At 31.9% G+C, this 41,592-nt stretch carries 35 protein-coding genes, 6 tRNA genes, 1 pseudogene and 1 riboswitch; of the genes and pseudogenes, 34 read left to right on the top strand and 8 right to left on the bottom strand.

The window, feature by feature from the left end; all coding sequences use genetic code 11:
* The coding region (locus Q0O83_RS08210) for a hypothetical protein (RefSeq protein WP_294096087.1) at positions 1–4,028 on the top strand (4,028 nt) is incomplete at its 5' end.
* Entirely contained in the window at positions 4,029–7,745 is a 3,717-nt protein-coding gene (locus tag Q0O83_RS08205) for a hypothetical protein (protein WP_294096085.1), read from the top strand.
* A gap of 202 nt (positions 7,746–7,947) precedes the next feature.
* Here the strand turns inward: Q0O83_RS08205 and Q0O83_RS08200 are convergent, their stop codons facing one another.
* Positions 7,948–8,508, bottom strand: coding sequence for a HutD family protein (locus tag Q0O83_RS08200; RefSeq protein WP_052191764.1), 561 nt, complete (start codon positions 8,506–8,508; stop codon positions 7,948–7,950).
* Positions 8,509–8,628: 120 nt separating this feature from the next.
* The gene (locus Q0O83_RS08195; protein WP_156111946.1) at positions 8,629–8,778 is read right to left on the bottom strand and encodes a hypothetical protein; all 150 of its coding nucleotides are present in this window, start codon (positions 8,776–8,778) and stop codon (positions 8,629–8,631) included.
* 148 nt (positions 8,779–8,926) lie between these two features.
* Between Q0O83_RS08195 and Q0O83_RS08190 the strand changes: the two genes are divergently transcribed.
* The 4 genes from Q0O83_RS08190 (at position 8,927) to Q0O83_RS08175 (ending at position 14,452) form a co-directional block, all read left to right on the top strand.
* Positions 8,927–10,054 (top strand): YibE/F family protein, encoded by a 1,128-nt coding sequence (locus Q0O83_RS08190; RefSeq protein WP_047383334.1) that lies wholly within the window; start codon positions 8,927–8,929, stop codon positions 10,052–10,054.
* Positions 10,054–11,919 carry a 5'-nucleotidase C-terminal domain-containing protein gene (locus tag Q0O83_RS08185; protein ID WP_294096081.1) on the top strand — a complete coding sequence of 622 codons (1,866 nt, stop codon included), beginning with the start codon at positions 10,054–10,056 and terminating at the stop codon, positions 11,917–11,919. The genes Q0O83_RS08190 and Q0O83_RS08185 overlap by 1 nt, the downstream gene beginning before the upstream one ends.
* A gap of 136 nt (positions 11,920–12,055) precedes the next feature.
* Positions 12,056–13,024, top strand: a complete 969-nt coding sequence (locus Q0O83_RS08180) for a type I phosphomannose isomerase catalytic subunit (protein ID WP_294096078.1) — start codon at positions 12,056–12,058, stop codon at positions 13,022–13,024.
* A gap of 18 nt (positions 13,025–13,042) precedes the next feature.
* A complete protein-coding gene (locus tag Q0O83_RS08175; RefSeq protein WP_294096076.1) occupies positions 13,043–14,452 on the top strand; it encodes a hypothetical protein in 1,410 nt (469 codons plus the stop codon).
* Positions 14,453–14,690: 238 nt separating this feature from the next.
* Here Q0O83_RS08175 and Q0O83_RS08170 read toward each other — a convergent pair whose 3' ends face one another.
* Both Q0O83_RS08170 and gap read right to left on the bottom strand, forming a co-directional pair.
* Positions 14,691–15,890 carry a phosphoglycerate kinase gene (locus Q0O83_RS08170; protein ID WP_047383340.1) on the bottom strand — a complete coding sequence of 400 codons (1,200 nt, stop codon included), beginning with the start codon at positions 15,888–15,890 and terminating at the stop codon, positions 14,691–14,693.
* 109 nt (positions 15,891–15,999) lie between these two features.
* Positions 16,000–17,007 (bottom strand): type I glyceraldehyde-3-phosphate dehydrogenase, encoded by a 1,008-nt coding sequence (gap, locus tag Q0O83_RS08165; protein ID WP_294096073.1) that lies wholly within the window; start codon positions 17,005–17,007, stop codon positions 16,000–16,002.
* 220 nt (positions 17,008–17,227) lie between these two features.
* Here gap and Q0O83_RS08160 point away from each other — a divergent pair, with 220 nt between their 5' ends.
* Positions 17,228–19,306 (top strand): HD domain-containing phosphohydrolase, encoded by a 2,079-nt coding sequence (locus Q0O83_RS08160; protein ID WP_294096071.1) that lies wholly within the window; start codon positions 17,228–17,230, stop codon positions 19,304–19,306.
* A 63-nt stretch (positions 19,307–19,369) separates the two neighbouring features.
* On the opposite strand, the gene Q0O83_RS08155 is transcribed toward Q0O83_RS08160, so the two are convergent.
* Positions 19,370–20,245 carry an RluA family pseudouridine synthase gene (locus Q0O83_RS08155; RefSeq protein WP_047383347.1) on the bottom strand — a complete coding sequence of 292 codons (876 nt, stop codon included), beginning with the start codon at positions 20,243–20,245 and terminating at the stop codon, positions 19,370–19,372.
* A gap of 342 nt (positions 20,246–20,587) precedes the next feature.
* On the opposite strand from Q0O83_RS08155, the gene asrA reads away from it, so the two are divergent.
* From asrA to Q0O83_RS08115, 8 genes are all read left to right on the top strand, one after another.
* Positions 20,588–21,625 carry an anaerobic sulfite reductase subunit AsrA gene (gene asrA, locus Q0O83_RS08150; protein WP_047383349.1) on the top strand — a complete coding sequence of 346 codons (1,038 nt, stop codon included), beginning with the start codon at positions 20,588–20,590 and terminating at the stop codon, positions 21,623–21,625.
* On the top strand, positions 21,625–22,434 hold the full coding sequence (gene asrB, locus Q0O83_RS08145; protein ID WP_294096065.1) for an anaerobic sulfite reductase subunit AsrB: 810 nt from the start codon (positions 21,625–21,627) through the stop codon (positions 22,432–22,434). The genes asrA and asrB overlap by 1 nt, the downstream gene beginning before the upstream one ends.
* A gap of 13 nt (positions 22,435–22,447) precedes the next feature.
* Positions 22,448–23,518, top strand: a complete 1,071-nt coding sequence (asrC, locus tag Q0O83_RS08140; RefSeq protein ID WP_294096062.1) for a sulfite reductase subunit C — start codon at positions 22,448–22,450, stop codon at positions 23,516–23,518.
* Between the two features lie 126 nt (positions 23,519–23,644).
* Positions 23,645–25,402, top strand: a complete 1,758-nt coding sequence (locus Q0O83_RS08135; protein WP_294096059.1) for a putative sulfate exporter family transporter — start codon at positions 23,645–23,647, stop codon at positions 25,400–25,402.
* A 19-nt stretch (positions 25,403–25,421) separates the two neighbouring features.
* Complete coding sequence (locus tag Q0O83_RS08130; RefSeq protein ID WP_294096058.1) at positions 25,422–25,670, top strand: hypothetical protein; 249 nt, start codon at positions 25,422–25,424, stop codon at positions 25,668–25,670.
* Complete coding sequence (locus Q0O83_RS08125) at positions 25,648–26,121, top strand: hypothetical protein (RefSeq protein WP_294096057.1); 474 nt, start codon at positions 25,648–25,650, stop codon at positions 26,119–26,121. The genes Q0O83_RS08130 and Q0O83_RS08125 overlap by 23 nt, the downstream gene beginning before the upstream one ends.
* Before the next feature lie 111 nt (positions 26,122–26,232).
* Positions 26,233–27,786 (top strand): bifunctional UDP-sugar hydrolase/5'-nucleotidase, encoded by a 1,554-nt coding sequence (locus tag Q0O83_RS08120; protein ID WP_294096054.1) that lies wholly within the window; start codon positions 26,233–26,235, stop codon positions 27,784–27,786.
* Between the two features lie 12 nt (positions 27,787–27,798).
* Positions 27,799–28,158 (top strand): FMN-binding protein, encoded by a 360-nt coding sequence (locus tag Q0O83_RS08115; RefSeq protein WP_294096052.1) that lies wholly within the window; start codon positions 27,799–27,801, stop codon positions 28,156–28,158.
* Positions 28,159–28,221: 63 nt separating this feature from the next.
* On the opposite strand, the gene Q0O83_RS08110 is transcribed toward Q0O83_RS08115, so the two are convergent.
* On the bottom strand, positions 28,222–28,869 hold the full coding sequence (locus Q0O83_RS08110; RefSeq protein ID WP_294096050.1) for an OmpA family protein: 648 nt from the start codon (positions 28,867–28,869) through the stop codon (positions 28,222–28,224).
* Between the two features lie 216 nt (positions 28,870–29,085).
* Between Q0O83_RS08110 and Q0O83_RS08105 the strand changes: the two genes are divergently transcribed.
* The 19 genes from Q0O83_RS08105 (at position 29,086) to Q0O83_RS08015 (ending at position 40,314) form a co-directional block, all read left to right on the top strand.
* Positions 29,086–29,162: transfer RNA gene (locus Q0O83_RS08105), tRNA-Pro, on the top strand.
* Positions 29,163–29,165: 3 nt separating this feature from the next.
* Positions 29,166–29,241 (top strand) — tRNA-Gly (locus tag Q0O83_RS08100).
* Between the two features lie 19 nt (positions 29,242–29,260).
* Positions 29,261–29,337 (top strand) — tRNA-Arg (locus Q0O83_RS08095).
* Positions 29,338–29,341: 4 nt separating this feature from the next.
* Positions 29,342–29,417 (top strand) — tRNA-His (locus tag Q0O83_RS08090).
* Between the two features lie 20 nt (positions 29,418–29,437).
* Positions 29,438–29,513 (top strand) — tRNA-Lys (locus Q0O83_RS08085).
* Between the two features lie 7 nt (positions 29,514–29,520).
* Positions 29,521–29,603: transfer RNA gene (locus tag Q0O83_RS08080), tRNA-Leu, on the top strand.
* Between the two features lie 70 nt (positions 29,604–29,673).
* Positions 29,674–30,408 (top strand): tRNA pseudouridine(38-40) synthase TruA, encoded by a 735-nt coding sequence (gene truA / locus Q0O83_RS08075; RefSeq protein ID WP_294096048.1) that lies wholly within the window; start codon positions 29,674–29,676, stop codon positions 30,406–30,408.
* A gap of 9 nt (positions 30,409–30,417) precedes the next feature.
* Entirely contained in the window at positions 30,418–30,867 is a 450-nt protein-coding gene (locus Q0O83_RS08070) for a GNAT family N-acetyltransferase (protein WP_294096046.1), read from the top strand.
* A gap of 88 nt (positions 30,868–30,955) precedes the next feature.
* Positions 30,956–31,366, top strand: a complete 411-nt coding sequence (locus Q0O83_RS08065; RefSeq protein ID WP_294096044.1) for a Fur family transcriptional regulator — start codon at positions 30,956–30,958, stop codon at positions 31,364–31,366.
* Positions 31,367–31,408: 42 nt separating this feature from the next.
* The gene (locus Q0O83_RS08060; protein ID WP_294096042.1) at positions 31,409–31,777 is read left to right on the top strand and encodes a desulfoferrodoxin family protein; all 369 of its coding nucleotides are present in this window, start codon (positions 31,409–31,411) and stop codon (positions 31,775–31,777) included.
* 18 nt (positions 31,778–31,795) lie between these two features.
* Complete coding sequence (locus Q0O83_RS08055) at positions 31,796–31,957, top strand: rubredoxin (RefSeq protein ID WP_081982926.1); 162 nt, start codon at positions 31,796–31,798, stop codon at positions 31,955–31,957.
* Positions 31,958–32,042: 85 nt separating this feature from the next.
* Positions 32,043–32,816 (top strand): MBL fold metallo-hydrolase, encoded by a 774-nt coding sequence (locus Q0O83_RS08050; protein WP_294096039.1) that lies wholly within the window; start codon positions 32,043–32,045, stop codon positions 32,814–32,816.
* A gap of 9 nt (positions 32,817–32,825) precedes the next feature.
* On the top strand, positions 32,826–33,404 hold the full coding sequence (locus tag Q0O83_RS08045; RefSeq protein ID WP_294096038.1) for a uracil-DNA glycosylase family protein: 579 nt from the start codon (positions 32,826–32,828) through the stop codon (positions 33,402–33,404).
* A 1-nt stretch (position 33,405) separates the two neighbouring features.
* Entirely contained in the window at positions 33,406–34,458 is a 1,053-nt protein-coding gene (locus tag Q0O83_RS08040) for a glycosyltransferase family 9 protein (RefSeq protein WP_294096036.1), read from the top strand.
* A gap of 52 nt (positions 34,459–34,510) precedes the next feature.
* Positions 34,511–35,257: a YebC/PmpR family DNA-binding transcriptional regulator gene (locus tag Q0O83_RS08035; protein ID WP_294096034.1), complete on the top strand. Its 747-nt coding sequence runs from the start codon at positions 34,511–34,513 to the stop codon at positions 35,255–35,257.
* Positions 35,258–35,350: 93 nt separating this feature from the next.
* Positions 35,351–35,426, top strand: a riboswitch (cyclic di-GMP riboswitch).
* 78 nt (positions 35,427–35,504) lie between these two features.
* Entirely contained in the window at positions 35,505–35,927 is a 423-nt protein-coding gene (locus Q0O83_RS08030) for a hypothetical protein (protein ID WP_294096032.1), read from the top strand.
* A gap of 30 nt (positions 35,928–35,957) precedes the next feature.
* Positions 35,958–36,377, top strand: coding sequence for a DUF4402 domain-containing protein (locus tag Q0O83_RS08025; protein ID WP_294096030.1), 420 nt, complete (start codon positions 35,958–35,960; stop codon positions 36,375–36,377).
* Between the two features lie 120 nt (positions 36,378–36,497).
* On the top strand, positions 36,498–38,552 hold the full coding sequence (gene recG / locus Q0O83_RS08020) for an ATP-dependent DNA helicase RecG (RefSeq protein ID WP_294096028.1): 2,055 nt from the start codon (positions 36,498–36,500) through the stop codon (positions 38,550–38,552).
* Positions 38,553–38,604: 52 nt separating this feature from the next.
* Positions 38,605–40,314 carry a proline--tRNA ligase gene (locus Q0O83_RS08015; RefSeq protein WP_294096025.1) on the top strand — a complete coding sequence of 570 codons (1,710 nt, stop codon included), beginning with the start codon at positions 38,605–38,607 and terminating at the stop codon, positions 40,312–40,314.
* A gap of 62 nt (positions 40,315–40,376) precedes the next feature.
* On the opposite strand, the pseudogene Q0O83_RS08010 reads toward Q0O83_RS08015, so the two are convergent.
* Positions 40,377–40,835 (bottom strand): annotated as a pseudogene (locus Q0O83_RS08010) (sigma-70 family RNA polymerase sigma factor); the annotation flags it as partial.
* 189 nt (positions 40,836–41,024) lie between these two features.
* Positions 41,025–41,592 (bottom strand): transposase (locus Q0O83_RS08005; protein ID WP_294096023.1); only part of this gene is annotated, 568 nt, incomplete at its 5' end.

Raw genomic sequence — 41,592 nt, 5'->3', positions numbered from 1 at the left:
CAAATGGAGAGATTGGATTTAGAGTTGTACTAGAGAATATCTCTACTGAAAATGTGGCTAATAATATTACATTGAGAGATTTTATAGCTAATATTGTAGCAGACAAAGTTGGAGGAGGAACTACACCAGCCTTTAAACCAGGATGGAAGATAACATCAAGAGTAGAAGGAGATGTAGAAAACTCTAATATAGAAAGTCTATTGATTTTAGAAGATGGTATGAATATACCAGATGTAGTAGTAGATATAGGGAAAGCTACAAAAATAATAATAGAAATTAAAGGAATAGCAGAAAGTAACATATATGGTGATATAAAAAATATAGCATCATTTAGTTATCCAGATGGAAAAGAGAGTTATGAAAGAGAAGCAACTATTAAAAGTGCTCAATCTATACCAGAATTAACAAAAGTTGTAGATAAAGCAGAATATAACTCAGGAGATACATTAGAATACACAATAAGAATGAAAAACCCAGGGTTATCAATAATACCAAACTTTGTATTAACTGATGAAATTGGAAAAATTGTAGGAGAGATAGCAGGAGAGAGCTCATCGACAGGCTTAGCATTTGTATCTTGGCAAAGAGTTTCTTTAGAAATACCAGTAACATCGGTGTTAAAAGAGGAGTTAGTTAAAGACTCAAGTGAAGGAGATACATATAAAGCGATACTAGATTTAGGAGTTGGAGATGAAGTAGTATTGAAGTTATCGGCGCAAACAAAACCTAATGTATTTGGAACGCTAGTGAATACAGCGATAGGTAAGTATACTGAGCAAGGAGAAGGTGGAATAGTAGAAAAAGAGATAGTAAAACAAGCTGTTTCAACTGGAAAAATTGGGCTTCTTGGATTGACAAAAACAGTTAAAACGAAAACATTATTACCAAATACATCAACATATCTATATTCTCCAGGAGAAGAGGTTGAATACACTATAGTTGTAAGTAATAATGGAGATGGATGGATTAGAAATGCAAAATTAACGGATATGTTTACAGAAGTTCAAACTAAATTGTATCCAAATGGAGACTTAGGAGCAGCATTTGAAGACGGAACTTTATCAATTGAGTATATATCTTCAAACTCTGAAAACTCAATTACAATATTAGAAGACAGTCCAAATTTAAAAGCTGAGATAGATATAAAAAATGGAAGCACAATTACATTTATTGCAAAAATAAGAGTGTCGACAGAAGCAGTATCTATAATAGAAAATAAAGCTATTTTAAGCATTAAAGTTGGGGAAAAAGAAGAGGTTATTGAAACAAAAGTAAAAGTATTTGCAAAAATACCAGAAGTTACATTGACTAAAACAGTTGATTTAAAAGAGTTTAATCCTTCAGAAAAGTTAGTTTATACAGTAGTTTTAGAAAATTTAGGTGATAATAATCTAATAGGAATTGAAGGTACGGACATAATTAACGATATTAGATCTCTAAATAACTTAGGAGAAATGGTTTATCCGTTTGAGTCAGAATCGACTATAACTAGATTAATTGAACCAGAAAATTCAGTAAGAGTTACACCGATTGAAACGGCTCAAGGAAATATAGTAGATAAGTTAGATATGAAACCAAAATCAAAAATAACTTATATAATAGAAGTTCAAGTTAAAGATTCGATAGTTGGTAGTATAGTAAATATAGCTAAAGCTAAAATTTTAAGTCAAGATGGTTTTGGAGAAGATAAAAACTTAGAATCTGAAGTGACGTCAACTCCAAGAAAACCAGTGATAGCTATAGAAAAAACTGTACTTACCCAGTTAGAATCTGATGATAAAATTGTAAATGGCGAAGAGGTAACATACACAATTAAATTAAAAACAGACAAAATAGTATTTAATGTACAGTTGATTGATAAGGTTTCTGAGATTAAAAATGAGTTAGGAGAGGTATTATTTGATCCAGAAACAATTAAAATAGTTTCTGTAAAAGAAGGTGAAAGTGATATAGCTTACACTGGAGATATAAATGGTTCAACTTCTGAAATCAAAATATCAAGAATAAATACAGAAGCGGTAGTAAAAATAAAAGCAACTGTAAAAAATAATGTTTCGTTAAAAAGTGGTGAAAAAATAACGAATACAGCATCAGCAAATTATGATCAACAAAATGATGGTGGATATGATTTAGATATACCTGTAAGTGATATCGCCGATGTAGTTGGAAAAGCTATGCAACTAGAACTAACGAAAGTAGCAACTCAAGACCAAGTTTTATTAGGTGAAGAGGTAGAGTACATTATAAAAGTTAAGAATAGTGGATCGACAAGAGCATTAAACTTCACTGTAATAGATAACATATCTGAAATGACAGAGTTATCGAATAGTGGATCAAAGATACCAGCTTATACAAGTTGGTCTATAACAGGAGTTGCAGGACCTAATTCACTAATAGGAACTATTCCGGGTCCAAATATTAACTTAAATATTACGGATGCAGAAATAGCTCCAGGTGAAACGTTAACTTATACAATTAAAGCTAAAACATCATTAGATTTAAATGTACAAAAAGTTAGAAATATAGCTAAAGTAGCTATTGTTGGATTACCTGAAATAGAAGCAGAAGCAGAGGTAAAAGTTAAAAAACCTTTAGTATCAATAGATAAAGAGGCAGGAGTAAAAGAAACATCAATCGGTAAATTTGTACCTTATAGTTTAGTAATTACAAATAACGAAAGTCAGCCGATTAAAAATCTTTACATAAAAGATACACCGCCAGCTGGATTCAAATATATTGAGGATTCTTTAGGAATAATCAAAAATGGAGAGAAAGTTGGAACTATTGATGTTACTTACGAAGGAAATACAATTGTTATTGGACCATTCGATTTAGAAAGTAAAGAACAAATTGAAGTGGTTTATTTAACAAAAGTATCGATTGGAGTGGTAAGAGGAACTTATAAAAACGTAGCAGTTGTAACGAATACATCAGGAAAACCAGTTTCAAACGAAGATGCAGCAGAAGTTGATGTAGTTGAAGATCCATTGTTTGAAACAACAACTGTAATTGGAAAAGTATTCCATGATAGAGATGGAGACGGAATTCAAGATGACAATAGAGCAACAGGTATATCAATAAAACAAGATATTCCAGAAAATTTATATGTTCCAAATAGCACATACTATATAGTTGATGGGATTACAAAAGCTATTAAAGACCAGAGTGTTCCTTTAGAAAGAGGAATAAAGTTAAAAGAGATTCTACATGGTAGAATGAGTGAAAGAGAAGATTTAGAGAAGAGCAAAGTTGAAATTTACACAGGATTAAATGATGTTTCAAACTTAGGAGATATTAGAGTTACCACAGCAGAAGGAACAGATATAACTCTAACAAAAGATAATAGAGTTATAACTAATCATACGGGCTTAAAAGCTAAAGGTATGGTATCGCAAAATATCGTCTTAAGAAGACAAATACTTAAAAAAGCTACTAATAAAAATAGAGATAATAAAATTAAATATTATCAAAAGATAACTATAATAAACACAGGATTAATAGAGGAGGGGATTCCAGGAGTAAGAGTTGCTAATGTTGAAGGATTGGTAATAATAACAGATCAATATGGAAGATTCCATATACCGGAAGTTTCTGATAAAAAAGGTAAAAATTATATTTTAAAAGTTGATGCAACAACATTACCTATCGGAAGCATATTTACAACAGAAAATCCAAAAGTTCAAAGATTGGGAACAACGATGATCAAATATAACTTTGGAGTAGTTTTACCTAGAACAACTTACGAAACAAAACAGGATGGAACAAAATTACTGAGAGTTAGAGTTTTCCCAGGAATCTTATTCTATGAAAATTCGTCAGAAATAAAGCCTGTTGTCTATAAAGATGTTTTTAGTGAAATTATGAAAAAGTTAAAATCTAAAGATCATTTATTAGTTGAATTAAATAGAAGCGATAATAAAGAGTTAGATGAAAAGAGAAAACAAGAGTTGTTGAAAGCTTTAAAAGAGTATTTGAGTGATGAAAAAGTAAAAGTTCAATTTATTCAAAGCAAAAAGGAGGCGATATAGATGAGTAATCACTTACAAAGTAATTGGAGTATATGTTTGATTTTACTAGGACTTATAATAACAACAGCAAGTGCTCAAGTAATTGAACCTCCAAACTCTTTTGAAGAGTATGAAATAATTGAAACAGTATCAACTCAAAATTTACAAAATGAAAAATGGAGTGATTCAGAAGAAAATGTAAGAGGTGTTGAGTTCCAGAAACTGGAACTTGATTCACCTTTTGTTAAAGAGAGTCGTTTACCAGAAACAGAGGATTTAACATATAAAGGTAGAGCTTTTTTAGAAAATAGAAGAGGTGTTATCTATAGTATAGTAGATCCAGTAGCAGTAGATCCAAGATTGAATATACTTACGAAACCATATGTTTTGGTTGACGGAATGGGGAATATAAAAGAAGAGGTTGTTTTCTATACATATACAAACTATGATAAAAGTATTAAAAGTTATGAACTGCTAATATATAAAGAAGGGGATGTATTAAGAAGAAATCCTATAGGAAAAGTAATTGGAGAGAGAATAGATTTTAATACTCCAATAGTATGGGATGGTTTAGTTTCAAAAAATCAAAACTTAAAGAATGTAAATAAACTATATTATGTTCTTAGAGTTTATGGTGAAAATGGAACTTATGATGAAACAGATATAAAGACACTAAATTTAAATGATATGGTAATAAGTAAATTAAATGAAGATGATAGCTCAATAAAAGAGAAAGTCTATGGAACAAATGATTTGGCTTTACAAAATATACCCATCGTAGGATCTAAAATTAGATTCTACGGTAGGGATATTGATCCAAAATCAATAGTAAAAATTGATAATCAAAATATTGAGTTAGACTCGACAGGAGATTTTATTTATGAAACTGTTTCAGATGAAACTTCAAAAGTATATAATTTTGAAATTGAAAAGGATGGAAAGCATAAACACTATCCGATAGAAGTAGAAACAGTTAAAGATTATGAGTATTTAGTAGCTTTAGCAGACTTTACTTTAGGGAACAATAGAATATCTGGAAGTGATTCAATTCTTCAAAATGATCCAGATTTTAGAGAGAGTTACTATAATACTGGAAGACTAGCTTTTTATTATAAAGGAATAAAAGATAAGTATAAAATAACAGCTCAAGCTGATACTTGGGAAGATGAAATAAAAAATATGTTTAGTGATTTCCATATGAGAGATAAAAATGCTATTTTTAGAAAGCTCGATAGACAGTATTTACCGTTTGACTATGGAGATGAATCAGAGCGTTATTATGATGTTGAAACTGAGGGTAAGGCGTATTTAAGAGTTGATTGGGATAAATCTCAAGTTTTATGGGGGAACTATGAAACAGGTTTAGATTCAGGATTCTTTAATAATTATAATCGTAGTCTTTATGGAGCTAGAGGTGAATACAATAGTTTGGAGATAAATCCATTTGGAGAATCGAAACACCACATAGAAGTCTTTGCAGCTAATCCTGACACAAGTTATAAAAGAGATTCTTTCTTGGGAACTGGAGGAAGTATTTACGCTTTGAGTGAAAGAGATATAGTAATAGGAAGTGCAAAGTTAACAATAGAAATAAAAGATAAGAAAACAGGTAGAATTCTAGATAGAGTAACTCTAACAGAAGGGGCAGACTATACAATAAATGAGCTGTCGGGAAGAGTTATTCTTTCAGAACCTCTGAGTCAAAACTACTTCTCAGAAAAAAATACAGATATAGTAAAAAATACTCCATCAGGAGAAAAAAATATTTATTTAATAGCGGATTATGAATTCTATTCTTCAGCAGATAATATTTCAAATTTAACAGCAGGTGGAAGAGGTAAAACTTGGCTAACTGATAATATAGGTGTTGGTGGAACTTATGTTAAAGAAAATAGAAAAGGTTCATTAGCAGACTATGAATTGAAAAGTGCAGATTTAACACTGAAAAAATCTAATGGAACGTATATTAAAGGAGAATATTCGGAAAGTGAAGGAAATCAGCTAACTAAAGATTCAAATTGGTTTTCATATAATGGTGGTTATGATTTTATTCAGCAACCAATAATAAATGAAAATGGAAAAGGTCAAGCCTATTATATTGAGGCAAGTTTAGCACCAAGTGATTATAGTGAAAAGTTTAATTTAGATGACAATTTACTTTTTTGGTATTCTAGAAAAGATAAGGAATTCTCAACAGCGTCAGAGGCTAGTGGTTTAGAAAAAGAGGAGATTGGTTTTAGAGCAGAGCATAAAATTAATGAGAAAACTCTACTCTTTACAGAAGCTACAAAATATAAAGAAACTGATTTTGATGATCTCGGAAAAAAAGAAGGTTTCCAAGAGCAAAAGGAGATTTCTTTAGGAATAAATAGAGAAGTGACAGAAAAATTAGATATTGGATTTGAAGTTAAGTATGTAGAAGAAAAAGAGGATGAGTCAGAATTAGTAACATTAAACAGTGAAGATTTAGATAACGGTGAGGCTGTTCTTTTAGGTACAAGAGTTGGGTATAAATTTAATGAAGAGCTAGACGGATATTTAAAATTACAATCTTCTGTTTGGCGAGACAAAGGGTATGCACCAAATAATTCTATAACCGTTGGAGGAAAATATACACCTACAGAGAAATTAGAACTTGGAGGTGCTTTAACTACCGGAAATAGAGGAGAAGCAGCAGAGGTAACTATAGGTTATAAGTATAGTCCTGATTATGAGATATATGCAGGTTATACACATGAAAATGAAGATGATACAACTAAAGATTTAACAATAGGACAAAGATTCCTATACAGTGATAGAGTAACTCTTTTCCAAGAGAATAGTATAATGAAAAATTATTCAGAAAAAGGATTGTTGCAAGGTTATGGTGTTGATTATGAATATGAAAAAAATATTTTCTTAGGATTCTTATATGAAAGAGGAGATGTGGATATTGAAGATGGAAAAGTAACTAGAAATAATTTAGGAACTAGCTTGAGATATGAAACTGAAGAGCTATATTCAAAGCATAGACTTGAGTATGGTAGAGATTCAGGAGCTAGGTCATCTTCTAGTTGGGCATTTATTAATAACGCAAAATGGAAACCAACTCCAGAGTATACAATATTTGGAGAAGCTAACTATGTTTCAATAGATGGTGATAGCTATACTTTGAAGAAAGATAATAATGAGTACTTATCTAGAACTTTTGATGGTGATGATAAGTTCTACGAGTTAGGGTTAGGGTTTGGTTATAGACCAGTATTTAATGATAGGTTAAATTTAATATCAAGATGGAACTATATCTATGATACAAACGGATCTGGAACTGTAGGAGATTCAACAGACTTTAATTTTAAAGCTCACTTATATACAGTAGAAGCTATTTATGATTGGACTCAGAGATTAACTGTGGCAGGAAAATATGCAATAAGACAGGATAAAGTAAGATTAGTTTCTGGAGGAGATTGGCATAGTAATACAATAAATATGTATTCGATGAGAATGACATATGAAATAATATACAGATGGGATGTTTTTGCAGAATATCATATATTAGAAAGTAGAAAAACAGATGAAGTTAAGCATGGTGCTCAGGTTGGAGTTTATAGAGATATAAATGAAAATATGCAAGTTGGAGTGGGGTATAACTTCAGTAAGTTTGATGATAATTTAAAAGACTTGCGTTATAAAAACGGTGGAAAAGATTTAGATTATGAGACACAAGGATGGTTCATAAATATAATTGGGAAATTCTAGTAAAAAAACTGTAAAAAAATCTCCAAAAATTTGAAAAACTTTAAGGAGGGTGATATAATTATATATTAAATATAATTATAAACAGGAAGGTCTGGTACAGTAGATGCAAGAAAAAGTAACTATGACTATGTTGGTTTTAGCAACAGCAATTCTAATGAGAATGTATACTTAAATAAAACGCAGCCTTAAATTGGCTGCGTTTTTACTTTATATATAAAGATATTAAAATTCCTGAACCTTTTCCTTCTATATTAAAGTTATTTCCACAGATGATAATCGTGTCACCAACTTCTAAAAGATATTCGTTGTTATTTATATTTACGTGTTTATTGTTTTCTAAATTATAAAAAATATTGATAGCTTTATTGGACAAAATCTCTCCTGAAAGATTGCTATCAGTAATATGGAAAGTTAATAATTCAACATCATCTTTAAAGATAAGGTTAAAATCTTCACTGTTTTCTTCGGTTGTACTTTTAGTTATACTGTCGCCTGAGAAAAAAATATGAGACATAGGATTTAAAGAGTATTCATTATTATCAATCTCTAACTTTATAGAACCTTTTAAAAGAATTAAAAGCCTTTTATACGAGTTGAAAGTGGTGAATTTATACACGCCTGGATTTATTGTAGCAGTTGAAACTCTAAAGTTAAAAGGGTTGTTTAAAGTCGAACCATCAGGGAATATATATAACTCTTTAGAAATTCCACCAGCCCATGAAGATTCTTTTACATTTTCTTTTCTAATAATTTTATAATCCATAGTATTTCTCCTCCGTATTCTTGAAGTTAATATCACTACTTTTATATAGCTCATAAAATCTGAATAATCAAGAGTAAATTTAGAAAAATAAAAAAAAACTCTCTGAATATATCCAGAGAGTTAAGCTATTTCCACTTTTTTATTTCCATCTTTGAAAGTGTGAATAACACTATCATTTATATCAGTAGCTTCTAATCCTAAAATTATCAAATCTAGTAGTTCGTCAATTGTTTTACCTTTTAGCAATTCTTTTATGTTTTTTTCTGGCATTATATTTTTACACCTCACTAAAAAAGTTTTTCATCACAATATAATAATACAAAAAAAATACTGAATAGTCAAACAAAAAAGAGATTTTTTTAAAAAAAAATGTTATAATTTTTAAGCAAAATAACTTTTAATAGAACAAGAGGTTGGAATGAAGAAGATATTATTACCAGTATTAGTTATAATCTCTATTTTTATGATGGCAACATACTCACCAAAATTAAGTCAAGGTTTAAAAGGGAAGGCTAGATTCCCACAAGAGTTTGTCCAAGGAGAGGTTATAAAAGTTTTAAAAGAGGATTTAATGAAAGATCCTGTTGTGGCAGGAAAGTTTAGAGGAAGTCAAACTTTAGAAGTTAGAATTCTTGAAGGAAAGTATAAAAATGAGGAGTTTGTAGTTTATAACTCTTTGAGTGCTTTGCATAATGTTTATGCAGATCAAGGTTTGAAGGCGATATTTACAGTGAAAGAAGAGGGCGCTAAGCCTACAGTCTGGCTCTATAATTTAAGAAGAGATAGATCAATATATCTTTTAGGAGCTATTTTTATAGGAGCTGTTGTATTGTTAGGAAAGATGAAGGGAGTAAAATCTCTTTTAGCGTTGGCATTTACAGGCTCAGTTATAATCTATGTACTGTTACCACTGCTATTTAAAGGAGTAGACCCGATTTCTACATCGATACTGCTTTCTTCAATTATAATTGTTGTAAGTTTTTTACTGATAGGGGGCTATGATAGAAAAACATATTCTGCTATAATAGGAACAATATGTGGAATAACAATAGCCGGTCTTATATCTTTTGGTTTTGGAAAAATTATGAAACTGAGTGGGCTAAATTTATCAGAAGGACAGCAACTATTATATATAACTAGAGATTTTAGATTGCAGATAGAGGGATTACTATTTGTTTCAATATTGATTGCCTCTTTAGGAGCTGTTATGGATGTGGCTATGTCTATTTCCTCTTCAGTGAATGAGATTTATCAGCATAAAAGCAGCTTAACAAGGAAAGAGTTGTTCCAATCGGCTATGGAGATTGGAAAAGATATTGTTGGAACTATGATTAACACTTTAATTTTAGCTTTTGCAGGTGGTTCGTTACCACTTATGATGATGATATGGGGATATGGAATGGTCTATCAGCAGTTTATCAATATACCAGCTATAGCTATAGAGATTGTCAATGCATTAGCAGGAAGTATAGGAATAATAGCAACTGTACCTGTAACCGCAGTTGTATCAATATTATTAATAAAAAGAAAAGGGGAGGAATATTAGTGAAAAGTACTAAGTTCTTTGTTTTAGGGGCACTTTTATCGTTAGCTTTAGTTGGTTGCGGTAAAAAAGAAGAAGCACCTAAAACAGCTACAAACACAGAGGTTAAGGAGTATTCAGAAAACAAACTTAACCTAGAAAAGAAAGTTATTACAAAAGGAGAGGTTGGAGCAGAAGAGGTAACTCTATCATTTGCAGCAACTTCAGACGTTCACGGAAGAATCTATCCATATGAGTATGGAATAGACTCTGAGGACAAAAGTGCAGGATTTGCTAAAACTTATACAATAGTAAAAGCTTTAAGAGAGCAAAATCCAAACTTAATACTAATGGATATCGGAGATACTGTTCAAGACAACAGTGCTGAGTTATTCAATAACTTAGAAACACATCCTATGGTAGAAGCTATGAACACTATGAACTACGATGCTTGGATTTTAGGAAACCATGAGTTTAACTTCGAGAAGGATTTCTTACTAAGAAATGTTAAAAACTTCAAAGGATCTGTAATCTCTGTAAATATAGAGAATGAAGATGATGGTTCAAAGTTTGTATTACCTTACCAAATCTATGAGATTGAAGGAGTAAGAGTTGCTTTAATGGGAGGAATACCACCTCACGTTCCTATGTGGGAAGCATCAGCACCAGAGCACTTCAAAGGACTTACTTTTGAAGATCCTATGACAGCTGTAAAGGAAACATTAGATGAGTTAGAAGGAAAGTATGATGTACTTGTAGGAGCATTCCATTTAGGAAGAAAAGATGAGTATGGAAAAACTGGAGTATTTGATTTAGCAGAAGCTTACCCTCAATTTGATTTAATCTTTGCAGGACATGAGCATGCTAGATATGTAACAGATGTAAATGGAACGACAGTTCTTGAGCCTGGAGCTTACGGATGGGGAGTTTCAAACGGAGAGATTAAAGTTGCTAAAAAAGATGGAAAGTGGCAAGTTCAAAATATAGTTGCTAAAAATATTGAAACTAAAGATGTTGATGCAGATGCAGCTATGTTAGATCAATTTAAAAATGTTCATGATGAGTCAAGAGCAGATGCAAATAAAGTAGTAGGAAAAGTAAATGCTAAATTTATTGAAAGAACTGACTACATAACTGGTGAAGATAAAGTTACAACTATGCCAACATCTCAAATAGAGGATAACGCTATTATTGAGTTAATCAATGAGGTTCAAAACCACTATGCAAAATCAGATGTATCAGCAGCAGCAGTATTTAACTTTGATTCAAACTTAAATGCAGGAGATTTCAAGAAGAAAGATGTTGCATTCATCTACAAATATACAAATACGCTTATGGGTGTAAACATGACTGGAGCTAACTTATTAAAGTATATGGAGTGGTCAATGGATTACTACAATACAACAGAGCTAGGAGATGTAACTATATCGTTCAATCCAAAAGTTAGAGGATATAACTACGATATGTTTGATGGAGTAAACTATAAAGTGGATATTTCAAAACCAGCTGGAGAGAGAATAGTAGATGCTACAATAAAGGGAGAGGCAATCGATCCTGCTAAAGTATACAAGGTAGCTGTAAACAACTACAGATTCGGAACTCTTTTAAACTTAGGGCTTGTAACAACTGAAGATAAGTACTATGATTCTTACGAAGAGTTACAAGATGGTGGAAGAATTAGAGATCTAATTGTTAGATACGTACAAGAGAACTTAAAAGGTGAATTAACTCCAAAAGTTGATAATAACTGGTCGATTGTAGGGTTTGATGAGAATGTTCCTGGAAGAGCCGAGGTTATTGAAAGAATCAGAAATGGAGAGATAAAAATCCCTATGTCTGAGGATGGAAGAACTCTTAATGTTCAATCAGTAAACATTAACACTCTATAATAGAAACAAAAGTATAAAAGAGGAGAAGTTTCTCCTCTTTTTTTATTTACTTTTATAAGAAATAGAGTTACAATAAAAGGGATTGTGGTATTTACATATAGACAAAATAATATTTATATAAATTATGGGAGGAAAAATGTACTTATTGAAATTTAAGAAAAACTTAGTAGAAAAAGTATGGGGAGGAAGAGGATTTGAAACTACTTTAGGATTTGATTTACCTAATGAAGAGTTGTATGGTGAGTCTTGGGAAGTTAGTTGTCATCCATCAGGGATGTCTTACGTTGAAAATGGAGAGTTAGAGGGGCAATCTTTAGAAACATTATTCCAAAAATTTGGAAAAGAGCTTGTAGGTGAAGAGATAGTAGAGAAATATGAAGAGAAGTTTCCTCTTTTGATAAAGTATTTAGATATAAATGATAAATTATCAGTTCAAGTTCATCCGAGTGATGAGTACGCTTTAAGAGTGGAGAAAGAGTTTGGTAAAAGTGAAGTTTGGTATGTTATGGAAGCGAGTGAGGATGCTAAGCTGATTCTAGGGTTAAAAAAAGAGATAACACCAGAGATATATAAAGAAAAAGTTGATAAAAAAGATTTCACTGAACTATTCAATGAAGTTAGTGTAAAAAAAGGTGACTTTATAGATGTAAAGCCTGGAGTTGTTCATGGAACTTTAGAGGGGTCGATATTGATATGTGAAATTCAGCAGAACTCAGATACAACATATAGAATATATGATTTTGATAGAGAAGTAAATGGAGTTAAAAGAGAGTTACATTTAGATAAAGCTATGGATGTTATAAAGTTTGGAGAAGAGATTGAAATAAGCTCAGAAGCATCTAGAGAAAAGATAAAGAGTGGAGATGCAACTATAGAGGAGATGATAAGAGGAGAGTACTTCTCAATAGATAGATTGTTAATAGATGGAAACTTTACAGATGCACAGTACAAGAACTTTAAAATATATTCAATATTAGATGGAGAGGGAGTATTGACTTCAGAAAATGAAAAGTATGAAGTTAGAAAAGGAGATACGTACTTCATTCCAGCTAATAAAGAGGTTTTAATAGAGGGGAAATTAGAGGTAATGAAAAGTTATATATAAGAATAAAGGGGGGATTTTATGTCAACAGCAGCAATAACATTGTTAAAAATTTTATTGCACGGAGATATGCATGTAGATGAGATTGGGAAATACATAAATTTGGATACAAACGCTATAGAAAGAAATATGCAGACGTTAAATGAATACTTAAAAGCAAACAATATGAATGTAGTGAAAAAAGTTAATAATATTTACAGTTTAGAAAATAAAAATGATGGATTTGCTGATTTTTTCTCAAAACTAGATGTTTTGACTTCGGATGAAAGAATAGATATCTATTGTATAAGATTTTTATTGAAGGGTTATATTAATTTAGAAAAAGAGAGACAGCAAATGGGGGTTTCAAGAACAACAGCGATTAAAGATTTTAAAAGAGTGAGAGAACTTCTAGAAAAAAATAGTATTTTTATAGAATCGAGAAACTCAAAAGGAATTTTTTTAAAAGAACCTAATAATACAAAAATAACTGAAATATTGTGTGAAAAATTAATGAAATTATTTGCAGAGAGGGATTTTCTTTCTAAAAAGAGAAGAGAACTACTAGAAGAGATTAATATTTTAGATGAGAAAAAATTTGTAAAAATATATAAAGAGATTATAGAAGCTTTTAAAATGAGAAAATCAATCTTTACATTCTATGCTATATATTCAATGGCTCTTATTGAAAAACATAAAAATATTTTATGCTATGAAAGCCAAAATATAGATGTGAAAGAAAAGAGTGAAGATATAGATAAAAGACTTGGTGAATTAAAAAATCTAAAAGATATATCTGAAAACTTAAAAAAGGTGATTGGAAGTATAGTATTGAAAGGTAAATATTATATATCTTCAGATTATCCTATAAAAAAACATTTCAATAGGTTTTCATCTAAAATTCAAGAGGTATTTGAATTGAATAGTGGTGAGACAGAAAGATTGGAAAATTATATTTTAAGTTATTTTGCAATAGGATACCTAGATAAAAAGTATGGAGTTCTTTGGGTTAGAAAAAATCCCTACTCTTTAAAATGTCGAAGGTTAGGAGAGGTTGTAGAAAATATACTGAATGAACTCAATTTAGAGATGATGTACTCTGATGTATTGAGATTAGCAGGTGCTATCTCTAGATTCTTTATGGAAGAGGAGTATGTAAAGGGATTTAAAATCCTCAGTGTATCTAGAAACTTAGATGAGGAATATAACGAGAGGGTCATTAAAAGTGTAAAAGAGCTTTTTCCAAATATTGAGTTTTCGTATCAATCTTTTCTAGAGTTTAGATTTAATACTGAAGAGGAGATTTCAGAGTACAATTTAATAATATCCGATACGGAAAGCTATTCTATAAAGAATCTTAGAAAAGTAAATGCTCTTAGTGGAAGAGAGATTCAAAGGTGTTTGATAGAGTTTCCTTTAGATAAAAGATTTAAAAAATCTGGGATTTTATAATATGCTTTTTTTGATGTTAAAAAATAAAAAAAAGTATATATACACTTAACATTAAAAATGGTATTCTAGTAATACAAATCCTTTTCTCTAATATATTCCCCCTAATATATATTTGAGAAAGTAAATTCCAGAAGAACTCCACCCCCCCGGAGTTCTTTTTTTATTTCTAAAAAAAGAGCTATTAAAATTTAAAAGCATAAAAAAAGGACACCGTTAAAAGTGTCCTTTATAATTTATATTAGTTATTAGATATAGATTCTACACCTGGTAACTTTTTACCTTCTAAATACTCAAGAGAAGCTCCTCCACCAGTAGAGATGTGAGAGAACTTGTCAGCGAATCCTAGAGAGATAGCAGCAGCAGCAGAATCTCCTCCACCAATAATAGTTGTAGAGTTTTCTAAGTTAGCGATAGCTTCACAAACTCCGATAGTTCCTTTAGCGTAGTTAGACATTTCGAATACACCCATTGGTCCATTCCATACAACTGTCTTAGCTCCAACTAATTGCTCAGTGAATAAAGCAACAGTAGCAGGTCCTACATCTAATCCCATCTCATCAGCAGGAATAGCATCTACAGATACAACTGAATGAGGAGCTTCGTTAGAGAACTCTTTACAGATTACTGTATCGATAGGTAAAATGATTTTTCCTTCTGCTTTTTCTAATAATGATTTTGCTAATTCTACTTTATCCTCTTCAACAAGAGATTTTCCTGTATCTTTTCCTAAAGCTTTGAAGAATGTGAACATCATAGCTCCACCGATTAATATTTTATCAGCTTTAACTAATAAGTTTTCGATAACTCCGATTTTGTCAGAAACTTTAGCTCCACCTAAGATAGCAACTAATGGTCTTTCAGGTGCATCAACAGCTCCACCGATGAACTTAATTTCTTTTTCCATTAAGAATCCAGCAGCAGTGTTTCCTTCTCCGATGTTAGCAGCGATTCCAACGTTAGATGCATGTGCTCTATGAGCAGTTCCGAAAGCATCGTTAACGAATAAATCTCCTAAAGAAGCCCAGTATTTTCCTAATTCAGGATCGTTTTTAGACTCTTTTTTACCTTCTAAATCTTCGAATCTAGTGTTTTGGAACATTAGGATTTCTCCATCTTTTAAGTTAGCAACAGCAGTTTCTAACTCTTCTCCTCTAGTAGCGTTGATGAAAGTTACTGGTTGTCCTAAAAGCTCAGCTAATCTCTTAGCAACAGGCTCGATGTTTCTCTTTTCTAAATCAGCAGCTTCTTTTACTTTTCCTAAGTGAGAGAAAGCTATTACTTTTCCACCGTTTTCTAAAACATACTTTATAGTTGGTAAAGCAGCTACGATTCTGTTTTCGTCAGTGATTTTTCCATCCTTCATAGGAACGTTGAAATCAACTCTCATTAAAACTTTCTTTCCAGCTACGCTTAAATCAGTTACAATTTTCTTTGCCATTTTATGTGAACCTCCCAAAATTTTTAAAATCTAATTATATTTTCTTAAAAAAAAGCGGAACTAGATAGTTCCGCTATTCTGTTTATTCTGTTTTTCCTAGATGTTCTAATTACTTAGAGATTTCTACGAATAATTTTAAAGTTCTGATTAATTGAGCAGTGTAAGACATTTCGTTATCGTACCAAGAAACTGTCTTAACTAATTGCTTATCTCCAACTGTCATTACTTTAGTTTGAGTTGCATCGAATAAAGATCCAAACTCGATTCCGATAACGTCAGAAGATACTAATTCCTCTTCAGTGTATCCGAATGATTCGTTAGCAGCAGCTTTCATTGCAGCGTTGATTTCAGCTACAGTTACTGGCTTCTCTAATACAGTTACTAACTCAGTTAATGATCCAGTGATTACTGGTACTCTTTGAGCAGCTCCATCTAATTTTCCAGCTAATTCAGGGATTACTAATCCGATTGCTTTTGCAGCTCCAGTTGTGTTAGGAACGATGTTTGCAGCAGCAGCTCTTCCTCTTCTTAAATCTCCTTTACCGTGTGGTCCATCTAATGTGTTTTGGTCGTTAGTGTAAGCATGGATTGTAGTCATTAAACCTTCTACGATTCCGTAGTTGTCGTTTAATACTTTAGCCATTGGTGCTAAACAGTTAGTTGTACAAGAAGCTCCTGAAATTACAGTTTCTGTACCGTCTAAAATGTTGTGGTTAGTGTTGTAAACTACAGTTTTGATATCTCCAGTTGCAGGTGCAGAGATAACTACTTTTTTAGCTCCAGCTTCTAAGTGAAGTCCAGCTTTCTCTTGAGATGTGAAGAATCCAGTACACTCAAGAACAACGTCTACGTTTAATTCTGCCCATGGTAAGTTTTTAGGATCTCTATCAGCTAAAACTTTAATTTCTTGTCCGTTTACTGAGAATCCTCCTTCGATAACCTCGATAGTTCCGTTGAATCTACCTTGTGCTGAATCATACTTGAATAAGTGTGCAAGAGTTTTTGCATCTGTTAAATCGTTTATTGCTACTACCTCAAACTCAGGGTTGTTCATCATTAATCTTAATGCTAATCTTCCAATTCTACCGAATCCATTAATCGCTACTTTAACTGCCATTTGGAAACCTCCTAATATTTTATATTTTTTTAATTTAAGTTCATAATTAAGTATTTTTCTTTTTCTTTTTGTAATGCTTTCTTTCGTTCTGTCTTAATGATATATTATCTTTTAAAATTTGTCAATTTATTCATGGGAACTAAAATTAATCTTTTTATGATTACTTTTTCATTAAAATTATAGTATAATAAAAAAAATAAAACCAAAGGAGAAGAGAAACATGTTGAAAGTATTACTGTTTTCTTTCGTATTATGCTGTAGTCTAATGGGGAAAGATCATACGATATTGTTGGAAAATGAAAATAGTTTCTTCTTTTATAAAGAGCAAAGTGAGTATAAAGGCTTATACCCCAAGATATTTCAAGATATATATAATAGAAGAGATATAAATTTGAGAGTAAAAGAGTTAGATACGAACCTAATATTAGATATGGAAAAAGGCAAAGATATTTTGATTATGGATTTAATTGAAACAGAAGAGAGAAGAAAAAAGTATTATTTTATTCCAACGTTTTTCTATTTAAAAGCTAATATGTACTTTTTAAATGCTCAGCATATAGATGTAACAAATTTCTATAAAAAAAGAGTGGGAGTTATAAAAGGAACGTACATAGACAAAGAGTTTTCTGAAAAATATGAGTTTTTAAATAGTGAAATTATTGATATTGAAACGAGAGAAAAAGGTGTACAAATGCTCAAAAATGGAGAGATAGAAGGATTTGTAGCAGATAATCAATATGGATTTATCGATACCTTAAATAAAATAGATATGAATAGAATACCTACGATGGTTACAACATTAGCTGTTCCTAAAAGTGAGAAAAAGCTATATGAGGATTTAAAAAAATATTTTGAAAATATCTCGTCGGATGATTTGAAAAATATGATTAGTGAATCTAGAAGAGAGTATTATAAAGATAAATTTAAAGGTAGATATCAATCTTTGAAGGGTAAAGAAGTAGATGTTCTGTTTCCAGCAGAGAAAAGTAATTATCCTCTATACTATAATGAAGATGGTAAAGAAAAAGGATTAACGGTTGAATATTTATCAGACGTTGCTGATATTTTAGGATTGAAAATGAATAAAGTTACTTACACAAATAGTAAGGATTGGAAAGAGAATCATATAACAGCAGCAGCAACAGTTGAAACAAGTATTGAAAGAGGAGACCATTATACAAACCCTTACTATACTTTAACTCCAGTTATATTCAATAGAAAAGAAGATGGTTTTATAACTAATTTAATAGAAGCTAGGAAAGAAAGGTTTGCTGTAGTTGATAATAGCTATTATATGGATTACCTTAGAAGAAGTTTAAAAGAGGAAAATTTTATTTATGTAAATGATATGGACGAAGCGATTGAAAAAATTAGAAAAAAAGAAGCTGATTATAGTATTGCAGATTATAAAACATTAATAAATAAACTTTACAATAGCGGATATGATCAAGAGTTGAAAATTGCGGGTATTTTGGATAAAAAATATGATTTGTCGATGATTATTCGTAAAGATGAAGAGGAACTTTTCGAAGCGTTAAAAGAGATTTCGGCAAGTTTTTTGAATGAAAATATGACTAAAAATATATATTGGTTAAAAAATAGTTATGAAGTTACTGACTATAAAAGACTTGTTGGTGTTTCATTAGGGCTGTTTTTGATAAGTTTGATACTTATGTACAGGGCTAAAAAAGATTTAACTGAAAAAAAGAAGTATCAAGATTTAATGATGTCGTTAGTATCGTCGTTAGAAGCTGTGAATCAGTTCAATGATTTTGAAACAGGAAATCATATAAAAAGATTGAATATGTATTCTGAACTACTAGCTAATAAAATGGGGTGTAGTAAAAAGTTTTGTGATGAGATAGGAAGCGTTGCCTCGTTACATGATGTAGGAAAAATAGGGATTGATAGGAGTGTTTTAAAAAAGCCGGGAAAGCTTACGGAAGAGGAGTTTGAAGTAATAAAAACTCATCCAGAAATAGGATATGAAATAATAAAAAAATCTGGTGTCAGTATGATGGCTGAAAATATAGCAAGATATCATCATGAAAAATGGAATGGAGAAGGTTATCCGAAAGGCTTAAAAGGTGAGGAGATTCCTTTAGAAGCTAGGATAGTTTCGATTGTAGATGTGTATGATGCCTTGAGACAAAAAAGAGTATATAAAGAAGGGTTTGATCATCGTAAATCCATTAGTATAATAAAAGAGGAAAGTGGAAAAAGTTTTGATCCAGAAATTGTAAAGGTTTTCTTAGAAAATGAGTTGAAATTTGAAAGATTATTTAATAGCAATACTTAAAAGAGAGTGGTTTAAAGCCACTCTCTTTTCTTTTTTCTACTATTATATATATAATAATAAAAATTAATCTTTTACTTTATGTAAAATCTCTTTGAAATCATCTGGAAGAGGTGCCTCAACTTTAATTTTTTCGTTAGTTTCTACATCTGTAAATATAAGTTTGAATGCATGTAGCAGTTGTCTTTTTGCTCTAGAATCTCCACCACCATAAAGGTCATCTCCTAGAATAGGATATCCAACTAAGGACATATGAGCACGTATTTGGTGAGTTCTGCCAGTGAAAAGTTCTAATTCGATAAGAGTTAAATTCTCTTCTGGGAAACGCTCTAAAACTTTCATACTTGTTTTAGCAGTTTGTCCTCCAATTTCAGGAGACATCTCTTTTCTTCTAAGTTCGTCGCCCTCTTTACCGATAGGAATCTCTATCATCATCTCATCCTCTTTTACAACACCTTTAACAATAGCTTGATAGAACTTAGAAACTTTCTCTTTATCACTTTGTAAAAAAGCTTGAGTATAAGCATTCTTAGCAACAACAATAAGACCAGATGTGTTCATATCTAAACGATTGAAAAATCTAGGTGGTTGAATTCTTCCTGTTTCCTCTTGAAGATGGTATATAACTCCATTAGCTAAAGTGATATCTGTTTTTTTAGTTGTAGGATGTACAACTAAATATGGATCTTTATCTATTATAATCAGATTTTTATCCTCGTATATTATTTTTAAATCCATTTGAATAGGCTTGATTCCAACCTCTTTCTCTTTTTCTTTAACTAGAAGTCTAGCATTTTTCTTAACTTGTTTAGTCGTTTTAACTCTTTTTCCATTTAAATAAACCTCTACATTTCTAATACCTCTTCCAGAATATCCTTTTTCTTTTAGGTATTGAGAGATTTTCATATTGTGAAATTCAGCTTCGACAGTAAATTTTTTCATACGTCCACCTTTTAAATAATATTATTTTCTAATATTTTATACTGAAATGCAGAAAAAAACAATCTTTTGATTTTAAAGTGACAAAAAAGTGATCGTTTTAACACTAGTGTATAAGTATACTAGTGTTGTATGAAATTAGATGCAGAAAGGATATTTGGAAAGTGAAACTTTATCAAAAAAATAAAGAAATTAAACTATGACCAATTAAGTTTCGACTGAAAATTCAATTTTAACCAAATATAAAAAAGTAGTAAATATTGATTTACAAATTTACATAAAGGTTGTAATATAAACACATGAATGGTTGACTAAAAATTCAAATAATGGGGAGGCAAAGTAAGAATGGGATACAAAATAACAGCAGAAAATTTTGATAGCTTGTTAAAAAATCTTAGCAAAGAGTATAAAGTATACGCTCCAAAGAGATTTCCTAAGCAAGGAAGATATTCGGATACGGATATTGTAAGATATGATAGAGTTTATTCGGCAAATGAGATTGTGCATGAAGAGAAATCTGATTATGCAGCTAAAGAAGCTCTAAGCCCAATAACAGAGACAGTTTTATATTTTACTGATGCAGATTACAGAGAATCAAAAGTTGTTGATGAGAGACCAATGCTTGTATTTGCAAGAGCTTGCGATATACATTCAATTAAAAGATATGATGATATATTCTTAAAAAATGGTGGGTTTGAGGATTCATACTATAAAAGAATGAGAGAAAAGACAAAGTTTGTTTTAATTGAATGCCCTAAAAATGGATGGGATACTTGCTTCTGCGCTTCAATGGGAACTGGATCAGCAGATGAGTATGCTTTTGGAGTTAAATTCTTAGATGGAGAGGTTTTAGTAGAAACTAAAGACTCTGAATTTAACACTTACTTTGCAGGAAATGAAGAGTTAGAATTTAAAGTGACTCCTGTTACTGAGAATGTAAGAACAGTTAGAATACCAGAGATAAATGATAAAGAAACTCAAATAGCAGTTAAGAGTTTAGAGATGTGGAAAGAGTTTGATAAGAGATGTTTAATGTGTGGAAGTTGTACTGTATCTTGCTCGACTTGTACTTGCTTTACAACATATGATATGAACTACACATCTGACTCAAATGCAGGGGAAAGAAGAAGAATAAATGCTTCTTGCCATGTAGATGGATATACTGATATGGCTGGAAACCACTCGTTTAGAAAAGCTGGTGGAGAAAGAATGAGATTTAAAGTTATGCATAAGATTCACGACCACAAAAAGAGATTCAAAGAGCACCATATGTGTGTTGGATGTGGAAGATGTGATGATAAGTGTCCAGTATTTATATCGTTTGCAACTACTGTAAATAAATTAGCAGCAGAAGTTGATAAACTAAATGGAGGTGCTAAATAATGCAAAATTTAATAATGCCAACGCCATACAGATTATTAGATGTAAAAAAAGTTACTGATATTGAATTTCTATTTAGAGTTGAATATCCAGAAGCTGGAAATATAAAATTTGGACAATTTATGCAACTATCTCTTCCTAAAGTTGGAGAGTGTCCAATATCAGTTACTGACTTCTCAGCTGAAGAGGGTTGGGCAGAGTTCTTAATCAGAAAAGTTGGAGTAGTAACAGATGAGATATTTAATCTTCATGCAGGAGACTTACTTCCAATGAGAGGACCTTATGGAAAAGGGTTTGATGCAATTGATATAAAAAATAAAAAAGTGATTATAGTAACAGGAGGATCAGGACTAGCTCCAGTTAGATCACTGATCAATCATATATACAAAAATCCAGCAGAAGTTGAATCGATGGAACTACTATTTGGATTTAAAGATGATAATTCAATACTATTTAGAGATGAGATTCTAGAGTGGAGAAAAAAGCATCCGATGATATTAACAGTAGATAAAGGATGTGGATTAGATGGAGAGTGCGTAGGACTTGTAACAGAGTATGTGCCACATTTAAAAATGTTATCAAATGAATTCGATAACTTAGAAGTTGTAATTGTTGGACCACCTAATATGATGAAATATACAGCTATAGAGTTTGAAAAGTTAGGAGTACCTGCTGACAAAATTTGGGTATCTTTTGAAAGAAAGATGTCTTGTGCAATAGGTAAGTGTGGTCATTGTAGAATAGATGAAGTTTATGTTTGTCTAGAAGGACCTGTATTTAATTATTCTGAAGCTAAATATCTAATCGACTAAGGGGGGTATAGAAGTGAACCACGATATTAATATAACTAAAATGAAACTAAACTGCTTCCGTCAATCAAAAGTACCTGGGGAGTTCATGATACAACTTCGTGTTCCAGGGGGATTAATAGAAGCCAAGTATTTAAGAGTAATACAAGAAATAGCAGAGAGATGGGGAGATGGAACTTTCCATATGGGTATGAGACAAACTCTTAATGCACCAGGAATAAAATTTGAAAATGTAGATGCTGTAAATGCATACTTAGAAGAGTATATAAGAGAAGTAGATGTTGAAATGTGTGGAGCGGATATGGAAGTTAATAAAGCTGGATATCCAACAATAGGAGCTAGAAATATAATGGCTTGTATTGGTAACTCACACTGTGTTAAAGCAAACATAAATACTTGGGAGTTAGCAAGAAAGCTTGAAAAAGAGATCTTCCCAAGTCACTACCACATAAAGATGGCTATAGCAGGGTGTCCAAATGACTGTGCTAAAGGTCACTTCAATGATTTTGGTATAATTGGAGTTACAAAGCCAATTTATTTAAAGGATAGATGTATTGGATGTGGAAGATGTGTGAAAGTTTGTGATCATGCAGCTACTAGAGTTTTAAAGTTAGAAAATCATAGAATAGTTAAGGATTCTTGTTGCTGTGTTGGATGTGGAGAGTGTGTTGAAGCTTGTCCATCATCAGCATGGGTAAGACCAGAGCAAAAGCTTTATAGAATGACTATTGGTGGAAGAACAGGAAAACAATACCCAAGAATGGGTAAGATGTTCTTAAACTGGGTAACAGAAGATGTAATTATCGGAGTTATCAAAAACTGGCAAAAGTTCTCAGCTAATGTTTTACATCATAAACCAATGTATATTCATGGAGGTCATTTAATTGATAGAGCTGGATATCAAAAGTTTAAAGAGTTAATATTAGATGGAGTTGAATTAAATCCAGAAGCACAAGTAGCACAAAGAATTCTTTGGGCAGAGACAGAGTATAGAGCGAATATAAATGTAAAACCTATATCTCAACATCCGAGTCCAGGTGAAGCATATACATTAGAGAAGCCATTTAATTATGGTGGAGGACACTAAAAAGTAGTTTTTATTCAAAAAAATATTCTAAAAATTAATGGGAACCCTTTAAGGGTTCCCATTAGTCATGTTTACGACTTTGAATTATGGTTCAAAAGCTTGTTAAAAAAACCTAGGGGGTAGAAAATGGAAGCTATTAAAGAGAACGAAAAAAGTTTAAAGGAAACAATATTAGATTTATTTAAGTTTGAGGATTACTGGGCAATATTACTAGCAACAATCTTATTGGTATTTTGTATGTTTATCTATATGGGAGCTAACTCTAACGCTGTGTTAGGAAAGGCTGAAGTATATAATGATATAATGAAGAGTGAAGGCGAGAGAGCTTCGTTTAAAACAGTTGAATGGCATGAAGCACAATTTGATAAAAATGCTCTTACAATAAAAACATCACTTTCACAAAAAGTTAGAGACGTTTTAGGGAAACCTAAAAAGTGGACAACAAACCCTTTAGAGTCTGTGTATCTGAGTGAAAGTGCAGCTTTAGAGAAGGGAATTCCATTTGTTAAAGAGTATGAAGAGCTTAAAAAAGCTACATCTATAATGAGAGAAAATGCTTTAGCTGCTACAGTCTTGGCTGAAGAAAAAAACTTTGCAGATGAAGAGTTAAATAAGGTAGCTACAACATCTGTAGATGAGTGGTTAGTGAGCAGAGATAAAGAGATTAAGCTAAAAGCAAAAGCTATTCAAAAGCCATATAACTTGATACCAAATCTTGTTATTTTATTAGCTGCAATTGGAGTTTACTTTAGTTTTGGTATGAAGAAAATGGGAAGAGATAGAGAAGGGTTCTTACAAGGATTCCCGTTTGTATTTCTATTAGCAACGAGTGCTTATCTTTTAGGAGAGCAAGAAGCACTGAAAGCTTGGGGACTAGGATATGTATTCTGGGGCTTAGTTTTAGGGCTGATAGTTAGTAACACTGTAGGAACTCCTAAAAAGTTACTTGCTGCAGCACAAACAGAGTATTTTATAAAAACAGGATTAATTTTATTGGGATCGACTGTTTTAGTGAATAAAGTTTTATTGATAGGGATTCCAGGAATCTTCGTAACTTGGTTTGTAACTCCTATTGTTCTAGTTTTGACATTCCTTTTTGGAGATAAGGTTTTAAAAATGGAATCGAAGAGTTTAAACATGGTTATGTCAGCAGATATGTCTGTAAGTGGAGTGTCAGCGGCAATAGCGGCTGCAGCGGCTTGTAAGGCGAAGAAAGAGGAGCTTACACTATCTGTAAGTATCTCGATTATGTTTACTGCATTTATGATGATAGCTATGCCTATGTTTATAAAAATGTTGAATATGGATCCTGTTTTAGGTGGTGCTTGGATTGGAGGAACTGTTGATTCAACAGGAGCAGTAGTTGCAGCTGGAGAGTATTTAGGACCTGTAGCAAGAGATGTTGCAGCAACAATAAAGATGATTCAAAATATAATAATTGGTGTTATGGCACTAGGTGTTGCAGCTTACTGGTCTTTAAAAGTTGACACATCTATGGCAGCAGAGAAAGATTTCTCTTTAAAGGGGTCTTTACTTGAAATATGGAATAGATTCCCTAAATTTATTTTAGGATTTATAGGAGCTTCACTGGTATTTTCTGGAATTTACGCTATGTTAGGAGTAGATGGTTCTAAAATAGTTATCGATAAAGGTATGGTTAATGGTTTAATTTCTCCATTACAAGGGTGGCTATTCTGTTTAGCCTTCACAAGTATTGGATTATCGACTAACTTTAGCGAGTTAAGCAAGTTGTTTAAAGGTGGAAAACCAATAACTCTTTATATAGTAGGAAAGATAATCAATCTAGGGGTAACTTTTGGTGCAGCATATCTGATGTTCCACGTAATATTCCCAGACATAACAAAATCACTTATGAGCTTATAAAGATAACCTAGGAGGAGATATGATAAAAAAGTGGATAGCTTTATTTAGTAGCTTTTTATGTATATATTTCTTATGTTTTTCTATTTTACCATTTTTAGATGACGTTTTAGGTTTTAAAGAAGCTCATCAAAAGTTAGCTGAAGAGGATATTGAATCTGGAGCTTGGTATTATATATTTGTAAAGAAGGTAGAGCCAAGTTCAGAAAATGTTAGACATACTCTTATATATTCGAATAGGAGAGAGAATGAGAAAAGAGACGATAGATAAGTTTTTGGAAAAAGAAACAAAGTTAGCTTTAGAGGTTACTTCAAAATTAATAGAAAAACCAAAAGTATCTGTGATGGTAGTTGTATTTCCTTTTCTGTTGATTAATTTTATTCAAGAGTTAAGAGTTTATCGTTATAAAAGAGAGTTTTTTTTAAAAGAATATCTATTTTTAAAAAGATTGGTATGTGATTTTTTAAAGGCAGATGATCTTTTAGATGATGAACTAGAAAAGAGATTAGAAAAAGTTCTAGTGAAAGATGAAAAGTATAAAGAGTTATATTCTTGTCAGATAAAAGAGGGAATGGCAATAAAGAGGTACCTTTCAGGAGAGAGTGAAGAGGTATCTATGCGTTCTAAAGAGATTGAAACTTTAAAGAAAACAATAGAGGTTTTGAATTTGAAGGGGGAGGCTTTAGAAACAAGTCAAAGACTTTTAAATATACTAGTGTAAAATAAAGGTGAAAACTGCATTTATATGCAGTTTTTTCTTTTACAATCTTGTCTAAATATGATAAAATATGTTCGAATTTAATTGAAAACTAGGGTTTATCAGGGAGGAAAAATGAATAAAAATTTAAAAGTTTTTGGGTTAATGGGATTAGTTTTAGCTCTTTCTGCATGTAAGGTGTTACCACCAAAAGATGGAGAGTATGAACTAACTTTAGTTCACGTAAATGATGTTCATGGAAGAGCGATAGAGTCTAAAAATGATGGTGTGGGATTAGCTAGAGTAAGAACTATAGCTAAAGCTTTAGAGCAAGATAAAAAAAATGGTAAAGTTTTATTAATAGATGCAGGAGATACAATGCATGGAACAACTTTTGCAACTTTGACAAAGGGTGAGTCGATGGTTGAAACACTAAACGCTGCTGGATTAGATTATGCAACTTTAGGAAACCACGATTTTAACTATGGACAAGAAAGATTAGAAGAGTTACTTTCAATGCAAAAATATAAAACATTAGCAGCTAACGTTGTAGATAAGACTACAGGAAAGCCAGTAGCTGGAACTTATGATATAAGAAGAATAGATGGAGTTAAAGTTGGATTCTTTGGATTAGCAACTCCAGAAACGTATTTCAAAACAAATCCAAATAATGTAAAAAATATAACGATTGCTGATCCGATTGCGACATCAAAATCAGTGGTTGCTCAAATGAAGAAAGAGGGAGTTAAGTTTATTGTGTTAATCTCTCACTTAGGAGATGACGAAAGTACAGCGAAGCACTTACAAAGTATAGGAGTTGCAGAAGCTGTTCCAGAAATAGATTTAATTATAGATGGACATAGCCATACAGAGTTAAAAGAGAAGAAAGTTGTAAATGGAGTTACAATTGTTCAAACTGGAGAGTACACAAAAAATGTTGGGGTTGTAAAAGTTGACTTTGATAAATTAAAGGATAGAAACTCTGCAATAGATTATACACTGTATACTAAAAATGTAATAATGAATGGAGATAATCCAGTTCCTGAAGATGCGAAAGTAAAAGCGACTATAGATGAAATCTCTAAAAAGCAAGAGATGATAACAAGTGTTAAAGTTGGAGACAACCCAATTTTATTACAAGGGGATAGAGCGTATGTAAGAACAGGAGAAACAAACTTAGCTCACCTTATAACAGATGCAATGGTTTGGAAAACAGGTGCTGATGTTGCTATAACAAATGGTGGAGGAATAAGAGCCTCTATCAATCCAGGAGAAGTAACAGTTGGAGATATAATCAGTGTACTACCGTTTGGAAACTATGTTATAACAAAAGAGGTAAAAGGATCTGATTTACAAAAGGCTGTTGAAAATGGATTGAAATCTTACCCAGAATCTTTAGGAGCGATGGCTCAAGTTTCAGGAATGACAGTTAAGTTTAATGTAAAAAATCCAGCACATAGAAGAGTTTTAGAAATAAAAGTGGGAGATAAGAAGTTAGATCCTAATAAGACGTATGTAGTAGCTACAAATGACTTTATGGCTGCAGGTGGAGATGGATATTCATCTTTAGCTGGAGGAAAAGAGATTGGACACTACCCTGGACTTGATGAAGTATTGATTGAATATATTCAAAAAGTTGGGTTAGAAGGAAGAGATAAGGTAGTTCCAAGATTAATACCAAAAAAATAAAAGGGGTTATAGATGACAAAAGAGGATTTTAGAAAGGTAGCTGTACTTGGATTTATAGGTTTAGGGTTACTTTTAGGGATATATGAATCAAATAGACCAGGACCTATGTTAGTAGAGGGTAGCGGAACAGGATATAATGGAGAATTATCGGTAGAGCTGCAAGTTAAACCGAAAGGTAAAGAGTTTAAAATTATAGGATTAAATGTAAAACATACTGATACGCCACCTATTGCAGATCCTGCTATAGAAACTTTAAAAAATCAGGTTATAAGAAATCAAAATGCTGATTTAGATATCGTTGCAGGTGCAACATATACATCAGAAGGTGTAAAAGAAGCGGTAAAAAATGCAATTGAAAAAATAGGAAAATAAGAAAGAGGACTCTGTTTAGGGTCCTCTTTTGCATCAATTATTTTCTAATTGTTCTGTTAGATATTAATAAGCTGGGAATATTTGAATTTCAACCCTTCTATTTTGAGCTCTACCAGAAGTTGTTGAATTATTAGCAATAGGTCTATCAGGTCCAAATCCGTTTATAGTTATTCTATTAGGGTTTACACCTCTTCTAACAACATAATCAGCAACACTTCTTGCTCTTTTTACAGATAAATCCATATTGTAAGAATAAGCTCCAGTATTATCAGTGTGTCCTGAGATAACTATTCTTGTCTCAGGATATTGATTTAAAACAGCTGAGATATCGTTAAGAGGAGCGTAGAATCCAGTTCCAATAACAGAGCCGTTAGTAGGGAATGTAACTCCACCTGGAAGATTAAGATTTATATAATTTCCTTCATCAGTAACTTTAACTGAAGTATTTTGCAATCTAGCTTGTAACTCTTTTGTTTGTTGATCCTTGTATGCTCCCCATCCTAAACCGGCAAGAGCACCAATACCAGCTCCTATAAGAGTTCCTTTTGTATCTTGACCGATTGCTTGTCCAAGAAGAGCACCGATAGCAGCTCCACCAGCAGTTCCAGTAGTTTTGTTATTTAGATTGTTGTAACCACCGTTAGAAGCAGTACAAGCACCTAAAAGAGAACCAGCTAAAAGCACTGAACAGATAAGTTTTGTATTTTTCATAATAAACCTCCTTAAAGCTAAAAATAGTTATAGATATTATAGAAAATATTTTTATAAAAGTATACAGAATATTATTCTTTTTAAGTAAAATGAATCCTTCTTTTCAAGGGTATTAAAAAAAAATAAAAAAAAATAAAAAAGTTTGTTGACAGAAATTATAATTTGTGATACTATAATTATGTAGCGAGCGAAAGCGAGTTGCAAAAACAAAATAGTCGGAATATAGCGCAGTCCGGTAGCGCACCTGCCTTGGGAGCAGGGGGCCGCAAGTTCGAATCTTGCTATTCCGACCATCTGCGGGAGTAACTCAGTTGGTAGAGTGTCAGCCTTCCAAGCTGAATGTCGCGAGTTCGACCCTCGTCTCCCGCTCCAATTAAATATTTATCAAAATGTGTCTGTAGCTCAGCTGGATAGAGCAACGCCCTTCTAAGGCGTGGGTCAGGAGTTCGAATCTCTTCAGACACGCCATTTGGTGACCGTAGTTCAGTTGGTAGAGCGCCAGTTTGTGGATCTGGTTGTCGCGGGTTCGAGCCCCGTCGGTCACCCCAATAAATAATTTAATAAAGATGCGTCATTAGCTCAGATGGTAGAGCACACGACTTTTAATCGTGTTGTCACTGGTTCGAGCCCAGTATGACGCACCATCTTTTTGCGAGGGTGGCGGAATTGGCAGACGCACCAGACTTAGGATCTGGCGTTTCGACGTGAGGGTTCAAGTCCCTCCTCTCGCACCACATAAGAATTTACAGAGTCTTGATTATTCAAGACTTTTTTTTATATCTAAAAAAGGAAAGGGAGAAAAAATTGGAAAGAAATATAAAGTTAACATATAGTTATGATGGAAGTGAATTTTTCGGATTTCAAAGGCAGCCAAAGCTGAGAACTGTTCAAGGAGAGATTGAAAAAGTTTTAAAAATACTTTTTAAAAAAGACATTGATTTAGTTTCAGCAGGAAGAACCGATAGAGGTGTACATGCGAAGAAACAAGTATCTAACTTCTTTATAGATTCAACAATTCCTCCTCAGAAAATAAAGTATGTATTAAATAACAGTCTACCTAAAGATATAGTAATTTTAGATGTAGAGGATTGTGATGCAGATTTTAATTCGAGATTTTCAGCTAAATATAGAGCTTATGAATACTATTTAGGAGAGGAAAGAAATCCTTTTCAATCTAGGTATGTAACTTTTGTTGATGAAAAACTAGATTTAGATAGATTAAACTCTATTGTAGCTCCTTTGGTAGGAGTTCATGATTTTTGTAACTTTAAACTTGCGGATTGTTCTAGTAGAACTTCTGAAAGAGAGATGTTTGAGGCTAGATTTGAAAGAGTAGATGAAAAAACGGTTAAGTTATATGTGAAAGCAAATGCTTTTTTAAAATCTCAAATAAGAATAATAGTAGGAACAATTTTATCTATTTATTTTAGAAGAAGACCTGAAAATTATATGATAGAGATGTTAAATGATCCAAATGGAAAATATATAAAAGATGTAGCAGAACCAAATGGGCTTCATCTATGTGATATCGGATATTAGGAGGATTTTATGAAGATAGTAGAGGTTAATCCAGAAGATCGAGAGTTGATAGAAAAAATATATCAAAATGAGATAGATAGTTTTGGAGTGATGGGCGGGGCTGATATGTGGATGATTATGAGTTTTATTCGTTATGGAAAACTTTATGTCTTATTAGATAATAAAGGTAAACTTTTATCAGTAGCTCAATATCAAGCTATATTAGGAAAAAACGCAGTTTTCCTATATGGGTTTTCAACTCCAGAATTGCAAAGAGGAAAAGGTTATGGAAAGAGATTATTAGAGTTGTCACATGAGGCACTAAGAAAAAATGATATTGAAAAAATCTATTTAACAGTAGACCCTAAAAACTTACCAGCAATATCTATGTATGAAAAAGCGGGTTATAAAATAGAAGAGTTACAAAAAGATGAATATGGTAAGGGTATAGATAGATATTTGATGGTCAAAATATTCTAAAGACATCTTGACAAAAATACTAAAAAAGTGTATATTAGATTAAAAAGAATAGTTACAAAATTGTAACAGTTTCAAAAAGGAGATTATTATGTATGTTGAAAATATAGGAGAGCATTTAAAAATACATGACATAAAGCCTTCATATCAGAGAATGAAAATATTTGAATATTTGTTAGAAAATAAAACTCATCCAACAGTAGATGAGATTTATAAGGCTTTATGCCCTGAGATTCCGACTCTTTCTAAAACAACAGTATATAATACATTAAATCTTTTTATAGAAAAAGGAATAACGAAAGTAATAACAATAGAGGAAAATGAAACAAGATATGATGTAGATGTTCATGTGCATGGTCATTTTAAATGTATAGAGTGTAAAAAAGTTTATGATATTCCAGTGGCTTTAGATCAATTGGTAGTAGATGGTATGAACGGATTTAAAGTTGATGAATATCATGTTTATTTTAAAGGAATTTGTCCACATTGTCAGAATAAATAGTTGGTAAAAAATAAAATATTTTATTAATTGAAGGAGGCTAGAATGAAAGTTTTTGAAATTTTTAAAGTAAAAGAAAATCCAGTTTTATTAGAGGTTTTAATTGCTGATGCAGAGGTTAATGTAGAAGGGTTAGAGTTAGTTCCAGAAAAAACAGAGGATGCATCAACAGAAAAACATGTTCCTTATGTTGAAGAGAAGGAAGATGGGTATTTAGTTAAAGTTGGAAAAGAGGTAGCTCACCCAATGACAGATGCTCATTACATTCAAATAATAGAGATATGTGTAGATGATTTCTTATATAGAAAATATTTAAAGCCAGGAGAAGCTCCAGAAGCTTATTTCAAAGTTCCAAAAGGGGCTAGTGTTTGTGCAAGAGAATACTGCAATATTCATGGATTATGGCATAACTAAAATATAGGGGGAAATAGAATGGGAAAGCATATGAGATGTGTAATATGTGATTATGTTTATGATGAGACGGTTGGAGATGTAGAAAATGGAGTCGCTCCAGGAACAAAGTGGGAAGAAGTGCCAGAGGATTGGGTATGTCCGTTGTGCTATGTAGGTAAAGATCACTTTGAAGAGATGTAAAATATGTAACCTCTTAGCTAGTAGGCTAGGAGGTTTTTTTATGGTATAATATAGACTTAAATAGAGATAAAAGAAAGGGAAAGATATGAGATTAGCAGTGCTAGGAAGTGGAAGTAAAGGAAACTCTATTTTTTTAGAAACTGATAACATAAAATTGCTTATAGATGCTGGGTTCAGTGGGAAAAAAATAGAGGAACAATTGAGTAAAATAAGTGTAGATATTTGTGATATAGATGGGATTTTGATAACTCATGAACATGGGGATCATATACTTGGAGCAGGTATAATCTCTAGAAAATATGATATTCCAATCTATATTACAAAAGAGAGCTATGAAGCGGGAATATTAAAGCTAGGGAAAATAAAATCAGAAAATCTTAGATTTATAGAGGAAGCTTTTTGGGTTGGAGATAGTATGGTTTATCCTTTTGATGTGATGCACGATGCTGAAAGGACTATTGGTTTCAGAATTGAAGAGAGTTCAGGAAGTAAGGTCGCTATAGCTACTGATTTAGGCTATATTGATAACACGGTTAGAGAGGCTTTTAGAGATGTAAATGTGATTGTCATTGAGTGTAATTATGATTATCACAAGCTTATGGAATGTTCATATCCGTGGGAGTTGAAAGCTCGTGTAAAAAGTAGAAATGGTCATCTTTCAAATAATGATTGTGCAAGATTTTTATGTGAGATATATAGTGAAAAAACAAAGATGATATATTTGGCTCATATGAGTAAGGATAGTAATGATCCTAAAATAGCATTTGATGCAGTTAAAGATGAGCTTGTTAGAAATAAAATAGATGTTTCTGTAGAGATTGCAACACAGGACAGATCTACAAAGATAATTGAGTTTTAGGAGGAATTTATGGATGAGATAGAGAGATTATTAGAGGAGTTAAAGTTTGAAGTTGGAGGAACGGATGCTTTAAAGAATACAAAAGAGAAGATAGTTTTAGGAACAGGAAATTTTGCTGGAAATATAATGTTTATTGGAGATGATAATAACTTATATATAGATGAAAATTTAAAAGTAAAATCAGGTTCAAGTGGAGAGTTTTTGATAAAGTTATGTGATATAGTTGGTCTTTCACCTGATGAATACTATATTACGACGTTGACTAAATCAGAAAAAAATTATCGTGAGTTAGAGGAAAGAGATAAAAGAGATTTAAAAGAGTATCTGATGATGCAAATTTCACTGATGAATCCTAAAATAATTGTAGCTTTAGGACAAGATGTAGCTGAACTTCTTTTAGATAGAGAGTTTAAGTTCTTACAAGAGAAGGGTACAGTTTTAAATTGGAGAGGGAATATAGATATTTTGGTAACATATGATGCTAACTTTGCTAAGAAATCTAGAGATGACGGTGGAAAGAGAGCAAAGGTAGCAGTAGAGTTCTGGGGGGATTTAAAAACTGTAAAAAATAGTATTGAGGAGATTTAATATGAAAATATTAGTTGTTAGATTCAAACAGATAGGAGATGCAATTTTATCCTCTGTAATATGCAAAAGTTTGAAAGAGACTTATCCAGATGCAAAGATAGATTATGTTTTATATGATTATGTGGCACCTTTATTTGAACACCAGACTTACTTGAATAAAGTTATATCAATATCTAAGGCTGAGCAGAAGAATCCGTTTAAATATTTAAAAAAAGTTTGGAGTGTGACTAGAGAGGATTACGATATTGTTATAGATATAATGTCTACACCTAAAAGTGAGCTGTTCACACTGTTTTCTAAAAATGCCAAATACAGAATAGGAAGAATGAAGCCTAAAAGAGGATATTCATACACACATAAAATTCCAGAACCGAGTAATAATTTTGATAAAGCTGAAAAATTTTTAAAAATGTTAGAGCCTTTAAAAGAGGATAATGTTGATTTAAAATTAAATAAAAACTATTCGCTTACATTTTTGAAAGAGGAAGTTGAAGAGTTAAAAGAAAGAATGGTTGAAGCTGGTGTTGACTTCAGTAAGATTATAATTCCTTTAGCTATAAACTCAAGAAGAGAAGCTAAAGTTTATCCTATTCATTTGATGAAAGAGGTTGCTAAAAAAATCTTGGATGCTTTTGATTGTCAGATAGTTCTTTATTACTCTCCAGATGAGATGGAGTTTGCTAAAAAGTTTCATGAGGACTTAGGATGGGATAAAAGAGTTATATCGGATATAAAAACAAAAAGTATAAGAGAGCTTGGAGCACTATTTTCTAACTGTGATTTATTTGTTGGAAATGAAGGTGAACCAAGACATCTAGCTCAAGCTATAGATATACCTAGTTTTGCAATATTTAGTCCAAACTCTAAAAAAATGGAGTGGTTATCAAGAGATAATCCAAGACATGAAGGAGTAGAACCTAAAGATATTTTGGTAGGAGATGAATATGAAAAATTATCTTATGAAGAAAAGTATAGTTTGATAACACCAGATAGAGTTTTAGAAGAGGTTGCGAGAAAAATGTTGTTAGTGCCCAAATATATTGAAAAAAACTAGGGGTTATGATAGAATTTAAATAGATATTTTTAAAAAATGAGGAGGAATTTTTGTGGCAGGACATAGTAAATGGTCTAACATTAAGCATAGAAAAGGTGCTCAAGACATTAAAAGAGGAAAAATATTCACAAAGCTAGGAAAAGAGTTAACAATCGCAGCTAAGGAAGCTGGAGGAGACCCTAACTTTAACCCTAGATTGAGACTTGCAATAGATAAAGCAAAGGCTGCTAATATGCCAAAAGATAACCTAGAGAGAGCTATCAAAAAGGGAACTGGAGAGCTTGAAGGTGTAGATTACATGGAGATTAGATATGAAGGGTATGGTCCAGAAGGAACAGCTTTCATAGTAGAGGTTGTAACAGATAATAAAAATAGATCGGCTTCAGAAGTGAGAGCGGCTTTCTCTAGAAGAAATGGAAACCTTGGAACAGATGGTGCTGTTGCTTGGATGTTTGCTAAGAAAGGTGAAATAATCATTGCTGGAGAGGGCTTAGATGCTGATGAGCTAATGATGGCGGCTTTAGAAGCTGGTGCTGAGGATGTTAAAGAAGAGGATGGAGAGTTCACTGTTTTAACAGAGCCTGCAGATTGTAACACTGTAGCAGAAGAGTTAAAGAAAGCTGGATACAATGTAACAGAAGCTGAGGTTTCAATGATTCCTGACAACAAAGTTCAAATCACTGATTTAGATACAGCTAAGAAAGTTATGGCTTTATATGAAGCTTTAGATGATTTAGATGATGTAAATGATGTTTACTCAAACTTTGATATATCTGATGAGTTATTAGAGCAATTATAGAAATAAAAAAACAGAATGATACTATAAATTTTTTCATTTTTTTTGAAGGAATTATTTGACTTTTTTTATTTTTTAATATATTATTATTGTATAAAATAAATAAGGCAAAATAAAGGAAACTTTATGACGCAAAGCTATAGGGTCTTTAAAATGACAGCCAGTTGCAGTTTTATCTTCTTAAGATAATTGCAACTGGTTTTTTTTGCATTTTCAAAACAACTTTATATAAAAAATAGGAGGGAACACTATGAAAAAATTATTAACTTTATTATCTTTAACTTTATCGATGACAGCTTTTGCTGCTCCTCAAGGGAATACGGAAAAATCTGCAGATATGGAAGTAACTGCTAGAGTTATAGCACCTTTAACTATTAATGCAACACCAATGGCTTTTGGAGATATAATCCAAGGAACTACAGCTACAGCTACAGGAACTTATGTTATAACAGGACAACCAGGGGAAACTTTTGAATTTACTATATCTAAAATTGATGAGTTAACAAGTGGAGATAATTCATTAGCTATAAATCTTGCTGGTTTAGATAATATACCAACAACTATTCCTGAAAGTGGAAATTTAACTCACACACTTACAGGAACTTTAAATCCTACTTTAGCTACAGTTGCTGGAGATTATGAAGGAACAATAACTGCAAGAATTCAATATTAAAATATATTTTTTAAGTATTGGAGGGAAAAGATGAAAAAAATAGCATTAATACTAGGAATCTTGAGCTCAGTAGCAGTATTAGCAGGTGACCATAGTGCTACAATGAAAATAAATGCAGAGATAGTTCGTCCATTAAATATTAAATCAAATGGAGATATAGAATTAGGAGCGCTAACAAGAAATGAATATAAAACAGCTGAAAGCTCATTTGAAATAGAAGGTGAAAGTGGAGCATGGGTTCTTGTAGCCATTCAAAGAAACAATGTTTTGACACATAAAAATGATAATAGTATAACAATAGATTACAGTCTTGAATATGGAGATTTATCTAGAAGATTGGATTCGAATGGACTGAATACTTTACCTATGAAAGTTCATATTACAGTGCCAAGTAATCAAGCAGCTGGAGTATATGAAGGTGAAATAGTAGCAGCAATAAGATATAATTAATAAAATTAGTGTGGAGTCTGTAAAGACTCCCATTTTTTTTAGTTTTAGTGGATTTACTTAGAAGATATATTGCTATAAAATCAGATTTCCTTATGCTATAATAAAAAAAAGGTGGTGATTATGATTTATAAAGACATTTATAAGGAGATAGAGCTTTTTAATTTAAAAGGAGTTGCAAAAGCTACATATTCAAAATTAAAGAAACTGAATATAGAAAGTCTATATGACCTTATCTATTATTTTCCTAGAGCATATGATGATAGAACTAACTTAAAAAAAATAGGTGAGTTAAAAGGTGATGAGTATGTTGTATTAAAAGGAAGTATAATGAATGTATCTGCACCTCCTACTAGAAGTGGAATGAAGATGATAAAAGCAACAATAAACGATGGAACTGGATTTCTTGAAGTGGTATGGTTCCAAAGGCCATATTTGAGAAATAGTTTGAAAATTGGAGAGGAATATATCTTCATAGGAAATGTAAAAAGAGGTTACACATTTCAAATGACGAATCCAGAGTTTAGATTATATAAAGGGCAGGAGAATAACGGAGAGATTCTTCCAGTGTACAGTGCCATAAAAGAGTTTACTCAAAATAGTTTGAGAAGAATATTAAAAGAGGCTTTAAAAGAGTATGGAGATTTTTTTGAAGAAAATATTCCCGAAGAGATTTTAAAAAAATATAGTTTGATGAACAGAAAAAAAGCTTTGAACGAAATACACTATCCAAGTAGCTCTAGAAATTTAGAAGAAGCAAAGAGACGTTTTGCAGTAGAGGAACTTTTAGTTTTAGAGATGGGGATTTTACAGAAACGTTTTGAGGTTGATTTGAATAATAGCGGTATCTATAAAATTGAAGGTAAAAAAGAACTTGTTTCAAAATATCTTTCAGAGTTATCTTTTAAATTGACTACAGCTCAGAAGAGAGTTATAACAGAGGTTTATAAAAATTTAAATGCAGGTAAAATTATAAACTACCTAATTCAAGGGGATGTAGGAAGTGGAAAAACGATAGTTGCTGTTTTACTACTATTATATATGGTAGAAAATGGATATCAAGGAGTTTTAATGGCTCCGACTGAAATTTTAGCAACTCAGCACTATCTTTCAATTTATGGAACTTTAGAAAACTTAGGAGTAAAAGTAGAGCTGTTAACTGGAAGTGTGAAAGGTAAGAAAAGAGACGAGCTTTTAAAAAGAATTAGTAGTGGAGAGGTTGATATTATCATAGGAACACATGCTATAATAGAGGAAAGTGTTCAATTTCATAAGTTAGGATTAGTTGTAATCGATGAACAGCATAGGTTTGGAGTACTTCAAAGAAAAAGATTGAGAGATAAAGGTGTTTTGGCAAATTTGATAGTAATGAGTGCTACTCCGATTCCGAGGTCGTTAGCTCTTAGTATATATGGAGACTTAGATGTTGCCGTAATCGATGAACTTCCCCCAGGAAGAAAGCCTATAAAAACAAAGTGGATAAGTGAAGAGATAGACGAAGAAAAGATGTATACCTTTATAGATAAAAAATTAAAAGAGGGAAGACAGGCATATTTTGTGGCTTCTTTGATAGATGAAAGCGATAAGTTATCTGCAAAATCAACAGAGGAGTTATATAATGAGGTTTTGAAAAATCTTCCAGGTTATAGAGTCGGTGTTTTACATGGTCGAATGAGAAATAAAGAGAAAGATGAAGTGATGCATCAATTCAAAAACCATGAACTAGATATTCTTGTTTCAACTTTGGTAATAGAGGTTGGAGTGAATGTACCTAACTCAAGTATAATGGTAATTAGTAACTCTGAAAGATTTGGTTTGGCAACTTTACATCAATTGAGGGGTAGAGTTGGAAGAGGAGAGCATCAATCTTACTGCTTCTTACTATCAACTACAGAAAATGATAACTCAGGTGCAAGATTAAAAGTTCTAGAAAACACTGAGGATGGATTCAAAATAGCTGAAGAGGATTTGCGTCTTAGAAAAGCTGGAGAGATTTTTGGTGTTAAACAGAGCGGTTTAAGTGATTTAAAATTTATTGATATAGTTCATGATGTAAAAACAATAAAACTGGTTAAAGATATCTGCACTGAATACCTGATTAAGAATGAGGGAAAGATAAATCATAAAGTTTTAGAGGATGATATTGATGAAAAATTTAACAAAAGTTTGACCTCATAAAAGATGTTGTGATAAAATATGAGGTAAAATTAATTAAAAGAGTGGAGGAAATATGAGATTAAGTAGATATTATGTAAAGACTCTAAAGGAAACTCCTAAAGAGGCAGAGGTAATCAGTCATAAACTATTACTTAGATCAGGAATGATCAAAAGATTAGCAAGTGGAGTTTACACATACCTTCCTTTAGGTTTAAAAGCTTTAAAGAAAGTTGAAAATATTGTAAGAGAAGAGATGAATAGAGCTGGAGCTCAAGAGATATTCATGCCTGTATTACAACCAGCTGAGCTTTGGAAAGAGAGTGGAAGATGGGATGTAATGGGTGCTGAAATGATGAGAATTCAAGACAGACATTCAAGAGAGTTTGCATTAGGACCAACACATGAAGAGGTAATAACTGATATTATCAGAAACGATATATCTTCATACAAGGCGTTACCTTTAAATTTATACCAAATTCAAACTAAATTTAGAGATGAGAGAAGACCTAGATTTGGACTTATGAGAGGAAGAGAGTTCCTTATGAAGGATGCTTACTCATTCCATGCAACAAAAGAGTCTTTAGATGAAGAGTTCGAAAATATGAAAGCTGCTTACACAAGAGTTTTCGAAAGATGTGGATTGAAGTTTAGAGCGGTTGAGGCTGATTCAGGAGCTATCGGTGGAAGCGGATCACAAGAGTTCCACGTATTAGCAGAATCAGGAGAGGACGAAATCATCTACTGTACATCATGTGAATATGCTGCAAACGTTGAAACAGCAACAAGTGTAATTACTGATATGGAAAAAGTAGAGGCGAAAGAGTTAGAATTAATGGATACGCCAAATGTATCAAAAATAACTGAAATCGCTGAATTCTTAAATATACCAACAGCTCAAACAGTGAAAGCTATGATGTATAAAGATGTTGTAACTGATGAAGTATACATGGTTCTTATCAGAGGAGATTTCGAAGTAAACGAAGTTAAATTAAAAAATATAATCGATACAATCGATGTAGTTTTATTAAACGACGCAGAAATAGAAGAGTTAGGATTAATAAAAGGATTCATTGGTCCAGTTGGAATAGATGAAACGAAAATCAAGTTAATAGCTGATAAGAGTGTAATTGGAATTTCTAATCATACAGCTGGTGGAAATAAAATGGATACACACTATGTAAACGCTAACTATGGAAGAGATTATACAGCTTCAGTAGTTGCTGATGTAAGAACAGTAACTGTTGGAGAGAAGTGTCCTAAATGTGAAGGAGAGCTTGCAAGTGCAAGAGGAATTGAAAGTGGACATATCTTCAAATTAGGAGATAAGTACTCAAAAGCCTTAAATGCAACTTTCTTAGATGTAAACGGAAGAAGCCAAGTTATCGAGATGGGATGTTATGGTATCGGGGTTTCAAGAACTTTAGCGTCATCAATTGAGCAAAATAATGATGAAAACGGAATTATATGGCCATCATCAATAGCTCCATTCGTAGTTGAAGTAATCCCTGCAAATATGAAAGCAGAAGACCAAGTAGCTTTAGCTGAAGAGATTTATAAAGCATTTGGAGATGCTAATATAGATGTAGCTTTAGATGACAGAGACGAAAGAATTGGATTTAAATTTAAAGATGGAGATTTAATTGGATATCCGTTCAAAGTTGTTGCTGGTAAAAAAGCAGCAGAAGGTATCGTTGAATTAAAAATCAGAAGAACAAATGAAACTTTAGAAGTATCTAAAGATGAAGTTGTTTCAAAAGTAAAAGAGTTAATGAAGCAATATTAATAAGAAATGGAGAGCTGTTTAAATAGCTCTCCATTTTTGTTTTTAGGGTGTATAGGAATAAATTACTTCGAATAATTTTGTAGATATGAAATAATTTTCTTTTTTATTCTTTGAATTGTGTTATCTATTTTCTTAGGAGATTCATCTAAAAAAATAGCGATCTCTACATAGCTATATTCTTTACATAGATATTTAAAAACTGTTTTTTCTAAAACACTTAGATTGTCATCTAAAAAAGATGTTAGAAGATTAACGAGTTCTTTTCCTAAAAATATATCCTCAGGAGAATAAAAACCTAAAGATGGAGATGTATAATGAACATTTTCCTCATGAGTTGAGTATCCCTCACCTTGCATAGCTTGATTTAAGTTTTTATATTTATCAGAGTTATGATTTTTAACAGCTGTGATCATCTGTCTTCTAATACATAAATTAGCAAAAGTACTAAAGCAAGCATTTCTAGTTTCATCGTAGGATTTTATGGCTTTCATGAGTCCAATAAAGCCTTCTTGCATAAGATCATCACTATCTCCGTTACCAAATACTTATAAAACTCTATAATTATTTTAATAAAATATATAAAGTCAAAAGTATCATTCCTTTTTCATAGAATTCAATTTTGTCTACATTTAAAGACTACTCTCGTTTTTATAACTCTTCAAAGGCTTAAATTCCCGCATAACGAACGGTACATATTATAGTTTTCTTCTTTAGGAAACTCTATAATTGCTTAAATTTATACTTGCATTTAAATCTCTATCCATAATATGACCACATTCGCATTTGAAAACTCTGTCAGAAAGTTTTAAATCTTTCTTAATAGTTCCACACTTTGAACAAGTTTTACTACTCGGATAAAATCTAGGTACTTGTATAAACTCTATTCCATTAAATTCAGCCTTATATTTCATATAAGTTATAAACTTATAGAAATTTTGTTCAGCTATTGCCTTTGAGAGATGCTTATTTTTCATCATACCTTTCACATTTAAATCTTCCATTACAATTCGAGATGGCTTGGTTTTCACTATCTCATTAGTAATTTGATGAAGATTATTGTTTCGGATATTAGAAATTCTTCTATGAACGAGCCTTATTTTTTTCTCTAGCTTCACGATATTTTGGCTCTTTTCGTAACGGTTATTCACCTCCCGAGATTTTTCATATTTTCGTGAAACTTGTTTTTGTAGCCTTTTCAATTTTTTCTTTAATTTTTTAACAACTTTTTTCTTATTTATATTTTTATATACTTTTCCATCAGAAGTGACAGCTAAATCT

The organism is uncultured Cetobacterium sp. (assembly GCF_945952365.1).
Taxonomy (GTDB): Bacteria; Fusobacteriota; Fusobacteriia; order Fusobacteriales; family Fusobacteriaceae; genus Cetobacterium_A.
The sequence above is the reverse complement of the archived record's forward strand: the minus strand, read 5'-3'. Positions and strand labels throughout refer to the sequence as shown.

Coding starts and splice junctions, on each gene's coding strand:
- Q0O83_RS08205 (WP_294096085.1), top strand. CDS start 4,029: ATGAGTAATCACTTACAAAGTAATTGGAGTATATGTTTGATTTTACTA.
- Q0O83_RS08200 (WP_052191764.1), bottom strand. CDS start 8,508: ATGGATTATAAAATTATTAGAAAAGAAAATGTAAAAGAATCTTCATGG.
- Q0O83_RS08195 (WP_156111946.1), bottom strand. CDS start 8,778: ATGCCAGAAAAAAACATAAAAGAATTGCTAAAAGGTAAAACAATTGAC.
- Q0O83_RS08190 (WP_047383334.1), top strand. CDS start 8,927: ATGAAGAAGATATTATTACCAGTATTAGTTATAATCTCTATTTTTATG.
- Q0O83_RS08180 (WP_294096078.1), top strand. CDS start 12,056: ATGTACTTATTGAAATTTAAGAAAAACTTAGTAGAAAAAGTATGGGGA.
- Q0O83_RS08175 (WP_294096076.1), top strand. CDS start 13,043: ATGTCAACAGCAGCAATAACATTGTTAAAAATTTTATTGCACGGAGAT.
- Q0O83_RS08170 (WP_047383340.1), bottom strand. CDS start 15,890: ATGGCAAAGAAAATTGTAACTGATTTAAGCGTAGCTGGAAAGAAAGTT.
- gap (WP_294096073.1), bottom strand. CDS start 17,007: ATGGCAGTTAAAGTAGCGATTAATGGATTCGGTAGAATTGGAAGATTA.
- Q0O83_RS08160 (WP_294096071.1), top strand. CDS start 17,228: ATGTTGAAAGTATTACTGTTTTCTTTCGTATTATGCTGTAGTCTAATG.
- Q0O83_RS08155 (WP_047383347.1), bottom strand. CDS start 20,245: ATGAAAAAATTTACTGTCGAAGCTGAATTTCACAATATGAAAATCTCT.
- asrA (WP_047383349.1), top strand. CDS start 20,588: ATGGGATACAAAATAACAGCAGAAAATTTTGATAGCTTGTTAAAAAAT.
- asrB (WP_294096065.1), top strand. CDS start 21,625: ATGCAAAATTTAATAATGCCAACGCCATACAGATTATTAGATGTAAAA.
- Q0O83_RS08135 (WP_294096059.1), top strand. CDS start 23,645: ATGGAAGCTATTAAAGAGAACGAAAAAAGTTTAAAGGAAACAATATTA.
- Q0O83_RS08130 (WP_294096058.1), top strand. CDS start 25,422: ATGATAAAAAAGTGGATAGCTTTATTTAGTAGCTTTTTATGTATATAT.
- Q0O83_RS08125 (WP_294096057.1), top strand. CDS start 25,648: ATGAGAAAAGAGACGATAGATAAGTTTTTGGAAAAAGAAACAAAGTTA.
- Q0O83_RS08120 (WP_294096054.1), top strand. CDS start 26,233: ATGAATAAAAATTTAAAAGTTTTTGGGTTAATGGGATTAGTTTTAGCT.
- Q0O83_RS08115 (WP_294096052.1), top strand. CDS start 27,799: ATGACAAAAGAGGATTTTAGAAAGGTAGCTGTACTTGGATTTATAGGT.
- Q0O83_RS08110 (WP_294096050.1), bottom strand. CDS start 28,869: ATGAAAAATACAAAACTTATCTGTTCAGTGCTTTTAGCTGGTTCTCTT.
- Q0O83_RS08070 (WP_294096046.1), top strand. CDS start 30,418: ATGAAGATAGTAGAGGTTAATCCAGAAGATCGAGAGTTGATAGAAAAA.
- Q0O83_RS08065 (WP_294096044.1), top strand. CDS start 30,956: ATGTATGTTGAAAATATAGGAGAGCATTTAAAAATACATGACATAAAG.
- Q0O83_RS08060 (WP_294096042.1), top strand. CDS start 31,409: ATGAAAGTTTTTGAAATTTTTAAAGTAAAAGAAAATCCAGTTTTATTA.
- Q0O83_RS08055 (WP_081982926.1), top strand. CDS start 31,796: ATGGGAAAGCATATGAGATGTGTAATATGTGATTATGTTTATGATGAG.
- Q0O83_RS08050 (WP_294096039.1), top strand. CDS start 32,043: ATGAGATTAGCAGTGCTAGGAAGTGGAAGTAAAGGAAACTCTATTTTT.
- Q0O83_RS08045 (WP_294096038.1), top strand. CDS start 32,826: ATGGATGAGATAGAGAGATTATTAGAGGAGTTAAAGTTTGAAGTTGGA.
- Q0O83_RS08040 (WP_294096036.1), top strand. CDS start 33,406: ATGAAAATATTAGTTGTTAGATTCAAACAGATAGGAGATGCAATTTTA.
- Q0O83_RS08030 (WP_294096032.1), top strand. CDS start 35,505: ATGAAAAAATTATTAACTTTATTATCTTTAACTTTATCGATGACAGCT.
- Q0O83_RS08025 (WP_294096030.1), top strand. CDS start 35,958: ATGAAAAAAATAGCATTAATACTAGGAATCTTGAGCTCAGTAGCAGTA.
- recG (WP_294096028.1), top strand. CDS start 36,498: ATGATTTATAAAGACATTTATAAGGAGATAGAGCTTTTTAATTTAAAA.
- Q0O83_RS08015 (WP_294096025.1), top strand. CDS start 38,605: ATGAGATTAAGTAGATATTATGTAAAGACTCTAAAGGAAACTCCTAAA.